The organism is Porphyromonas gulae DSM 15663 (assembly GCF_000378065.1).
Lineage (GTDB): Bacteria > Bacteroidota > Bacteroidia > Bacteroidales > Porphyromonadaceae > Porphyromonas > Porphyromonas gulae.
In genome coordinates, this window is sequence record NZ_KB899164.1 from 1 (window position 1) to 53,427 (window position 53,427).

Sequence of the window (53,427 nt, forward strand, 5' to 3'; positions counted from 1 at the left end):
TTTAGAAGGTGCACGAGCTATTCCTAAGTGGTTGAGATTGCCGTTGGCGGAATTAAGACCATTGGAAATGTCTCTCACAGAGTCGCAGTTTGAGAATTGGCTGAACATGATACTAACAAACTGACTCCAAGTATCGTAACCCTTGCAATGTTTTTCTGTACCTGACTCCCGAATAATCTTTCTAATCTTTTCTTTCGGTAGTTTACCGATGGCTTGCGCAAAGAGTGTTATTTTTGTCATAAAGGAAGTGGAGGAGTAGGGCTCTCTTTACTAAGGTAACATTTTGTTCCTTAGCTCTGCTTCCTTTTTCTTATATCCTCCAAAACGTTTAGGACAACATTGGCGGTTGCCCTGTCTTATTCCTGATGTTCCAAGTTGTCGCTGTCTTTTTTGCTACCTTTGCAAAGTAACTGAGAGCTCCTCAAAGCAATGTCAACAACTATAATATACAAATAGCCTGCTCAATTTATAGAACAACTTGACAAATGACCCATAGACATGCATACCGACTTAGCATATACCAGTCCTTTGTTAAGGGCAATTTTGCCCCATCTATTCGTGTACTGCGACAACATCGTATCCCATACAAGTGGCCTTTATCATATGAGAAATAGCGTTTAGGGAGATATTTACTCCCTTTCCAAGCATATCAGGCACCCGTCGAATTAGACTCAGTTCGACGGGTGCCTTTGTTTTATCGGCTCTCGAAAAGGCTTTCAGTCGCTTACGATTTATATACAAATCATTTACCATCTGTATATAAATTGAAAACGATTGATATATAAATCGAAAACGATCTGTATATATATCGTAAATGGTTTATATATAGATCGTTGTGCGATGTTCTTGAAAGTGGATTTTGAGCTGAAAAAGTTTGTTTTCTCTTCTTTTTGAGATCGAAGTCTGCTTCTTTTTAGAACCTTATTTAGAATCATTCTAAACTCTGCTTCGTTGTTGAAAACTTTTTTGGCGCATGTTTGGGGTGCCGTATCGGCTCCCCGAAATGAGGGAAATAAATCTTTTTCGGAGTAGATGGAGAGAGCATCGATAGGGTTCTATTCACTCTCTGGTCGAGCAGGCTGTCAATGGATCGTAGACTTTGGCCATTGAGTAACGAGCGTTCATCGCTCTATACTTTATGGGCTCTCTTTTCAAGACCGTGTGCCTGATAGGACTGAGGGAGATATTATCTCAATCTTCACGACTGTTTCAGTTGGGGGAGGCATGTGCCGTAGAATATGCAAGTGCTTCATATTTGCGGCTTTCAAAGAATTCGGCTAATTTTGGCGGAAATTTTTACGCGGTTTTTCAAAGCCAAAAAGACAATAACTCCAAGATAATAAAGAAGAAAATGAACGTATCGATCAAGAATACGGATGCCGTCAATGCCATTGCTACCGTAGCAATCGAGAAGGCTGACTATGCCAACGAAGTGGAAAAAGCACTGCGTACCTATCGCCAACGTGCCAATGTCCCTGGGTTCCGCAAGGGAATGGTGCCGATGGGTATGATCAAGAAAATGTACGGCAAGGGTGTCAAAGCAGAGGAGATCAACCGCGTAGTCGGTCGTGAACTCTATCGCTATATAGCTGACAACAAGCTCAATGTACTGGGCGAGCCTATGCCTAATGAGGAATTGCAGAAGGAGTACGACTTCGATACCACTGACGACTTCGAATTCGTATTCGATCTGGCTCTCAGCCCTGTAGTAGACGTAGTGGCAGACAAGAGCGTTCGCGTACCTTATTATACGATCCAACCCACAGAGGAGATGATCGACCAGCAGATCGAATCCATGCGCTCCAGCTACGGACACTCGGTGGAGGCTGATGAAGTGGGTGCCAATGATGTAGTGAAGGGTCGCCTCTGCGAGTTGGAGAACGGACAGCCCAAAGAGGGTGGTATCTGTGTGGAGGAAGCTATGTTGCTCCCGGCCTATATAAAGGACGAAGAAGAGAAGAACAAATTCGTCGGTGCTGCCAAGAACAGCGTTGTTGTATTCAATCCTGCTAAGGCATACAATAACAATGAGTACGAACTCTCTTCTCTCTTGAAGGTGGACAAATCAGCTATCGGAGAGCATACGGGCGACTTTTCTTTTGAGATCAGCAGCATCTCTCGTCATGAAAAGGCAGAGCTGAACGAAGAGTTCTTCAAGCAGGCTTTCGGTGAGGAGACGGATATCAAAAACGAATCGGACTTGCGTGCCAAGGTGACCGAAGGTGTTCGCGAGCAATTTACAGCCGAAAGCGACTACAAATTCCTCTTGGATTTGCGTCGCGTGTTGGAAGCTCAGGTAGGTGAGCTACAGTTCCCCGATGCGTTGCTGAAGCGCTGGCTGAAGCTGTCGCATACGGAGTGGAGTGATGAAGAATTGGAAAAACAATATCCTGCCATGATCAAGGATCTGACCTTCCACGTGATCAAGGAAGATCTGGTCAAGAAGAACAACATCGAGGTTACGCCGCAAGACGTCAGGAGCTTCGCCATCATGGTAGCCAAGAATCAGTTTGCCCAGTATGGCATGTCCGCCGTTCCTCAGGATGCTCTCGAACGCTATGCCAATACGATGATGGAGAAGGAAGATACTCGTCGCAATTTCTTCGACCGCGCTACGGAGAACAAGCTCGCTGCCGCACTGAAAGAAAAGCTCGATATCGATGCCAAGACGGTTTCTCCGGACGAATTCAACAAGCTGATGACCGAACAACCGGCTTCGGCTGAGTAATGACTCTCTCTATTCGACGTCTTGTCTGTGGTAGGGATTGCTCCTACTGATACACTTCCGAATGAAATAAGGCTGCCATGCAATTACTGCCGGCAGCCTTTCTTTTTTTTATCCCCCCTGTGTGGAATTGATTGCCGTTTGGCCTATTGGCAGACCTATCGTTTTAGTGGATTTTGCTCCAATAAAGCGGCTATTTCTTCCATTTCTCTATACCATTCCTCACCGAATGCCCGTATGAGTGGTTCTTTTAGGAATCGGTATAGGGGTGTTCCCGTCTGACGGCCTAAGGCTTCTGCACAACGACAAATCTCCCAACGGTGGTAATTGACCGCCGTAAAGCCGCTGTAACGGGTCAGACGAACGGGGTATAAATGACAACTGAGCGGCTTCGGAAAGTCGATCTTGCCCGAGCGGTATGCCCGCTCAAAGGCGCAGAGGCAATTGCCGTTTTCGTCGTATGTGGTGAAAACGCAGTCCTGTCCGTTCACAATGCTGGTGACTTCGTCTCCTTCCACATCCAGATAGCTGACGCCCTGCTTATCGATCACTTCGAGGGCTTCGGGCGCAAGCATATCGCGCACGGCATCGAGATGCCTGCGCAGCAAATCGGCCTCTCCTGCTTCAAGGGGGGCACCGCTTTCTCCTTCCACACAGCAAATCCCCTGACAAGTGGCATAATCGCAGACAAAATACTTGTCGAAGAGGTCAGGGCTGACGATCGTTTCTTGGATTTGGAACATCCTTATATGCAATATTTCTAGCGGAGCGCAAAACTACTAAAATCCGCTCCAATATCCGGATCTTATCCGATGAAAACATATGAGCACTTTTGTATTTTCAATCGGGCTAATCTCTTCATGTGTCCGATGAACCATTATCTTTGGCGCGACGGAGCCGCTCTTCCCTCCATCAAATGGGGCTTTGCGAGCTGTGAGGTTGCCGTTTCCCGTTTATGTTTAAGTCTTAAGTAAAAGAATCATTTGTTCGGTATGCAGACAGAAAAAGATAGCCTTATCGTCGTTTCCGGTGGGATGGATAGTGTGACGCTGATGTACGAGAAGAGAGCCTCCATCGCTTTGGCTCTCAGCTTTGACTATGGCTCCAAACATAATGCGCGCGAATTGTCGTTTGCTAGGCTACATGCAGAGCGTTTGGGTGTGGAGCATCTGATTGTCCCCCTCGATTTTATCGGGCAGTATTTTCAGAGTGATTTGTTGCTTAGCGGGGGAGATATTCCTGAGGGCAGATACGACGAGGAGAATATGAAGAGTACGGTAGTGCCCTTTCGCAACGGCATTATGCTGGCGGTGGCTGCCGGATTAGCAGAAAGTAGGGGATTGCGGCGAATCTATATCGCCAATCATTTCGGCGATCATGCCATATATCCCGATTGTCGTGCCTCATTTATTCGTCCGATGACCGAAGCTGTTCGGTGCGGTACCTCGGACGGTGTGCTTATAGAAGCTCCGTATACGGATATTACCAAGACCGATATTGCACGGATTGGGGCTTCCCTGGGTATAGACTATGCCGAGACTTGGAGCTGCTATAAGGGCGGTGTTTCTCATTGCGGTGTTTGCGCTACTTGTTTAGAGCGCAGGGAAGCACTGCGCGATGCCGGCATTCCGGATCCGACTGAGTACGAAGGTTGAGTCTGCTTCATTGGGCACGAGTTTATCATAAGCGATGAAAAAAATAGGACTCCTATCCGATACGCATGGCTGCATCGACGAAAAGTATCGATTACACTTCGCCGATTGCGATGAGATTTGGCATGCCGGTGACATCGGTTCTGTAGCGGCAGCAGAGCATCTATCGGAATTGGCACCGCTCCGTGCTGTCTATGGTAATATAGACGGACAGGATATTCGTTTGCAATACCCCGAGGTATTACGTTTTCGTGTAGAGGAAGTGGATGTGTTTATGACCCATATCGGAGGCTATCCCGGCCGATATGAACCTCGCGTCTATCGAATGCTTGTGCAGCAACCGCCCCGCCTTTTCGTTTGTGGGCATAGCCATATCCTCAAAGCCATGTACGATAAGAAGTTGGATATCCTGCATCTCAATCCCGGAGCTGCAGGCAAGTATGGTTTTCATGCTGTTCGCACCCTGATGCGCTTTGTAATCGACGGGCGGGATATAAGGGATTTGCAGGTAATAGAATTGGCTAATCGATAAAACAATCAATATGAAATACTTTATTCCCAAGGTTTGCATTTTCTTCTCCTTACTGTTAGGCAGCTGTATATCCTCGTCATGTCGTGGCGGAGCAACCCCGTCTTCAAGTGGTACGGGATTAGTTCCGGATCGGATCGATACGCTGGAGATTAAGTTGCTCTTTGCCGGAGATATCATGACACACGGCCCTCAGATAGAAAGCGCAAAGCGCGAAGGGGGAAGTGTGTACGATTTTTCTTCCTCTTTCGATAGCTTGTTTTCCATGATAAAGGGAGCCGATTTTGCTATTGGGAATTTGGAGACCACTTTTGCTGGTGCACCCTATAGCGGATACCCTACTTTCTCTTCGCCTGACGCTATGGGGGAGGCTCTTAGAAATGTCGGTTTCGATGTGCTGACTACTGCCAACAATCATACTGCCGATAAGGGGAAAAAGGGCATTGTACGTACTCTCGATATGCTGGATAGTCTGGGTATAGCCCATACCGGCAGCTATCGGGATATGGCTGCTCGCGATAGGATGAATCCCCTTATCGTCGAAGTTAAAGGAGTACGCATAGCTATTCTGGCCTATACCTACGGTACGAATGGAATGCCTGTGCCCGCTCCTACTTGGGTGGATCCTATCGATACGGTTATGATGAAGAAGGATTTGCAGCGGGCGGACTCCTTAGGGGCGGACTACCGTATCGTGCAGATTCATTGGGGAGTCGAATACAGAAAGGAGCCCGATAGCGAGCAACTGGAACTTGCACGCAAACTTCATCGCTACGGTGCCGATGCCATCATCGGAAGCCATCCGCATGTGGTGCAGCGATCCGAGTGGTTGAAAACCGACACCAAGACCTCTTTCGTGATCTATTCGATGGGCAATTTTATAAGCAATCAGAGAAAGCCTGCTGCCACCAGAGGCGGTATGTTGTTATCGCTTACCCTGCGTAAGGTGGGCGATCTGGTTACCACGCATCCCGACTACCAATACGTTTTTGTCAATAAGCGCACTCCGCAGGGTAAGAGAGTTTATCGCTTGTTGCCTGTGGATCCTTTTTCTACAGATACTCTGCCTGCTCTTCCTCCGGAGGAGCAACAGGACTATAAGGAATTCGCCAGATATTACCGAACGATACCTCTCGTTCAGTAAGAATCAGGATAGGGGAAAAAGAGGAAAAGATGATTATTGGAAGAGCACTTCTATGGCTTCGGTTTGAGCCGCAGCATGGAGAAATAGGGGAAGCGACGAGGTAATATGTCTTCTTCGATGCAGGATGAGATAAATTCCTTGTCGGTCCCTACGTACTCGAAATAGATGGCAGCTACATTTTCCTTGGACAAGAACTCTTTCACTACGCTCTCGCATCTCGATAGTTTCATGATCAGGACTGTGCGTCCCTGAGCCATAGCCTCGCACAGTTTTTCCGGCGTGGCATTTCCCGGTATTATCTGTAGCTCCTCGTCCTGTCGGGTGATGCTCTGTCCTGCAACGGCACCCGCAGCGATGAAGGCCGGTACTCCTGCGATGAATACAAAAGGACACCCCTCACGAAGAAGCACATCGGAGATATAGTGCGTAGAGGAATAAAAGCCTGCATCACCTTCGGCCGCTACCGCAACCGACAGACCTTCGTCGTAATGGGCTTTGCATCGTGAAGCCACTTCTTCATATACCGCTAATGCTTTTGTCCTGTCCATACTCATAGGAAGAGAGTAGGGTCGGAATTTGGTCGTATCTATACCATTTGCCAACATGATCTCTTCTGCTTTCGATACGGTCTTGCCCGATGGTGAGACGGTGGTAGGGTAGTAGATGAGGTCGCATTTTTGCAGAGCTTTGTATGCCGCGAGCGTTATCAGATCGGGATCGCCGGGACCGAGCGATACGAATTGGATATAGTAGCGTTCCATATTGCTGTGGGGAGGAGCTTTTTCGTTTACTGTCAATGGGTAAGGGGCTGCACTTGAGGATCATACCTCCGAGTGCAGCCCCTTCATTATCGGTATATCGGATGTCTGTCGTTATTTAATAACGCCTAATTCGCGACCAACTTTGATGAAGGCGTCGATAGCCTTGTCCAGATGTTGGCGTTCGTGGCCGGCAGACAGCTGTACTCGGATGCGAGCCTGTCCTTTGGGAACGACGGGGTAGTAGAATCCCGTAACGTAGATACCTTCTTCGAGCAAACGAGCCGCATAGTCCTGAGACAGTTTGGCATCGTACAGCATGACAGCACAGATGGCACTTTGGGTCGGCTTGATGTCGAAACCGGCTGCCAGCATTCTGTCGCGGAAGTAGTTCACGTTCTCCATCAGCTTGGTATGGAGGTCATTGCTCTCTTTCAGTATCTTGAAGACTTCGAGACCGGCACCTACCACACTGGGAGGAATAGAGTTGCTGAAGAGGTAGGGACGTGAACGCTGACGCAGCATGGCGATCACTTCTTTCGGGCCGGTTGTAAAGCCGCCGATGGCACCGCCGAAAGCCTTGCCCAGAGTCCCGGTATGGATGTCGATACGTCCGTAGCAATTGAACTGCTCAGCTACGCCACGTCCGGTAGCACCCACTACGCCGGCAGAGTGGCATTCGTCCACCATCACCATGGCATCGTATTTCTCTGCCAAATCGCATATCTTATCCATGGGAGCCACATTGCCATCCATGGAGAATACGCCATCCGTTACGATGATGCGATGGCGTTGGGCTTGTGCTTCTTTCAGGACGCGCTCGAGGTCTTCCATGTTGGCATTCTCGTAGCGGTAACGCTTGGCTTTGCAGAGTCGAACGCCGTCGATGATGGAGGCATGGTTGAGAGCATCGCTGATGATGGCATCTTCTTCTCCGAAGAGCGGTTCGAATACGCCGCCATTGGCATCGAAGCATGCTGCATAGAGAATGGTATCTTCGGTGTGGAAGTATTCGGCAATGGCTTTTTCCAATTCTTTGTGGATGTCCTGCGTCCCGCATATGAAGCGTACGGAACTCATCCCGAATCCACGCTCATCCATCGCATCCTTGGCGGCTTGTATCAGCCGAGGGTGATCGGACAGACCGAGATAGTTGTTGGCACAAAAGTTCAATACCTCTTGCCCTTCGTTTACGCGGATGTCAGCACGTTGGGGGGTGATGATGATCCGTTCTTTCTTGTACAGCCCGGCTTCTTCGATACTCTTGAGTTCGGCAGCCAAGTAGTCTTTCATTCCTTTGTACATAGCACTGGAGTTTTTTAGGTGTTTTTGGTTTGTTGTATCAGTATCGGTCTTTAACGATGCAGAGGCCGAAGTATGCTATTCTTTATTCCGTCGTCTCTTCTTCCGCCGGTTTCTCTTCCGATAGGAAAGTGGTAAAACCGTTGTCCACCAGGAGGTTGTACCAAGAGATAATCTTGCGTATATCGCTCGGATATACTCTGTCGACGTCGTATTCGGGCAGTACCTCCCCGAAGAAAGCACGTAGTGAGTCGTTGTCCTTCGTGAGAGCAGGAGCATCGAGCTGTTTGCCTTCGTACTTCCGGTATATCGCTTCCATAACCTCCGGTAGAGGGACATCGTCTTCGATGGTGTAAATGGAAATATCGCCAAGGGAGACTACTCGGTCCGATGGGTATGTGGGGGTTCTACGTTTCGTGTCGAGGGCTTCGACTATGAGCGTATTCTTTCCGCGCGATACGAGACGAAACAATCCGGATTTGCCGGATATGGAAAGGATGGGTTGCAACATATTTTTCTGTTATTGATATTGTATTTCTGTTATTGACTGTTTGCAAAAGTAAGTATTTCGTTCCTGTCCGAGGGGCAGGAGAGCAGGGAAGCACCTGCCTTATTGCCCTAAAACCGATCGGGCGGATTCGGTCTCTTTGTTCGGACTGTCTCTATAATTCTGACGACTTGAGGGATGAGCAGATAGGGTGGCGCATTGAACACCGTGTGGTCAGCTCCGGCCTTGGCCAATGACTGCTCTCTTCCTTGGCTGAGCATACGCTGCCTCACGGTCTCTGCCGGTGAGCCGTCGCGAGCCATCGCTCGCTCTTGCCTTATCTTTTCGGGAGCATCGACCCGAATCACCGTATCGCACAGAGAGTCGAATCCCGAGCTGAAAAGAATGGCACTCTCGACGGCGCAGAGATCCGACTCGCACTCCGAACGCCACTGGCAGAAGTCTTTTTTGACTTCCGGATGTATGATGCCGTTTACTCGTTCGAGGAGGTCGCCGGAGGAGAAGATGGCCGCAGCCAACCTGTCTCGCCTGAGCATGCCGTTCTCGTACAGATCGCTGCCTATGAGGTCGGTCAGTGCCTGTCGGATGACGGGGCTGTGATCATTGAGCCATTTGGCTCTGCTGTCAGAGTCGTATGCGGGGATACCGAGGGTATGCAGGATACGACTGACGACAGACTTCCCGCTTCCTATTCCGCCGGTGATCCCAATGGTAATCATTACTGCTTACTGAATGCGTTCGATGATGAATTGGACGTGCGAAGGCGTGATCTTATAGTGCTTGAGCCAGTCTGGTTTCATGATCAGCTCCACGGGCAGAGAAGAATCGCTCCGGAGCGAATCCGGAGAGGACGGATAGAAAACGGCTGTTTGCAGATCAGCTTCCGATACTTCTTTGTAGCGCGATGTGGGGAGTGTGAGCAGTATCGACACTTTGCCGGGCAGAGGACGAAGAAGGAAGCCATCGGGTACGTTCTTCGTGATGATGGGAAGCTCGAAGGTCTGTTCCGTCAGCTGCTCTACACGCACTTGCATCCTGATATTTGTCGGATCGATAACGATGTCGTCGATCGGGTCGATCGCTATATCCCCGGAGAAATCGTTCTCCAGTCCGTCGATAGAAAACTCCTCCGTATTCACGGATCCGATGCCCGCCAACGCTTCCGCACTTCCATATACGGTCACTTCGCTCGGAGAGAGGACGGGATCGAAGGCGTAGAATCCTTCTTTGGGGACGGTCTGTCCGTTTATGACTACGGGTACGGTTTTCTTTTTGCGAGTGTAGAATGTCGCTTTGATGTCTTCGGGCGAGATGGCTGCAATGGTCGTGGAGGTTTCCAGTTGTTTTTGGAGCAGTTCGACCAGATCCCGTTTGTTCAGTCGCATGCTCTTTTTCTTGTGTAGCTGCGCTTTGGATGGGGAGATATTGATCGGAGAGAAGCCCTCCAGCTTATAGGTCAGAAGCACGATACCCTGATCTTTCAGCATAATATTCAAGCGGTCGGGCAGCCTGCCTGAAACTCCTATGTCCGGCGGCAGCTCGGAATAGGAGATGGGAATAGAAAACGAAGCCGTGTAAACGTCCTGCAAGCTCTGCATGAACCAAAAAACGGCAGAGAGAACCACAAAAGCGAAAAAGACAAGGACATTCCTCCCACGGCGTGAACGGGGAGCGGATGCCTTGTCTATACTTTTCCCCTTTTTCCGATCGGCATTGAGGAGATTGAGCTTCATTCCCTTTAGCGGATTTGGTGGAGAACGATGAGGAACTGAAAGAAGGGGTAGGTGCCTTATGCCAAGTGTTACCGGACGTAGTACCCGTCTCCGTCTCTGTCAGTTCCTCCGATAGATTGCCCTTGTGCAGCTCTTAGTCTTTCTTGTTGGCCATGTCTGTTTCCGCTTCGCGAGCAGATACATATACAGACCCTTTATCGATGCGGATGTTCACTCCATTGGCTATTTCGACCAAGAAATCCTTTTCGCGAACCTCGCGTATGGTACCGTGTATACCGCCTGCGGTGATTATTTTGTCTCCTTTAGCGAGGGCTTCACGCTGACGCTGAAGCTCTTTCTGACGTTTTTGTTGAGGTCTGATCATGAAGAAGTAAAAGATTACTACCATGAGCACGAGCACCAGAATCATCTGGCTTGAGCCTCCGAACAGGCCTCCGGTTTGGGGTGCGGCCTGAAGAAAGATGAAATCCATATTCTACTTTGTTTTTATATAACTGGTTTTATGCTTGCAAATATACTCAAATATAAATAGCCCTCGAGAGGCTTTCGTGGCTTTAGACCAGCAGACTCATTTCATGACGAAGCAGGAATTCTTTTTTGTCCAATCCCCCACCGTAACCTGTCAGGGTATTGTCGCTCCCTATTACCCGATGGCACGGCACGAGGATGGATATGGGATTGGCTCCGTTGGCACGGGCTACAGCCCTCACGGCTTTGGGGTTTCCTATTCGTCGTGCAAGAGTGGCGTATGAGATCGTGGTGCCGTAGGGAATGTTCAGCAGCTCGCCCCATACCGTTTGCTGAAACTCCGTCCCTGCCATAAGCAGAGGGACGTCGAAGGTCTCTCTCGCGTGGGAGAAGTATTCGTCCAGTTGGGCGATCGTCTCTTTCAAGACGGGCGACAGTGCGATCTCGTATGAGGAACACAGTCTTTTTTGCAAACCCTTGTCGATAAGCTCCCTGCGCTCCTTATGTGCCCAGTCGCACATGCAAAGCTGTTGTCCGTAGGAGCCGAGGATGAGATCGCCGCATGGCGATTGGTAGTGCTGAATGCGGATTGTTTCCATATCGTATTTTGTCGTTGGAGGGGTGGTGTCGAAGATGAAAAATGGCTGTGAGGCTCATTTGCCCCTTTGCCCCCCGTTTCCTGCCAAAGGTACGAAAAGAATAAAGGGTGTGACGTGTGGCCGGAATGAATTCTCGATCCGAAAAATGCTCGATTGTGGTTCGTGTTTTGCTGAAAATACGCGCGTAAATTTTTTCGTTTTGGCGCGAGACGTAAAAAATTTACGAACCAAAACGAAAAAGTTTACGCGCCACGTTTTTTGACCCGAAGAACGACAATTTTTTGGGATGTAAAAGACTCCGGAGATAGCCCATGCCTTTCGGAGCCTTAACATTCCCGACAGGGCAAAAACAGCGTACTTGCATGGAAGAAGCGGTCTGCCGTGCGGTATCGTGTGGCACGTTTGGCGAAAGCTCTTTCTCGAGCATCGTTTTTTTCGCAGGCTTTTGACTATAGTAATTAAGGAACAACGGGCTCTATTGCTTACCTTTGCAGGACGAATGACAGAAGAATTTGACATTAGACAGGAGCGTTACCGCGGCAACGACGGCGAACGGGAAGTCGAAAACAAGCTACGCCCCCTGACGTTCGATAGCTTTAGCGGTCAGGACAAGGTGGTGGAAAATCTGAGCATCTTCGTCGCTGCAGCTCGTTTGCGCGGTGAGGCCTTGGATCATACGCTGCTGCATGGCCCTCCGGGTCTGGGTAAGACCACGCTGTCGAATATCATAGCCAATGAGCTTGGCGTGGGGCTTAAGATCACTTCCGGTCCCGTCCTCGACAAGCCGGGTGATCTGGCCGGACTCCTCACCTCGTTGGAATCCAACGATGTACTCTTCATAGACGAAATACACCGGCTGAGTCCTGTGGTGGAAGAATACCTCTACTCGGCCATGGAGGACTACCGTATAGATATAATGCTGGACAAGGGACCCAGCGCGCGCTCCATTCAGATCAATCTCTCCCCCTTCACCCTTGTGGGAGCCACTACGCGCAGCGGTTTGCTGACGGCACCCCTTCGTGCCCGTTTCGGGATCAATCTCCATCTGGAGTACTACGATATGCATACGATTACCGGTATCGTGGAGCGGAGTGCACGCATTCTGGAGGTGTCCTGTTCGCACGATGCAGCCATCGAGATAGCCGGACGAAGTCGTGGCACGCCTCGTATAGCCAATGCCTTGCTGCGGCGTGTGAGGGACTTCGCACAGGTCAAGGGATCCGGTGCCATAGACAAACCGATAGCCTGCTATGCTCTCGAAGCCCTGAATATCGACCGTTACGGGCTGGACAATGTGGATCACAAGCTCCTCGCCACCATCATAGACAAGTTTGCCGGCGGCCCTGTCGGATTGAGTACCATTGCCACGGCTTTGGGGGAAGACCCCGGTACGATAGAGGAGGTCTATGAGCCATTCCTGATCAAGGAGGGATTCCTCAAGCGGACACCTCGAGGAAGAGAAGTGACGGAGCTGGCTTATACGCACTTGGGGCGTAACCCCCATCCGCACCGGCCATCGCTATTCGACTGATTACATCCTAACCTGCTGATATATGGCATCTGGAATACGAGGTTTGATGAAAGATACGGCTGTTTACGGCCTGAGTACCATCCTGGTACGTCTGCTCAACTGGTTGATGACCATCGTCTATGTACGTGCTCTACCGGGTACGGCCGACTTCGGCAATATGACCAATCTCTACGCTTGGACGGCACTGGCCATGATCGTCCTGACTTATGGGATGGAGACGGGTTTCTTCCGCTTCATCAATAAGGCCGAACGCCCGAACGAAGTCTATTCCACCACGTTGTGGTCTTTGGGGGCTACATCCACCTTCTTCCTTTGTGCAGGTCTGCTTTTTCTCCGACCGCTCAGTGGGAGTATGGGCTATGCCGATCATCCGGAGTACGTGGGGCTGTTGCTCGCTATCGTGGCGATGGATGCTTTCATGGCCATTCCATTGGCCTATCTCCGCTATGCGAACCGGCCGTGGCGATTTATGTTCGTTCGGCTGACATTCATCCTGCTGACCATCGTCCTTACGATCTTCCTCCTCTTCCTGTGTCCGCGTATCTATGCCGTGCATCCGGAGTGGATCGATAGCTTCTACCGCCCTAACTACGAATTGGGGTACGTGTTCGTCATCAACTTCATTTGTAACCTCGTGCAGATGGCCATGCTATTCCCCCATTGGCGGCATGCAGGCCGTGCATTTCGTCCGGATATTCTGCGCAAGATGCTGGCCTATTCTTTTCCGATTCTGTTGTTGGGTTTGGCCGGCAGTTTCAACAATCAGGCCGATAAGATTCTCTTCCCCATGCTTTTCGACGATCCGGCAGAAGGGAAAGCACAGCTCGGTATCTATGGCGCCTGCTACAAGCTGGCCATCATCATGGTGATGTTCACCCAGGCCTTTCGCTATGCTTACGATCCTTTCGTCTTCGCCAAGACCAAAGGTGGCGAGGAAGAAGGAAAGGAGGCCTATGCTACGGCGATGAAGTACTTCGTTATCTTCGTTTGTTTCATCTATCTGGGGGTGATGGCCTATATGGACATCCTCAAGCACTTCGTCAGTCCGCCTTACTACGCAGGGCTCAAGGTCGTTCCGCTTGTGATGCTCGGGCAGTTGATGTTCGGCATTTACTTCAATCTCTCGCTTTGGTACAAGGTCACAGATCGGACGATATGGGGTGCGATCTTTTCTCTGATCGGCTGCGTCACTACAGTGCTGATCATCGTCTTCGGTGCGCGTACCTACGGCTTTATGGCTTGTGCATGGGCTTCGGTGATCAGCAATGGTCTGATCATGCTGCTTTCTTATTTTACGGGGAGGCACTATTTCCCCGTTCCCTATCGTCTCGGAAATGCTTCGTTCTATGCTGCTCTGACGGCTTTGCTCGTGGGTGGAACATATTGTGTGGCCTATCTGTTTCCGCAGTATACAACCCTTCGATTGGGTGTCAATACTTTGTTTGTCTTATTATTCGTCGTCATAGCTTTCAGGAAAGATCTGAGTGGGATAGCAGTCCCCATACTCAATAGAATACGAAAAAGATAACCCCCTAATCTATATTTACTTATGGACAATAATCCCGGTACTACTCCTACCCCGACTCCAACTCCTACTCCGACACCGTCGGATATCAAACGGAACTTTGTGGAGTATATCAAGTCGATCCTCGATCTCCGGCAAGAGAAAGAGAACGACTATCAGACGATCGATCTCATCAAGGCGGATGTCGATTTCCGTGGGACGAAGCTCTGGATTCTTATCTTCGCCATCTTCATCGCTTCTCTCGGGCTTAACGTCAATTCGACCGCCGTTATCATCGGTGCCATGTTGATCTCCCCGCTTATGGGCCCTATCATCGGATTCGGCTTGGGTCTGGGGATTTTGGATTTCGAACTTGTCAAGCGTTCACTCCGCAACCTGGGACTGGCCACGCTTTTCAGTATTCTCACGGCTACACTGTTTTTCTTTATCTCCCCTGTCGGACAGGAACAGAGCGAACTTTTGGCACGTACACAGCCTACTCTGTACGATGTGCTGATCGCGTTCTTCGGCGGTGCTGCGGGGATTGTCGCCGGCAGTACCAAAAGCAAGGGCAATGTAATACCCGGTGTGGCCATTGCGACAGCCCTTATGCCTCCTCTCTGTACTGCTGGTTTCGGCCTTGGTACGGGTCAGTTCGCATACTTCTTCGGGGCTTTCTATCTCTTCATCATCAATTCCGTATTTATCGCTCTGGCTACCTTTCTTGCGGTACGTTTGCTCAAGTTTCCGCGCAAAGTATTCCTCAATAAGCAGCGAGAGCAAAAGGTTCGCCGCATTATCACGATCATTGCCATTTGTACCATTGCTCCGAGTATCTACCTGAGTATACAGCTCTTCAGCAACAACTTGCTCAAAGAGAATGCACACAAATACGTGCGCGAGGTGATCGGCAGTATCCCCAATACGCAGGTCATACGCGACCAGCTACTGGAAGAGAACGACCAGAAACATATTGAAGTGGTATTGATAGGCGCTACGGTCTCTCCTGCTCAGATAGACAGTGCCAAGACGAAACTCACCGCATACGGGTTGTCCGGCGTGGGGCTGAATATCAAGCAAGGCTTCGGCTACGAACAGGAGGAGACGGACGTGAACGAACTCAAGAACGTCCTGCTGAAAGACCTCTACGACAATAGCGAGAAGATCATTCGAAACCAGCAGCGACAGATCGATTCGCTCCGAAATGTATTAAACTTCTACAACCGTTTCTCCTCAATGGAGAGTGAGATAGCTCAGGAGCTGCAAGTGATTTTCCCCTCTATCAACTCGGCCATGTTGGTTCCTTCGGCCGGAGTGGCACAGGGTAGGGACTCCGTATTGCTTGTCGTGGTGCGTCCGAAAGACCGAATAAGCCAGTCGGAAATAAACAAGCTGAGTACATGGATGGCTACGCGTACCAAGACCAAGAAGGTACGACTTATCATAGATAATAATAATCATAGGTAACAACCATAAACAGTAATGCAAATGAAATTAAAAAGTATTCTTCTCGGAGCAGCCCTGCTGTTGGGTGCTTCAGGGGTAGCCAAGGCTGACAAAGGCATGTGGCTCCTCAACGAACTCAATCAGGAGAATTTGGATCGGATGCGTGAGCTCGGCTTTACGCTTCCGTTGGATTCGCTCTACAGTTTCGACAAGCCATCCATTGCCAATGCCGTGGTTATCTTCGGTGGCGGATGTACCGGTATTACAGTGTCCGATCAGGGTCTGATCTTCACCAATCACCACTGCGGATATGGAGCTATCCAGAGCCAGAGTACGGTGGATCATGATTATCTGCGCGATGGTTTTGTTTCTCGCACGATGGGTGAGGAGCTTCCGATTCCGGGTCTTTCCGTGAAGTATCTGCGCAAGATCGTGAAGGTAACGGACAAGGTAGAAGGACAGCTCAAGGGTATCACCGACGAGATGGAGCGTCTGCGCAAGGCTCAGGAGGTATGCCAAGAGTTGGCCAAAAATGAAAATGCAGGTAAGAACCAACTCTGCATCGTAGAGCCTTTCTACTCCAACAACGAATACTTCCTCATCGTCTACGATGTATTCAAGGACGTCCGTATGGTATTTGCTCCTCCCAGCTCCGTAGGTAAGTTCGGAGGCGATACGGACAATTGGATGTGGCCGCGTCACACGGGCGACTTCAGCGTATTCCGCGTATATGCCGGTGCCGACAACGGTCCGGCCGAATACAGCAAGGACAACAAACCCTATAAACCCGTTTACTTCGCTGCCGTATCTATGCAGGGTTACAAAGCCAATGACTATGCCATGACCATCGGCTTCCCGGGCAGTACGGATCGTTACCTCACTTCTTGGGGGGTAGAGGATCGTATCGAGAATGAGAACAATCCCCGTATCGAAGTTCGCGGTATCAAGCAAGGTATCTGGAAGGAAGCCATGAGTGCAGATCAGGCTACTCGTATCAAATATGCCAGCAAGTATGCTCAGAGTGCTAACTACTGGAAGAACTCTATCGGTATGAACCGCGGTCTCGCTCGTCTCGACGTGATAGGTCGCAAGCGTGCCGAGGAGAGAGCATTTGCCGACTGGATTAGGAAGAGTGGCAAGAGTGCAGTCTATGGCGATGTGCTGCCTTCTCTCGAAAAGGCTTATAAAGAAGGGGCCAAAGCCAACTGCGAGATGACGTATCTGCGCGAGACGCTCTTCGGTGGTGCCGAAGTGGTTCGTCTGGCACAGTTTGTCAGTGCATTGGCTTCCAATCCCGATGCTCATGCCGGCATTCTCAAATCGCTCGACGGTATGTACAAGGACTATCTGCCCTCACTCGATCGCAAGGTGCTGCCAGCCATGCTCGACATCGTACGCCAGCGCATCCCTGCCGACAAGCTCCCCGACATATTCAAGAATGTGATCGACAAGAAATTCAAGGGCGATACAAAGAAGTATGCGGACTTCATCTTTGAAAAGAGTATAGTTCCTTATAGCGACAAGTTCCACGCCATGCTCAAATCCATGGACAAGGAAAAGTTTGCCAAGGCTATCGAGAAAGACCCTGCCGTAGAACTTTCCAAGAGTGTGGTCGCAGCTGCTCGTGCCATTCAGACCGATGCAATGGCCAATACCTATGCCATTGAGAAGGGCAAGCGTCTTTTCTTTGCCGGTTTGCGTGAGATGTACCCCGGACGTGCCTTGCCGAGCGATGCCAATTTCACCATGCGTATGAGCTACGGCTCCGTCAAAGGATATGAGCCGCAGGACGGTGCTTGGTACAACTACTATACGACCGGTAAGGGCGTATTGGAAAAGCAGGATCCTAAGAGCGACGAATTTGCCGTACAGGAGAATATCCTCGATCTCTTCCGCACCAAGAACTATGGCCGCTATGCCGAGAACGGTCAGCTCCATATCGCTTTCCTCTCGAACAACGACATCACGGGCGGTAACTCCGGTAGCCCCGTATTCGATAAGAACGGTCGTCTGATCGGTCTTGCTTTCGATGGCAACTGGGAAGCTATGAGTGGTGACATCGAGTTCGAACCCGATCTGCAGCGTACGATCAGCGTAGACATCCGTTACGTCCTCTTCATGATCGACAAATGGGGTCAGTGTCCCCGTCTCATCCAAGAGCTGAAGCTGATCTAATCCGATCCATCCTATACAACAAAAAGGGCTGTGCCATTCGGCACAGCCCTTTTTGTTTGTTTTTGATTCCTCGAATAGAGGGAAGATAGGAGTTTCGCTTATTTGAGGATTTCGGAGAGCTTGTTCGTCAGCTCTTCGCCGTGGAGGTTTCGAGCGATGATGGTACCGTCATTGTCGATCAGCAGGGTAAAGGGGATGGAATGGATGCCGTATTGCATGGCTGCCACGCTTGCCCAGCCTTTGAGGTCGGACATTTGCGGCCACGTGATGCCGAGTCTTGCGATGGCTTTCTTCCATGCTTCCGGATTTTCATCGAGCGAAACCCCTACGATCTCAAGTTTTCCCTTGTAGTCGGCATAGACCTTGATCAGATCGGGCATAGCTTGGCGGCAAGGGCCGCACCAGCTGGCCCAGAAATCGACGAGGACAATCTTACCCTTGCCCACGTAGTCGGATAGCTTGACAGTTTTGCCTTCGGGAGTCTGCATCGCGAAGTCGGTGAAAAGGGTGTTTATATCCGTTTTCTCTTGGGATTCCATTTGCTTTTGCATACCCATCAGAACCGGGTCGTTGAGGTATTTTGAGGGGATTTGTCGGAACAATGCCTGATTTTCGGCCAGGCTGTTCTCGAAGTATTGTTCTTTGAAGAGGAAGATGCCTACAGGATTGGCGATGTTTTTCTTCACGGCCTCTTTCAGTGTAATGGCGTATTCCCTTTCAGCCTGATCCATTCTCGTCTCGGCTTCTTCTTCGGTGAGAGTGGAGTCCCTATCTATTTCGTTCATTTTGTGCAGCAATTCGGCCACTTTGCTTCGTATCTCCTGATAGATGTCGTTGGTCGGGGTACCGGTGACGGATTCGCTTTCGTTCTCCATTTTTACCTCTATGCGTCCGTTTTCGAGGAAGAAGGGGATGCTGAATGCTTCGGAGGCGGTCACACAAGAAAGATAACGGGAGACGATAGAGTCCTGTCTGCCTTCGAAGGTAAACGTGCCATTGCGGATAATGGCAGAATCGAGGCGAATGACTTCCATGTTTTCGATAGATTCGAGGAATACGGTATCGCCCTCGGCGGCATACTCCACGGTGCCGACGATCTTGTATCCGGATTTTCCTTTGTCGGAGCATGAGGCGGATAGCAGAGTGATAGCCGTAGCCGCTATTGCTATATAAGTCAGCTTCATCGTAGTTGCGAGAAGATTTGTTCGTTTCATTGGGTTGGATTTGTTTTTGGATTTCACACTGATGGCAAAGTTATTGTTTTGGGCTAAAGCGCGGTATGTGACCGAAAGAGTCGCTGCCGATCCGAGGATCAGATTCTCTTCTTTCCTGCTTCATTCCGGAAAGTTATGCACAAGCCGGTCTCGGTATCAGCACCTTTGCAGACGATTCGTGGCGAAAAAATGCCTGCGGTACCATACCGTCTGCATCAGGCTGCGCGTGAGGAGATAGAGGACGAAGGCGAGCCAAAGGGCTGTCTCGCCCAAGGCTACACGAAGGAGGAAGAAAGTGGCGAAGAAAACAACGAAAGCAGCTGTCATGGCTCTGCGCATGGCTTTTGATGCGGTGGCTCCCACGAATACTCCATCCCAGAGGAAAGCCGCAAAAGAGACGATCGGTACCACTCCTGCCCAGATGGCAAAGCGGCGAGCATGCTCTATCACTTCCTGCTTATCGCTCAATACTGATAACAAAGCGGTCGGGAATAGGAGATAGAGCAAGGTGGCCACGAGGGAGATGACCGTCCCGATTCGAAAAAGGCGATGGATCATCAGACGCAATTCGTCCGCTCGGCGTGCACCTATGTATCGCCCCGTAAGTGCTTCGCCGGCATAGGCAAATCCGTCCATAAAGTAGGAGAAGAGTGTGAAGAGCTGCATCAGCAAGGCATTTGCCGCCACAGTGATCTCCCCCATAGCAGAGGAGGCAGAGGTGAAAAAGAGGGTCACCGTACCGAGCAAGGCAGTGCGAACAAAAAGGTCGCCTCCGGTGCGCAGATAAGCTCCGTATCCCGAAGTATCTGTCAGACTGCTTGCTCGGAAAAAGCGCAGTACGCGCCGGTAGCGAAAAAAGGCAATGCCGGAGAGCAACGCCAGACCGACATATTGGGCCGCGATCGTTCCGGCGGCAAGTCCTCCCACTCCCATGTCGAGTCCTCGTACGAAGAAAATACTCAGACCGATATTGACCATATTGGAAACGATGGCTACGACCATCGGAACGCGTGTGTCCTGCATCCCTACATACCAGCCGTTGAAGACGTAGACGAGCAGGGCCGCAGGTGCTCCCCACAGAGCGATGCGGATATACTCGCGTGCCTCTCGTCCGATGGTCTCCTGACCCGAAGCCAGCAGATGCCCGAAGCGTTCTATCAGAGGAGCTGCTATGAGAAGAAGCAGGGCTGCGACAACAGCCATCGCCGCGCCACGTGCCAGATAGCGTGTGATGGCTCGTACATCGCTACGCCCGAAAGCCTGTGCCGTGAATCCCGTAGTCCCCATACGGAGGAAGGCGAAGAGCCAAAAGACGAAATTGACCACCCCCGAAGCCACAGCCACCGCCCCGATAGAGCCGGCCGTGTCCATACGACCGGCCAGCCCTACATCCACGATGGAGAGGAGCGGTACGGTAATGTTGGAGATGATATTCGGAATAGCCAAGCGCAGGATGCGCCTGTCCATCTCACGCCCCGTGGTCAGTCGCATGCGGATTGGGAGGAGTTGTCACGAGGTTCGGTCAGATAGGAAAACAGTCCGGCCGTGCACTCCTCCAGAATGTCCAGCACCAGCTCGAAGCCGGATGCTCCTCCATAGTACGGATCGGGGACGTGGTCGTGAATACCGCTACTGCTGAAATCCGTCATCAGACGGATCTTGGCCGCAGCCTCTTCAGTCGGAGCCAGTTCTTGCAACCGTTCGCGATTGGCAAAATCCATGCCGATGATATAATCGAATCGTTCGAAGTCCTCATACTCCACCGGTCGGGAGAGCGAAGTCAGATCGTAGCCCCGACGGGCAGCGTGTGCACGCATTCGGACGTCGGCCTTCTCGCCCTGATGGTAGTTGCTCAGTCCGGCCGAATCGATATGGAAGCGGTCGGCGTGCCCTCGCTCCTCTACATACGAGCGAAAGACAGCCTCGGCAGACGGCGAGCGACAGATGTTGCCGAGGCATACGAATAGGATTTTATGTTGCTTCATAAGCGGATTATCGGAGCAAAGGTAGTCGCTTGGTACGCAGTCGCAAGCTGTTGGTCACCACCGAAATAGAGCTGAAAGCCATGGCAGCCCCGGCAATGGCAGGGTTCAGGAGGAACCCGTTCACGGGGAAGAGCAGACCTGCGGCTATCGGGATGGCAATCAGATTGTAGCACATAGCCCAAAAGAGATTCTCTTTGACTGTACGTCTCGTGGCGCGCGACAGTTCCAAAGCAGCAGGCAGCAGGCGCAGATCGGAGCGCATCAGCGTGATTCCTGCCACTTCCATGGCTATATGGCTGCCATCGCCCATGGCTACGCTGACGTCCGCCGTACTGAGAGCCTCGGAGTCGTTCACGCCGTCGCCCACCATAGCTACATGGTGCCCCTTGTCCTTGAGCATTCGTATATAGTCGGCCTTGTCGGAGGGCATCATACCGCCACGATAATGCTGCAAACCCAGTTTGCGAGCCAATGCTTCCGCCGCTTCGGGGCGGTCGCCCGTCAGCATAATGGTGCGAATGCCATGTCGATGAAGCTGTGCGAGCACTTCGGCTGCCTGAGGTTGCAGTTCGTCCGTCACACAGAAGCGTCCCAATAATCTTTCGGCACGTGAGAAATAGAGGACGGCTGCATCCTCCGGCAGAGCGGCTATATCCGTCGGTATCTGTGCGCCAAGCTTCTCGATGAAAGCCTGATTGCCTACTCTGTAGACCTCTCCTTCGAAAGTAAATTCGATCCCACGCCCGGGGAAATTCTGCACTTCCGACAGCTCCTCCGTCTTGCCATCCTCTGCAAAGGCTCGGCAAATGGCAGCCGCGAGTGGATGCGTGCTGAGGATTTCGGCAGAGTAGAGCAGCCGGCGTACTTTCGGCACATCGGTATCCGATACGAACCAATCGATGCCGGTCAGTTCCGGCTTGCCTATGGTGAGCGTACCTGTCTTATCCAAGACCACGGCATCGATGGTAGCGAAACGCTCCAGTGCTTCGGCGTTACGTACGAGGATCCCGTTCCGTGCCGAGCGTCCGATCCCTACGACCAGAGCCGTAGGCGTAGCCAGACCGAGTGCGCACGGGCAGGCGATCACCAGCACTGATATGGCACAGAGGAGTCCGTACACCGAAGCATCGGCAGCTCCCGTCAGTTGCCATATAATATAGGTAAGGATGGATAGCCCGATGACTATGGGAACGAATATGCCGGCGATACGGTCGGCCAGTCGCTGGATAGGTGCTTTGCTGGCCTGTGCCTCGCGGACCGTGCGGATGATGCGTCCGAGTACGGTGTCGCTGCCTACATGGGTAGCCTGTACGGTGAGGACACCGGAGCCGTTGATCGTGCCGGAGAAAACCATAGAGCCGGCTTCCTTCTCTCGCGGTAAGGGTTCGCCACTGATCATGCTCTCCTGCACGGAGCTACAGCCTTCGGTCACGATACCGTCCACGGGTATCTGCTCGCCCGGACGTACACGAACCAAGTCGCCTCCGATGAGCGCAGCAATGGGCATCACGGTCTCGCGCCCGTTACGCACGACCAATGCCTCCGCCGGCTGCAGTCGCATCAGTTCGCGAATGGCTTGCCCCGTGCTTCGGCCGGCACGCTTTTCCATGAGTTTGCCTAGTAGGACAAATGCGATGATCATGGCCGAGGCATCGAAGTAGAGGTGCAGCTTCATCCCGGCCGGCCCTTCGCGGAAAAACAGCAGGACTACCAGACTATAGAAAAAGGAGATAGTGGTACTCAACGACACCAGCGTATCCATCGAGAATACGCCATGGCGCAGCTGCTTGAGTGCCGATCGGTGGAAAGCCCTTCCTGCCCATGCGTATCCGGGCAAGGCTACGAGCATCATCAGGTAGGGCATCATCTGGAAATGCGGCATTAGCATCAGAACCATCAGCAGGATGGCGGACGACCAGGCTATGATCGTATCGCGCTTCATCCGTCTCAGTTCTGCTGCTTCCATGGCATCGCGCCGGCACAGTTGCTCCGCCTCCGAATCCACCACTATCAGGTCGAATCCTATGCTGCGGATAGCTCTGCGCAGATCCTCTGCCGAAGCCAACCTTTCGTCCACCGATACGGAGAGTATATTCTCGGCGAGTTGGACGTTCGCATCGCTAATGCCTTCTACCTTGGAGGCAGCCTGTTCTACGCTATGCGCACAGCCTGCACACCGCATTCCCACTACGGGAAAACGTTTTTGCTCCTTCATATCACGGACTATCGGTTATCGGGAACGGGCTTGTCAGAGCTTACACTCGAATCCGGCGAGGCGTACAGCCTCCATTATTGCCTCCGGTGAGGCTGTCTCCGGAGTATAATCCACTGTAAGACTATGGGAATCCAGAGATGCGAATGCCGTTTGTACGCCTTGTACACCGAGAGCCGCTTTCTCTACACTTGCAGCACAACCGCCACACATCATGCCTTCTACGGAAAAGGTCGTTGTTTTCATCTTGACGAGTAGTTTTTTCTTAAGATCCTTTGTTTTTGACTATGGCTTGTACGCAGTTGATCTGCGGCAAGCCCTTGTTCGGACTACTGTGGGGTATGCATACCGGACTCCTGCATCGTCCCCGACTGTAGTCTCTGTCTACTATATATAAGTGAAACAAAATCAGTAGTCGAATGGTTCGCCGGACTGCGGATAGTGGCCGAGATGAAAAATGCGAAGCGGTGCGGAAAAAAACTTGTTTCATGTCCCTAAAAATGCCGAGCGTAAAATTTTTCGTTTTGGCGCGAGAAAAGAAAAAAAGTCGAACCAAAACGAAAAAAATCTCGCGCGTAAATTTCGGTTTTGCGGCGCGATAATCGGAGGAATTGCGGTTCCGAAATTGCTGTGGCTGGTTTCAGCCGTGACGGGACTTCTCTCCTTTTTTATTTCCGTAGGAGACGAAGAGGATAAATGGCTTGTAATGGTGCCTTTCCTTTTTGCCTCCGAACCGCCAATATGGACGGATGGCGATCTGCCTTACAAGTATATGTGTTTGAGTGGTTTATGTGGGAGATAGAGGCATGTCGGGATCGGTGGTATCCCAAACAATAGGGATGAAGAGAGACGATATGGAGGGGCTTTTTCCCTATATGTCGTGATTGTGTATTTTTTTCCGTTATCTTTGTGCACGAAGGTCGGAACACCTCTTCACAAGGCGGAATACAGAGTCGGTTTCGCCTATTGGTTGAATGGATCTTAGAAGAAAAAGAAAGAATCAACTAAATAACTAAAACAGTAAAAAACTTATGTGGTTACTTAAATCCTCGATTGGCCGTAAAGTGGTGATGAGTGTCACCGGACTGGCGCTGATCCTGTTTTTGACGTTTCACATGTCCATGAACCTTGTGGCTCTCTTCTCAGCAGAGGCTTACAACATGATATGTGAGTTTCTCGGCGCCAACTGGTATGCTCTGGTCGCCTCTATCGGCTTGGCGGTACTGATGCTTCTGCACATCGTGTATGCCTTTATCCTCAATGCGCAGAACCTTCGTGCTCGAGGTCGCGATCGCTATGCTGTTACGGGCAGACCCAAAGGTGTGGAGTGGAGCTCGCAGAATATGCTGGTGCTCGGTATCATCGTCCTGTTGGGTATCGGACTGCACATGTTCAACTTTTGGGCTAAGATGCAGCTGGCAGAAATCTGCCATATGGATGTAGCCGGATTCGGTATTGAAGGTTTCGACCATCCTGCCAAGGGAACAGAGCTGATCCGCTACACATTCAGCCAACCGATCTACGTGGTGCTCTATGCCGTATGGCTGGTTGCCTTGTGGTTCCACCTGACACATGGATTCTGGAGTGCACTGCAGACCTTGGGATGGAACAATACCATCTGGATGAATCGTGTCAAGTGCATCTCTAATGTGGTTTCTACCGTATTGGTAGGCGGTTTCGCTTTGGTCCTGATAGTATTTGCTTGTCAGGCATTCATCGGTTGATAGTACACCCTAATTCAAAGTATTCTCACTATGGCTACAATAAATTCCAAAATACCCACCGGCCCACTGAAAGACAAGTGGACCAACTATAAGGATCATCAGAAGCTGGTGAACCCTGCCAACAAACGTCGTCTGGATATTATCGTGGTCGGTACCGGTCTGGCTGGTGCTTCGGCTGCTGCTTCTTTCGGCGAGATGGGCTTCAATGTGCTCAACTTCTGCATACAGGATTCTCCTCGCCGTGCACACTCTATCGCTGCACAGGGAGGTATCAATGCCGCCAAGAACTACCAGAACGATGGCGACTCCGTCTATCGACTCTTCTACGATACGATCAAAGGAGGTGACTATCGTGCTCGCGAGGCCAACGTATATCGTCTGGCCGAAGTGTCCAATGCCATCATAGACCAGTGCGTGGCTCAGGGTGTACCCTTTGCTCGCGAATACGGTGGTCTGCTGGACAACCGTTCTTTCGGTGGTGCGCAGGTATCTCGTACTTTCTATGCTCGCGGTCAGACGGGACAGCAGTTGCTCCTCGGAGCCTATTCGGCTCTCTCTCGTCAGGTCGGTTTGGGTAAGGTGAAGCTTTACACTCGCTACGAGATGCTCGACGTGGTGCTTATCGACGGTCGTGCTCGTGGTATTCTGGCTCGCAATTTGGTGACGGGTAAGATCGAACGCTTTGCTGCACATGCCGTGGTAATTGCCACGGGCGGTTATGGCAATGCCTTCTTCCTTTCTACCAATGCAATGGCATCTAACGGCTCTGCCGCATGGCAGTGCTACAAGAAGGGTGCTTTCTTCGCCAATCCATGTATGGCTCAGATCCATCCCACTTGTATTCCCGTGCACGGGGACTACCAGTCCAAGCTGACGCTCATGTCCGAGTCGCTCCGTAATGACGGTCGTATCTGGGTGCCTAAAGACATAGAGGATGCCAGACGTCTTCAGCGTGGCGAGATCAAAGGGAAAGACATTCCCGAAGAGAAGCGCGACTACTATCTGGAGCGTCGCTATCCGGCCTTTGGCAACCTCGTTCCCCGTGACGTGGCCAGCCGTGCTGCCAAAGAACGATGCGATGCCGGCTATGGTGTGAACAATACGGGCCTTGCCGTATTCCTTGACTTCGGCGATGCCATCAAACGTTTGGGACGCGACGTGGTGGAGCAGAAGTATGGCAACCTCTTCCAGATGTATGAGAAGATTGCAGATGAGAATCCGTACGAAACGCCGATGATGATCTATCCGGCTATTCACTATACAATGGGTGGTCTCTGGGTGGATTACGAGCTGATGACCACGATCCCGGGCCTGTTCGCCATCGGAGAAGCCAACTTCTCCGATCACGGTGCCAACCGACTCGGTGCTTCCGCTCTCATGCAGGGGCTGGCTGACGGTTACTTCGTTATCCCTTATACGATGCAGAACTATCTGGCCGATCAGATTCAGGTGCCGCGCTTCAGCACGGATCGTCCCGAATTCGAAGCTGCCGAGAAAGAGTTGCAAGATCGCATAACGCGTATCATGAACGTCAAGGGCAATAAGTCTGTGGACGACCTTCACAAGGAGCTGGGCCACATCATGTGGGACAATGTGGGAATGGGACGAGACAAAGCCGGATTGGAAAAGGCCATCGTGAAGCTGGCCGAGCTGAAGAAAGAGTTCTGGAGCAATGTCTATGTGCCGGGTGAAGCCAATGACCTCAACGTAGAACTGGAGAAAGCCCTCCGACTGGCGGACTTCATCGAGATAGGTACGCTGATGGCGCACGATGCCATGGATCGCGAAGAAAGTTGTGGCGGTCATTTCCGTATCGAGCACCAGACGGAAGAGGGTGAAGCCAAACGTGACGATGAGAACTTCGCTTACGTTTCCTGCTGGGAATATCAGGGAGAAGACAAGGATCCGATCATGTACAAGGAAGAACTGGTATATGAAGAGACTGTCCGTGCACAACGTAACTACAAGAGCTAATTAGTCCACCGCTAAATACAGATTCAAAATGGATAAGAATATCAATATATCGGTTAAGGTTTGGCGTCAGAAGGGACCGAAGGAAAAAGGACACTTCGAGACGTATCAATTGCAAAACATTTCGCAAAGTGCCTCTTTCCTCGAAATGATGGATATCCTGAACGAGCAGTTGATCAAGGAGCATAAAGCTCCGGTGGTGTTCGACCACGACTGTCGCGAAGGTATTTGCGGTATGTGCTCGCTCTACATCAACGGTCATCCCCACGGGCCGGACGATAGTATCACCACTTGTCAGCTGCACATGCGTCGTTTCGATGATGGCGATACGATCACGATAGAGCCTTGGCGTTCGGCCGGCTTCCCTGTGATCCGAGACCTGATGGTGGATCGCTCGGCTTATGACAAGATCATTCAGTCCGGCGGATTCGTTTCCGTCAATACGGGTGGTATCCCCGATGCCAACGCCATCCCCATTTCCAAGAAGAATGCGGATGAGGCTATGGATGCAGCGGCTTGTATCGGCTGTGGAGCTTGTGCGGCAGCATGCAAGAACGGCTCCGCTATGCTCTTCGTATCAGCCAAGGTGAGTCAGTTGGCTCTTCTTCCGCAGGGACGTATCGAGGCTGCTCGTCGCGCCAAAGCTATGGTGGCTAAGATGGATGAACTCGGATTCGGGAACTGTACGAACACACGTGCATGCGAAATGGAATGCCCGAAGAACGTATCGATTAGCCACATCGCTCGTCTGAACAGGGAGTACATCGTCGCTAAGAATCGCGATTGATCGCTCCTCCTGATTTTATAAAACGAGGTCGTGCAAGGGTATAAATCCCGAGCACGACCTTTCTTTTTTCGGAGCATGCCATAATATGCAATTATATCATGTGTATTTGCTTGTATTATATGGTCAATAGTTAATCAGTCAATCAAGAATAATTTCTACATTTGCGAAAATGCTTTTGCATTAGGACCTTCGAACAATGATAGAAGAGTCAACACAATAATAAAGTAGAGAGCAATGAATCTATCTCACATCGAACATCTCGGTATTGCGGTCAAAAGTATCGAAGAAGCCCTCCCATACTACGAAAATGTATTGGGACTCAAGTGTTACAGCATTGAGGAAGTACCCGACCAAAAGGTGCGTACTGCATTTATGATGGTAGGGCAGACCAAGCTGGAATTGTTGGAGCCGACCTCTGACGAAAGCCCTATTGCCAAATTCATAGAAAAGCGTGGAGAAGGTATCCATCACATTGCTTTTTGTGTGGAGGATGCCAACGAAGCATTGGCCGATGCCGCCTCTAAAGGCATTAAGCTGATCGACGAAAAAGCTCGCAAAGGAGCAGAGGGCTTGAATATCGGTTTCTTGCACCCGAAGAGCACCATGGGTGTGCTGACCGAAGTATGTGATCATAAATAACAGTAACGACCCTACGGGCGGACCGGACAGTGGCGACTGCTTTCCGGCAAGTGTGCCTGTATGTCATCAAATAGCAAACCTAACTATTTAGAAAAGAATATGAGTTTTCAACTGGAAAGAGTAAAAGAGCTGATCCAATTGCGTGAAAAAGCTCGCCTTGGTGGTGGAGAAAAAAGAATTGAAGCCCAGCACCAAAAAGGTAAATACACCGCTCGTGAACGTATAGCAATGCTGTTGGACGAGGGTAGCTTCGAAGAATTGGATATGTTCGTCAAGCACCGTTGTACCAACTTCGGAATAGACAAGACACAATTCCTGGGTGATGGTGTCGTAGTCGGTAGCGGTACGATCGACGGCCGTTTGGTATATGTTTTCGCACAGGACTTCACCGTATTCGGTGGTGCTCTCTCGGAAATGCTTGCTTCCAAAATCTGTAAGGTGATGGAGCTGGCTATGCGTATGGGTGCTCCTGTGATCGGTCTGAACGATTCGGGTGGTGCACGTATTCAGGAAGGAGTGAATGCTCTCAAAGGATACGGCGAGATCTTTGAAAACAATATCCTCGCTTCCGGTGTGATTCCTCAGATTTCCGCCATTTTCGGCCCATGCGCCGGCGGTGCCGTGTATTCTCCGGCTCTGACAGACTTTACCATCATGTCGCGTGGTACGAGCTATATGTTCCTCACAGGCCCGAAGGTTGTAAAGACTGTAACGGGCGAGGATGTAACGCAGGAACAGCTCGGAGGAGCAGACGTACATGCCTCCAAGAGTGGTGTGGCTCACTTTGCCGTTAATAGTGAAGAAGATGGTATTCGCCTGATTCGCCACCTCTTGAGTTTCTTGCCCCAAAACAATCTGGAGGAGGCTCCCTATGTGGAGTGTGATGATCCCATCGATCGTTTGGAAGACTCATTGAATCATATCATCCCCGACGAGGCTAACCGTCCTTACGATATGTACGAAGTGATCGGATCTATCGTAGACCACGGCGAATTCCTTGAAGTACATCGTGATTATGCCAAGAATATTATTGTTGGTTTTGCTCGCTTCAATGGCCAGAGCGTAGGTATCGTAGCCAACCAACCACAGGTGATGGCCGGCTGTCTGGACTCCAATGCATCACGCAAGGCTGCTCGTTTCGTCCGCTTCTGCGATGCTTTCAATATTCCTTTGGTTACTCTGGTGGATGTGCCGGGATTCTTGCCGGGTACAGGTCAGGAGTACAATGGTGTGATTACGCACGGAGCCAAGTTGCTCTATGCTTACGGTGAGGCTACTGTGCCCAAGGTAACGGTTACGTTGCGCAAGGCATACGGCGGTGCCTACATTGTGATGAGTTCTAAGCACCTGCGTAGTGACATCAACTATGCATGGCCTTCTGCCGAGATTGCAGTGATGGGTCCGAGCGGAGCTGTGGAAGTAATTTTTGCCAAAGAGGTAGCAGCAGCCGAGAATCCGCAGCAAGCAGCTTTGGAAAAGGAAGAAGAATATCGTCAGGCTTTCGCCAATCCGTACAACGCAGCCTCTTATGGCTATATGGACGATGTAATCGAGCCTCGCAATACTCGTTTCCGCATTATTCGTGCTCTTGAACAGCTTCGTACAAAAAAGCAAACTATTCCGGCTAAGAAACACGACAATGTGCCTCTTTAATATCCTTGGTACAAGAGGAGCTTAGTGCATCGATCATGAATATTAGCAGGTTTAGCCATATCCTTCTGACTTTGTTTGTCATAGCCTCCGGACAGCTCTTTGCCCAGCAGGCATCACAGCTTCGTTTGAATGAAGTGATGCCCCTCAATGTGCAAAACTATCAGGACAGCTATGGCAATCATAAGCCGTGGATTGAAATATACAATTCTTCGGCTGCTACGGTGGACATCAAAGGTTGTTATTTGACCGATGATCTATCCAAGCTGAAGAAGTATATGATCCCCAAAGGGGATGTTATGACTGCGATAAAACCGCATCAGCATCTACTCTTTTGGGCAGATAACGATCCTGACAAAGGAACTTTCCATCTGAACTTCACCCTTGATCCCGAAGTCTCCACCCTCATTGCGTTGGTGGATGCCGACGGACGAACGATCATCGACAGCATCCGTATTCCTGCCGGCATCCCTGTGGATAGAAGCTACGGGCGTTTGGTTGATGGGGTAGGAGCGATGGGGGATACTTCTGCTTGGGATATATTGCCAAAGGTTACACCAAGCACTAACAACGTAACTCTGGATTCGAACAGCAAAATAGATCGCCTGAAGGAATCTGATCCTCAGGGCGGTATTATGACGCTGACAGCTATGTTGGTTGTCTTCTCCGGTCTGTTGGTGCTTTCCTTTGTCTTTTGGTTCATCGGTTCTCTCTCGATTCGGATATCCAATCGTAGAGCTATCGAGGCCGGTGCAGGCCTGCGCATGCGTTCGGCTACTCGCACTGGTATTAGCGGTGAGGTTACTGCTGCTATCTGTATGGCTCTGAGCGAATCGCAGAATGACGTTCATGATGTTGAGAATACCGTATTGACTATCCGACGGGTGGAGCGTAAGTATTCACCATGGAGTTCTAAGATTTACGGACTAAGGTCTCCTATTGAAAGGCATATGTTCACAAGTAAACACGATAGACAATGAAAGAAAAAGATAAGAAAGCAGCTCCCGCTAAAAAAGCAAAAGCTGCTGCCCCCAAGACAGGGAAGGCAAAGCGGGGAGCTATCACGGACGGCATCTATGCTGCTATCTCGATGGCTCTCTATCAGGAGACCTATGAGGCTCATGATGCTGAACCTATGAGACTCACCATCAAGCGTCATCGTCATTCTGCTTGGAGCTTGAAGACGCTTATGCTTCGTCAACTTCCTAAATAATCTCATTCAATCACGACATTAAAAACATGACAAAACAATGAAAGAGTATAAATATAAAATCAACGGTAACGAATACAGCGTTGTTATCAATAGTATCGAAGATGGATTGGCAGACATCGAAGTTAACGGTACTCCCTATAAGGTGGAAATACTTACCGAGAAGAAAAAAGCATCGAAGCCTGCTATCAAACGTCCGACCGTAACGGCTGCATCTGTAGCTGCTGCGCCCGTTGTGCCTGCCGCTTCAACCGGAGGACAGGGCACAGGCGTTAAGTCTCCGCTGCCCGGTGTCATCCTCGATGTTTGTGTTCAGGTCGGAGACGAAGTCAAGATCGGTCAGAAAGTGGCCGTTCTCGAAGCCATGAAGATGGAAAACAATATCAATGCGGATCGCGATGGTAAGATCGTTGCTGTGAAAGTAAACAAAGGCGACTCCATCCTTGAGGGTTCTGATATCGTTATAATCGGTTAATGATATGACCGGATTCGGGAGCTTCTTAGCAAACAATATCGAGGTATTCCTTTCTTACACAGGCTTCGCCAATGCCACGCCCGGCCACTTGGTGATGATTCTGGTCGGATTGCTTTTCATCTTTTTGGCAATCCGGTATGAGTTTGAGCCTATGCTGCTCATTCCCATTGGCTTTGGGATCCTCATTGGCAACATCCCCTTCAAAGATGCCGGTCTGCAGATCGGCATTTACGAAGAAGGATCGGTGCTGAATATCCTCTATCAAGGGGTGACTAAGGGATGGTACCCACCGCTTATATTTTTGGGCATCGGAGCGATGACCGATTTCTCTGCTCTTATCGCTAATCCGAAGCTGATGCTGATCGGTGCGGCAGCGCAGTTCGGTATCTTCGGTGCCTACATATTGGCTTTGTATCTTGGGTTCGAACCCAATCAGGCCGGTGCTATCGGTATTATCGGAGGGGCAGATGGACCTACGGCTATCTTCCTTTCTTCCAAGTTGGCACCGAATCTGCTGGGTGCCATCGCAGTCTCTGCATACTCGTATATGGCCTTGGTGCCGATCATCCAGCCTCCTATCATGCGTCTTCTGACCACGAAGAAGGAGCGTATGATTCGGATGAAACCACCGCGTGCCGTATCTACTACGGAGAAGCAGATATTTCCGATCGTGGGGCTGCTGCTTACTACCTTCCTTGTACCTTCAGGTTTGCCATTGCTGGGAATGCTGTTCTTCGGTAATCTGTTGAAAGAAAGCGGTGTTACTCGGCGTTTGGCTGAGACGGCACGTGGGCCGTTGATCGATGTTATTACCATTCTTTTGGGCGTTACGGTCGGAGCCTCTACGCAGGCGACCCAATTCCTGACCTGGAACTCAATCAAGATTTTCATCTTGGGTGCTTTCTCTTTCATCATTGCCACGATGGCCGGTGTTTTGTTCGTGAAGATTCTCAACCTCTTCTTGCGAGACAAGCTCAATCCGTTGATCGGCAATGCGGGAGTTTCGGCTGTTCCTGACTCGGCACGTATTTCGCAGGTCGAAGGGCTAAAAGCCGATCCGACGAACTACCTGCTGATGCACGCTATGGGACCCAATGTGGCCGGTGTGATCGGCTCAGCAGTTGCTGCCGGTATCCTTCTCGGATTCCTCGCCTAAGCAAGTTTCTATAATCTCAATAGGCCGCCCATTGAACAGCCTTTTCTGTTCGGTGGGCGGTTTTTCTTTTGCTTCCGGCAAGGAAAAAAGTTGCGCTAATGATACGACAGCTATTTCTATGAGGACAATGACAGAAGGAAATAACTCTTCAAAAACTTCACTCTTATTGCTGCTATTGGGCTTATTCTAGCTTGAAGTCTGTATTTTTGGAGTAAGAAAATACCGTAATTTCCTCTTGCCGCATTTTATGGTAGTCGTATTTTCTGTAAAACTAATTCACCTGCCGAACAAAATGTATTCTAAGCGAATAATGCCGACGAGAGCAATCCTATTCTCTCTTTTGCTGACATTGCTCCCTCTATCTCTGTATTCGCAGGTAAGAGGCGTGATTTTGGATGCCAAGACCCGTATTTCGATCCAAAGCGCAGGCGTAAGAGCTTATAATAAAGACTCTGCGATGATCGATGGGGTTATAAGCGATGAGGACGGGCGATTCGTCATTAAAGCTAAGCATGTGATCAGGCTGCATATCAGCTACGTGGGCTACGAAGATCGTGTGCTGGAGAATCCTGATGGCCTTACGGGAGATATGGGCGAAGTCCTGATGAACGAGGCTGTCATGAACTTGGAGACCGTTTCCGTCACTGTCGCTTTGAGGCGTACGGGAGCCACGAAAGAGACCATCATGATAACCGACTCACTGAGAAAAGGTGCGATAAGCAGTGCCCGACTCTTGGATAAAATCCCCGGCATACGTACCGATTGGATTACCGAAGCGGTCAAAATCGGTCATGAAGGCAACGTACCGGTCATCGTTAACGGTCAGGAAGTGGAGCCTCAATATGCCATGAGCATCAATCCCAAACGGATCAAGAAGGTAGAGATTATCCGTTATCCGACAGGGAAATATGCCGATTATCCCGTTATTGTCAATCTGGAGTTGTTCGAGGACTATGCCGGCTGGGACATAGCACCACGCCTTACGGCTATGTCCTCGCTTAGGCATAAGTATACCAATCGGGAGAACGTTGCCGTCAATGTCACTTGGTCTATGAATCGGTGGAACGTGTACGGCTCAGCGGAATATGGTCACAGACATCTATACGATGTATCCGCATTTGAAAAGCGATACGGAGATCTCTACGCAGAGCAGACAGCGGATATCGACCTCTATGATCCCAATATGCGCAGTCGGCGGCACAGCGGAATGATCAATATGGGTGTTGATTATCGGCTTACTCCTCTTCATATCGTATCGCTCCAAACAAGAGTGGATTTGGATAAGTACAAAGAGCAAGACGATCATCTCCTATTCACGGGCATCCCTGGAACTCCATCACAGAAGTTTCGACTGTCGGGAAATAGCTACGAAGCACAGAGCAGTGCCGTCAGGGCTTCCTACGAGGGGACAATATCCGCAAAAATGAATCTGACGGCCGATTTGCTGTACAACCATTATCATGTCGATGAAGAGCGGATTTACCGATTGGGAGAGGATTATTTGTCCGAAAAAGCCTACCGAGGTCGTAAGGATTATTTCGCACAGAGTATAAATATGGCATACGGGGTCTCTTCCAAATGGAAACTCCTCTTGGACAATACATTTACTTGGCGTCGCTATGTCAATCGGGAAAAGACTGCACACGATTTCTCTTTCCAATCCGAAGACTTGCGCAACAGGTTCAATGCCGGTTTCGAGTACAGCTCCGGCAGGAGATTCGAACTATCGGCAGGCAGCAGCTTGCTGACTATCAGAAACAGTGAAAGGGGAGAAAACCGTACCGTCTCATCCTTCATTCCTTATCTGAAGCTCTATTGGCAACCGATCGATTTCATTGGTCTGAGACTGGACTATTTCAACTCGGTGGATTACCCTACTTTGGACCAACTCTCCACTACTCAATGGCAGGTGGATCCATACATGATCCACAAAGGCAATCCCGATCTGAAAGCTAGGATTATGCACTATGCCGAAGCCCGGCTACAGCTCGGCAGACTGTTCAAACTGACTTATATGCACAAAATATCGGACGACGATATAACCCTCTTCTATGAGCGTATGCCCGATGGTCTCTTTGTAGAGACGCTGACCAACAGCAAATACCGGCATGCTTATTTCAGCATCGAGGGCGATTATACTTTGGCCGAGGGCCTGAACCTGACGGCTCTTGCCAATTACCAATGGTACACCCGTTACAAGACACCCGACGACAAGCGATACGGCTATACCTATACTTTCGATACCCAGCTCGTCTACGCCCTGCCGAAAGCCAAGATAAATCTCGTGTCGAACTACTACCTCCGTTATGATTGGCTCCCACTGTTGCAGGGGAGAGAATACTTCCAGGAAGAGCTGCTTGGTTGTGGGGTGAACAGGATGTTTTTCGACAATAAGTGCTCCGCCACACTCATGTTCGGATTGCCGACGAATCTGATATCGAAGAGGACATTCAGGGAAATAGACATAGAGGGCTACCGATCGGTTACCTACGGCGATGGGCGGATGAATTCCTTCATCGTCTCGCTGAATATCCGCTATAGCCTCGGCAATGGAAAAGCACGAAGATATTCGAGCGAAACCCAAATAGAACAGGAAAAACAGAAGTGAAAAATGCCTCCACCTCTGCTCCGATGTAGGCAGAAGAGTGTAGAATTTCAGGGATAAAAGCAACTAAGATAATCGGTATTGTGACCGAAAAATAGGTGTCAAAAAAGATTTCAACAGCGAAGACGAGTTTAGAATCATTCCAAATAAGCCGGCTCTAAGAAGTCTGATTATGATGCAAAAGAGATGGAAATACCCCTTTTTCAGATCGAAATACCTTTCTCGTCATATCGAATAACAATCTATATATAAACCATTTTCTATTTATATATAAATCGTTTCCCATTTATATATAAAACGATTTCAATATATATAGAAATCGAAAATGATTTGTATATAAATCGCAGCCCCCCAAAACGCCATATCGTAAGCTGATAAAACAGAGGCACCCACCCGATTCTCTCATAAATCGGATGGGTGCCTTATATGTTATAGAAGCTATCGAATGCCTATTCTTGCTTATTCCTCATGGAATAAAATCTCCTCTGTCCTCATGTCGGGGTAGTATATACTTGTATAAGCCGGACGTAATCCGCCTAATGACGGTATAGAAAGAGAGAAGTCAGCGTGCATCATATCTGTTGCTATTAAGTAGTTAGTAAACGTTCGTAAAGCTGTTCTGTTCGATAGACAAGCTCTCCCTGATATACTGCCATCTAAACTGCCGAGAGCACCTTATCGCTCTACAAAAGTAGCAAAAAATCCCAGCAGGGTGAGATTTTGCGCTGGGGTTTATATGGCGTCTCCACAAGGCTTGCATCGGCAAGTACCCCTTCCCTTACCGAAATGTGATGGAGGGAAAGTTGCTTATTAAACTGCACCAATAGTTTGTCCATCAGGCCCGGTTCGGTCAGTGCCGAACGAAATCGACTGATGGTGCTGTGGTCGGGAGAAACCTCTTCCATTTTCAACCCCAAGAATCGGGAAAAAGTGATTGAATCATTGATACGCTCCTCCAAAGCACAACCACTGAGGTTGTACCATATCTCCGGAAGCAACATCTTGAATAAGAGAATCACGTCATAAGCAGGAGCACCGATGGCATTTTGTCGCTTCGTGTATTTCTTGTTGATCAGTGTCCGAATCGGACGCCAATCAATAAGCCTGTCAATCTGATTGAGGAAGTCGTTTTGTGCTTTGCGATAACGCTTTGAAAGGAGTGCGTCTGCAAATGTTACATGCTCATGGGTGTTCTTGGATTGGTATGCCATGGGAAGGATATTATACTGTTTTTAATACTCAAATATAATAAATAACTTCCTATTACACAATGAATTAATAAACAAAATACAGACTAATTGCCGTGCAAAGGTCTCGATCCGGAACAGTTGAAAGGAATTGAAAGATATTTTCCATAAATCATTGCAGCCAAAATGTTAGTTAAGTCGCTTGAAATCAGATATAAATATACAAAATGCAAGCTACATGAACAAAGAAAAACATCATTGATTTTCAGGTGTTTGAATATTCTTTCAAGGATATTCGATAAATCCAAATGCGATAACCCTGGGCCTGGGAACGATCGGATTCTGCATGTGGGCAATAAACACTATCTTTGTATAGTATCGTGTTGCAACGTCGATAGTGGTCGGCATGCGTGCTCGGCAATCTTTTGTCTCATGAAGGATATCCTTTTGCATTGCAAATGAAACGATAGCAAAGATTCTTTAAGTACAATAAATGATGTGTCGTTCCATAATTCTCTCTCTCTTTGCTTTGATTTCCATTATCGGAGGCAAGCAGCTCTCCGCCCAAAGCGTTTCGGAACTTCGTCTCCTGATCGATAGCGGACGTTATGACAAGGCTTTGCCCATAGCCCAACAGTTGGTGGCCAAAAATCCCAAGCATGCCGATAATAACTATATGCTGGGACTCCTCCTGTACAAGGCAGAACGCTACGAGGAAGCTGTTGCTCCCCTTCGTGTGGCCGTAAGCCGGCGGAGCGATGCCTATGAGATGTTGGCGGATGCTTATGCCAAGGAGTATTTCTTCTCCGAAGCTCTTGCTGCACTGGAAAAACAGAAGGCTGCTCTTGTGAAGAAAAAACAGGAAACAGTCTCCGTAGATGCCCGAATAGACCGTATGCGACGAGCTGTGCGCTTGCTGGACAGAGCCGAATGGGTGGAGGTGATAGACAGCGTACGGACGAATAAAGCCGATCTTCTGTCGGCCTACAATCTCATAGCCGATAACGGTCGGCTCGAATGGATGAAAGGAAACCGAGGGGAGGCGACTTCCTTTGTCAATGGACGTGGCGACCATGCCATCATGACGGAGAAAGGAGAGGATGGAGTTTACAGTCTGCATGAAGCCCACCGGATCGGTGGCAAATGGGGCAATGCGATACCCCTCGAAAAACTCAATTCCCGATTCAATGAAAACTTCCCTTCGTTACGGGCGGATGGTTTTACCCTTCTTTTTGCCAGTGATCGACCCGATGGAATAGGCGGATATGATCTGTATATGACCCGTCGCGATTTGGAAGATGGCGTTTTTCTGGAGCCTACTTTGCTCGGTATGCCTTTCAATTCCCCTTACAACGATTATCTGCTGGTGTACGATGAATTGCGTGGGATCGGCTTCTTTGCCAGTGACCGTTTTTGTCCCGCGGATGTTGTCACTGTCTATACCTTCGTTGTCAATGAAGAGGGACGTCCTGTGGCTACCGACGATATGGCCGTCAAAAGGGCGTACGCCTCCCTCAAGAGCATAAAAGCAACGCAAGACCCTGAGCGAGACTACAGTCGTCTGATCGCATCGGCTCGGGACAGCCGCACCGATGCAGAGAAGAAGGCTTCCGAACGACAGATTTATCTCCCTATGCAGGGGATGCGTATCTATACACGTTGGAGCGACTTCCGAAGCAGCGAAGCCAAGTCGCTCTATCAGGATGCGATGGCTCGGAAAAGAAAATTGGAACAGGCGGCCACCCGTCTGGAAGAGTTGCGACTCCTGTATGGAAGAGCATCGGCTTCGGAGCGAAACGGCATGAAGCAGGAGATTCTTCGTCTCGAAAATGCCATTCCTCCGCTGGAAGAGGAAGTCGGCCGAATGGAAAAGGAAGTCAGAAACATAGAGTTGCAAGCCGGACATAGCTTTTAGGCCAACCACGCCGGTCTTTTCGAGAGTGATCTTACGTGTCTCACCTCTTAAAACATTAACGAACTTATGGAAACTAAAAGAACGATTCCCCCCTCCGAGCTGATCATCAATGCGGACGGTTCGGTCTTTCATCTGCATATTCGCCCCGAACAATTGGCCGATAAGGTCATATTGGTAGGTGATCCTGCTCGTGTGGATACGGTCGCCTCTCGTTTCGATCGTATCGAATGCAATGTATCCAGTAGGGAGTTCCACACCGTCACGGGGTGGTATGGCGACAAGCGTATCACGGTGCAGAGCCACGGCATCGGCTCTGATAATATAGATATAGTCTTGAATGAGCTGGATGCTCTGGCCAATATAGACTTCGATACCCGTCAGGTGAAGGATCGGCTGCGCAAACTCACACTCGTAAGGGTGGGGACTTCGGGCGGATTGCAGGACAATACGCCCATAGGATCTTATGTGGCTGCGGAGCGAAGCATCGGCTTCGATGGAGTCATGTATTTCTATAGCGATACGGAGAAGATACGGGATGCAGCTTTCGAAGCAGCACTTCAGGACCAACTGGAGTGGAAAATCGAAGGGCTGAAACCCTACGTGATACCGGCTGACAAGATGCTGACGGATCGAATATGTGGAGAGGACATCCTGCGAGGCGTGACTATTGCAGCCAATGGCTTCTACGGACCGCAGGGGCGTCGCCTGCGCTTACCTCTCAAAGACGAGGATCTGAATAGGAAGATACAGGCTTTCGACTTCAATGGTAGCCGTATTACGAACTATGAAATGGAAAGCTCCTCTTTGGCCGGTCTGGCTGCCCTGATGGGGCACGAGGCCGTCACCGTCTGTTGTATCATCGCAGGTAGGAAATCCGAAAAGATGAATACCTCCTATCAGGGAAGTATAGAGGGCCTTATCGATTTGGTTCTGGAACGTATCTGATAGAAATAAGTTACCTTTGTGAACCAAGGTTTTTCCCCCTCGGACGAATGGCTCCGATCGTTTCGGTATGCAGAGCAGGCGAGTTGCTGCAGGGGGAATATAAATTAGAAGTTTTGCATGAACATACTCGAACTTTCGGAACAAGAAGTCGTACGCCGTAACAGCTTAGAGCAACTGCGTGATTTTGGGATCGATCCATATCCTGCAGCGGAATATACCGTCAATGCCTATTCTGCCGAGATCAAAAGGAATTTCAATGACGATGAGAATGCCGCCAAACGTCAGGTAAGCATTGCCGGACGTATTATGAGCCGCCGTATCATGGGGAAAGCTACATTCATGGAGCTGCAAGATGCGGAGGGACGTATCCAGATCTATATTACTCGGGACGATATTTGTCCGGGTGAGGACAAGGAGTTCTACAATACGGTGGTCAAGAAGTGTACGGATATAGGTGATTTCATCGGAGTGAAAGGGTATGTATTCCGCACTCAGATGGGAGAAATATCGGTGCATGTGCAGGAGATGACTTTCTTGTCGAAAGCTATCCGCCCTCTTCCTGTGGTAAAAGAAAAAGATGGGGAGGTCTTCGATGGCTTCACGGATCCGGAGCAACGCTATCGTCAGCGATACGTAGATTTGGTCGTCAATAGTCATGTCAAAGACATTTTCCTCAAGCGTACGATGGTATTCAATTCGATGCGCAGCTTCTTCAACGAGCGCGGATACATCGAAGTGGATACACCCGTACTCCAGTCGATCCCGGGAGGTGCAGCTGCACGTCCTTTTATCACGCATCATAATGCTCTGGACATTCCGCTCTATCTGAGAATCGCCAACGAGTTGTATCTGAAGCGTCTGATCGTGGGCGGTTTCGATGGTGTGTATGAATTCAGTCGCAATTTCCGAAATGAGGGGATGGACCGCACGCATAATCCTGAATTCACGGCCATGGAGATCTATGTGGCCTATAAGGATTACAACTGGATGATGAACTTTACGGAGCAGATGCTCGAACGCATCTGTATGGATGTGCTGGGTACTACTCAGGTGAAGGTGGGCGAGAAATTGATTGACTTTAAGGCTCCCTACAAGCGAGTGACCATGATCGAAGCCATCCATGAGCATACGGGTATCGACATCAGTGGAATGAACGAGGCCGAGTTGCGTCAGGTATGCGACAAGCTGGGCGTAGAGCACAACGAGACGATGGGCAAAGGCAAGCTCATCGATGAGATCTTCGGCGATAAGTGCGAGAAGAACTATATCCAGCCTACTTTCATCACAGACTATCCGAAGGAAATGTCGCCTCTGACAAAGGAACACCGCACCAATCCGGAGCTAACAGAGCGATTCGAGCTGATGGTCAATGGCAAGGAGTTGGCCAACGCCTACTCGGAGCTGAACGACCCGATTGACCAGCGAGAACGTTTCGAAGAACAACTCAAACTATCCGAGAAAGGCGATGACGAGGCCATGTATATCGACAACGATTTCATCCGTGCCCTTGAATACGGTATGCCGCCGACCAGCGGTATGGGTATCGGTATGGACCGTTTGGTCATGCTATTGACAGGGCAGGAGAGTATTCAGGAGGTACTCCTTTTCCCACAGATGAAGCCTGAGAAGGTGGCTCCACGGGATACGAAAGAGAAGTTCGCCGTTTGTGGCGTTCCCGAAGAGTGGGTACCTGTATTGCATAAAGCCGGCTATCTTACCGTACAGTCGATGCGAGAGGATAAACCGGGCAAGGTGATGCAGCAGCTGATGGACATCAATAAGAAATATAAGTTGGGGCTTGCCGGTTTGAATCTGGAAACCGTTTCGGCTTGGCAGGAAGCCCCGTATGAGTAACGATTGTACAAGGATAGCGGTGCGAATAGGAAGGCTCTTGCTCTTCCGTGCGGCTATTCTTTTTTATCCGGATAATTAAAGTATCATGGGGGGAATCGGGAGAATAGGAATATTGGGTAGTGGCAGTTGGGCTACGGCTCTGGCCAAAATCATATTGACCTCTCAACCATCCATCAATTGGTTTATGCGCCGCGAGGAGCAGGCGCAGGGCATTAAGCGTACGGGGCGCAATCCGAACTATTTGCGCGATGCCGTATTCGATCCTCGGAAAATCTCATTTTTTACCGATTCGGATCTTAACAGTTTTTTTAGAGCCAGCGATGTGGTGGTTCTTGTCACTCCCTCGCCTTTCATCAAATCCTATCTGAAGCGCGTTCGCTCGTCCAGCATGCGCGACAAGCTGATTATCAATGCTATCAAGGGGATCGTACCGGATGAGAATGTCTTGGTATCGGAATATCTGCACGATTTCTGCGATGTCCCCAACGAACTGATAGGTGTAGTCTCCGGCCCTTGCCATGCAGAGGAGGTGGCCAGAGAGCGCAGATCATATCTGACGGTAGGCTGCTTCGACATAAATAAGGCAAAAGCCATGGCAAACGTACTACGCAACGATTATGTGAGCTGTACGACCAGTCAGGATGTAGTAGGCATCGAATATGCCTCGGTACTGAAGAATGTCTATGCCATTGCCGCCGGAATATGCAACGGTCTGCAGTATGGCGACAACTTTCAGTCTGTCCTGATGTCGAATGCCATTGCTGAAATGAATAGTTTCGTCAATACCGTCCACCTCTTGGAAAGAGAGATCACGGATTCGGTATATTTGGGCGACCTCCTTGTGACAGCTTATTCGAACTACAGTCGCAATCGTACTTTCGGCAACATGATAGGAAAGGGATACAGTGTCAAATCCGCTCAGATGGAGATGGAGATGATAGCAGAGGGCTACTATGGGGCCAAGTGTGTAAGGGAGGTAAACAAACGCTATCAGGTCAATATGCCGATCATGGATACGGTGTACGAGGTATTGTACGAGAAGCGAGATGCTGCCGAGGCCATTACTGCTCTGACGGCACATTTCAAATAATTTCGTTGCACATTAAATACCGAATACGCTAATGGAAAGAATCCGATTGGATCTGTCTAAAACAGGTTTTTCTGTTACGCCTTATGCAGAAGAAGCTGAGATGTTCAATGCCATGTTGGATAAGGGTACCGGCCGCGGAAATGATTTCCTCGGTTGGGTTCATTTACCATCTTCCATCACGGAAGAGGAGTTGAATGCGGTAGAGACTGCAGCTGCTATCCTCAGAGAACGTTGCGACTATGTAGTAAACGTGGGTATCGGGGGCAGTTACCTCGGAGCAAGGGCTGTGATCGAAGCATTGCAAAACAGTTTTGAAGCATATCGCTCGGACAGGGAGAACCCTGTGGTGCTCTATGCTGGTAATAATATCGGTGAAGATTATCTTTCTGGGTTGCTGCATTTCCTACGTGATAAGAGATTCGGTATCATTTATATTTCCAAAAGTGGAACGACTACCGAACCGGCTATTGCTTTTCGTCTGTTGAAAGGTTTGCTGGAATTCCAGGTTGGATCCCAAGATGCTCGGGAGAGGATCGTGGCCGTTACCGATTCGACCAAAGGAGCACTGAGGCGTATGGCTGATGAAGAGGGCTATCGCTCTTTCGCTATACCCGACAATGTGGGAGGGCGTTTCTCCGTTCTTACTCCTGTGGGATTGCTCCCCGTGGCTGTAGCCGGCTTCGATATCCGTCGATTGGTACAAGGTGCAGCCGATATGGAAGCCATGACGGCTTCAGACATTCCTTTTTCGGATAATCCGGCTTTACAATACGCAGCAGCTCGCAATGCTTTGTATGCCGAAGGAAAGAAGATAGAGATATTGGCCAATTTCCATCCCAAAATGCACTATATCGGAGAGTGGTGGAAGCAGCTTTTCGGTGAGAGCGAGGGCAAAGAGGGTAGGGGGATCTTCACGGCAACTGTGGATCTGACTACCGACCTCCATTCCATGGGACAATGGATGCAGGAGGGCGAACGTACGATATTCGAGACAGTGATTTCCGTGGAAAATCAAGATACATGCTTGATGATCCCTTCCGACTCGGCGGATTTGGACGGACTTAACTTTTTGGCCGGAAAGCGTATAGACGAAGTAAATAAGATGGCTGAATTGGGTACCCGACTGGCTCATGTGGACGGGGGAGTCCCTAATATACGCATCGTTTTGCCGCGATTAGATGCTTATTACATAGGGCAGTTGTTCTATTTCTTCGAAAAAGCTGTAGGCGTCAGTGGTTATATGCTGGGGGTGAATCCTTTCGATCAGCCGGGGGTCGAAGGTTATAAGAACAATATGTTTGCTCTACTGAACAAGCCTGGCTATGAAATAGAATCGGCGGCTATGGCAAAGCGGCTGAAAGAGTGTTAGGAATTACAAACATCAGAGGATGAATTATAATAGTAAAATGGAACCATTGGCTATTCCGGAATATGGACGGAATATCCAAAACATGGTAAACTATTGCATGACGATCGACGATCGTGACGAACGGAATCGCTGTGCACAGACGATCATTACAATTATGGGAAACATGTTTCCTGAACGGCGGGAAAACGGTGAGACCAAACATATTCTTTGGGATCATCTAGCCATCATGTCCGGATTCAAGTTGGATATCGATTATCCGATGGAAATCATCAGTCCGGAAATGCTCGAACGGAGGCCCAAAGCCGTAAGCTACTCAGCCAACGACATCGTATATCGGCACTACGGCCATCTCATACAGGAAATGATCCTCAAGGCTTGTGCCATGGAGCAGGGAGAAGAGCGTCATGCACTGGAGTTGCTCATCGCCAACCAGATGAAGCGTTCGTATCTGACGTGGAACAAAGATACGGTGGATGACTACAAGATATTCAAGGATTTGTACGAACTTTCCGAAGGACGCATAGAGCTGACGGAGGAGAATTGTCGTCTGACAATACCGAATGCTTCGGATCGGAAGGACAATAACAACGCCAAACGGAACAAGGTATTCCGGCGGAAATAAATTATACGGACAACTTAAAAACGCATTATCGCTATGGCTTCTTACGTAATAGAAGGGGGCAACAGTCTCAAGGGTGAGATTCTTGTCCAGGGTGCAAAAAACGAAGCTTTGCAGATCATCTCAGCTACGCTATTGACCGATCAGGAGATTGTGGTGCGTAACATCCCCGATATATTGGATGTGAACAACCTGATCGACCTGCTTCGAAACATGGGGGTCAAGGTAAAAAGACCCACCCGTGATACCTGTATTTTCCAAGCCGATAATGTGAATCTCGACTATATCAAAAGCGAGCAGTTTCTTGAGAAAAGCCGTGCTCTCCGCGGTTCGGTGCTGCTCGTGGGGCCACTGATTGGTCGCTTCGGTTACGCTATTTTTCCAAAACCGGGAGGAGATAAGATCGGCCGCCGCAGGTTAGATACTCATCTTGTAGGTATTCAGGCGTTAGGTGCCACATGTGACTACCATTCCGATATGCAGGCCTATGAATTGACTGCAAGCCGGCTTGCCGGTACATATATGCTGCTGGACGAAGCTTCTGTGACGGGTACTGCCAATATCCTAATGGCTGCTGTCCTTGCTGATGGTATTACCACTATTTATAATGCTGCCTGTGAGCCATATCTGCAGCAACTTTGCAAGATGCTGCTTAGTATGGGGGCGCATATCAAGGGTGTCGGCTCCAATCTGCTTCGTATCGAAGGAGTACAGAGCTTGCATGGCTGTGAGCATAAGATGCTGCCCGATATGATCGAAGTGGGTAGCTTCATCGGAATGGCTGCCATGACGGCTTCCGAGCTTTTGATCAAGGATGTCAGCGTGCCTGATCTGGGTATCATTCCTGCATCATTCCGCCGCTTGGGAATTGCAGTGGAGCAACGAGGCGATGATCTGTTTATTCCTCGGCAGGAACATTATGAGATAGAGACGTTTATGGACGGATCCATCATGACCATTGCAGATGCTCCTTGGCCGGGTCTTACTCCGGACTTGCTCAGTGTCTTTCTCGTGGTGGCAACTCAGGCGAAAGGCAGTGTGCTGATTCACCAGAAGATGTTTGAAAGCCGTCTCTTCTTTGTTGATAAGCTAATCGATATGGGAGCACAGATTATCCTTTGCGACCCTCATCGTGCTACGATCATCGGTTTGGACAAACGTGTTCCCTTGCGAGCTGCAACTATGGTCTCGCCCGATATTCGTGCCGGTATAGCCCTCCTTATTGCAGCCATGAGTGCAGAAGGAACAAGTATCATCCACAACGTAGAACAGATCGATAGGGGTTACCAATCCATAGATACTCGCCTCAATGCTATCGGCGCACGTATCTCTCGCCTTTGATGCTGTATGATCGATTTGGATTCATTGGAGCATATTGGTGTGTTGGGTAAGTCGCATGGTGTTCAGGGAGAGTGCAATGCTCGTCTGACAGCCGATTTGAGTACGCTCTTTGAGGAAGAAGAGCGGTTGTTTCTCTTTTTCGAGCTGGATGCACTGCCGGTTCCGTTCCGTCTTATCGGCTACCGTGAGAAAACCGATGATATTACTTTGCTCCGCTTTGCCGGTATTGAAAGCAAGGAGGAGATAGAGCGATATACCGGTGTGTCTCTCTTTATGGAACGGCGATATTTTGACACCGATTCTATCGAATTTACCTGGGAGCATTTTATCGGCTTTACGGTATTCGACCGAGAAGGTCGTTCGGTGGGGATGATCGATGATGTGGACGAGAGTACATTCAATGTCCTTTTGTCTATAACGACACCCGAAGGCAAAGAAATCCTTTTACCCGTAGCTGAGGATTTGGTAGAAGAGATGGATGTGCCAAATCGGAAACTAACGATGATTATTCCCGACGGGCTACTGGATTTATGAAAAAAAATATAGCCATTCTTGGTTCGACCGGATCCATCGGTACGCAGACACTCGATATTATCCGTCTGAATCCGGATCTCTTCGATGTCTATCTCCTCACGGCAAACAATAATGTAGACCTTCTGATCCGACAGGCACGCGAATTCCGGCCGGAAATAGTCGTAATAGCCAACGACCAAAAATATCATCTTGTACAAGAGGCTTTAGCCGACTTGCCTATCAAAGTATGGTGTGGAGCGGAAGCTATTGCCGATGCTGTGACAGCTCCGGACATCGATATGGTTGTGACGGGTATGGTGGGCTATTCGGGGCTGTTGCCTACGATCAAGGCCATCGAAGCCCGGAAGATGATAGCACTTGCAAACAAAGAAACTCTCGTTGTGGCAGGCGAACTCATCATGCGACTGGCCCAGGAGAATCAGGTGCCTATCCTTCCCGTGGATTCGGAGCATTCGGCTATTTTCCAAACACTTTTAGGCGAGAGACAGCGGCCGGAGAAGATCCTTCTGACAGCTTCGGGAGGTCCTTTTTTGCACCTGACGGCGGAGGAATTGCAGCATGTCACCCGTGAACAGGCTCTCCGCCATCCTAATTGGAACATGGGGGCAAAGGTGACCATCGACTCTGCTTCGCTCATGAACAAGGGATTTGAGATGATCGAAGCCAAATGGCTCTTCGAGATGCAGCCCGATGAGATCGAAATACTCGTACATCCACAAAGCATAATACACTCCATGGTACAGTTTCGCGATGGCTCGGTCAAGGCTCAACTCGGTATTCCCGATATGCGCTTGCCTATCAGTTATGCCCTTGGCATTACGCACCGCATCCCGAACGATTATCCACGGGTGGATTTCACAGCTGCACCCCTGACCTTCGAACGCCCTGATCTCGAACGATTCCCCAACCTCTCTTACGCTTTCGACGCGATTCGTTTGGGTGGGAATGCTCCTTGTGCGCTCAATGCTGCCAATGAGATTGCCGTGGCTGCTTTCCTGCGCGATGAGATTTCTTTTACGGATATGAGTCGTCTGTTGTATGAAGTGATGGAAAAGCACGAATTGTATCGAGAAGTATCTTTGCCCACTTTCATCGAGACGGACAGTAGCACACGCCGAGTCGCCCAGTCCCTTCTGCCCAAATTCCGCCGGTAGGCGTTTCCTCTACCGGAAATTCAAATTCTTTTGCTGTTGAAAGAGTGTGTTGAGAAGAAAGACACACTCCGATTACCGGCGTACCTTATCCGGATTCTGATTGACGAAGTCTTTCCAATTCTTGACTGCCGATCCGCCCGAACGAGCCATAGGCCCCGACGTCTGAAAGAAGTGGCAGACGGCAGCTGCCAGTCCGTCCGTGGCATCCATTTCCGGTAACATCTGTTCGTCAGGTATTCGTAAATAGCGTTGGAGCATGCCGGCTACCTGCTCTTTGCTCGCATTGCCATTACCCGTAATTGCTTGCTTGATGCGCATAGGAGCATATTCCGTAATGGGAATGTCGCGAGCCAAGGCTGCTGCCATAGCCACACCCTGAGCCCGGCCTAATTTGAGCATACTCTGTACATTCTTCCCGAAGAAAGGTGCTTCGATAGCCATTTCATCCGGCAGGAACTCATCGATCAGACCTGTAATCCTGTCGAATATGCGTTTCAGACGGATATAGTGATTGTCGAATTTTTCCAGACGTATTACCCCCATAGCCATGAGTCGGGGAGTATTCCCCACGACGTGAAGCATCCCGTAGCCCATCAGTATCGTGCCGGGGTCTACTCCCATGATAATGCGTTCCTTCGGACTCATCTTTTACCTACAATTCTATTCTCCTCATCGTGGTGGCAAAGCCCATGACCCTGTTGCCGAACTTTTGGATGAGGGTAGCTATATGTTTCGCTCCCGTACCACACCAATATACGTCTATATCAGTCGGTTGGTCGGCGAGGAAATGGAGTGCTAGTGATACGCCTTCTTCTTCCTGTGCTTCCTTTTCAATGCGGTGTAAGGCAGGGGAGTGCATAGATCCGTCGGCGATGACCGATGGGATGAAAGTCGAGCGAAGATAGTCGATCAATGACTCCTCTACGGCAGCCTCCGTTACCCATGTTATATTGTACAAAATCATTCTGTGTATTCCTTTCAGAGATAACGCAAAGTTATGAAAAACCGCAATGAGCACTTTTCCTCCAAATATATCGGAGCTTGTACACTTTTTGAGGACAGTATCCCTGTTTCTCTGTCAGCGGAGAAGCTCACCGCACAGTCTCTCTCAAAACATACAATTTGCCCGACTCTCCGAAAAGGGAAAGTCGGGCAATTTTATGAAAGGACGAAAGGTAATAGCCCTATAAAAGCCTTTATCCTTCGGCGTTTAGCATTTGGAGTCGCTTCTCCAGATCCGGGAATTGGCTCTCCGGCAGGAGCGACGTACAGATACGCATAGCTTCGTTGCGCTTGCTGCCTGTCGTTTTTAGCGTGATGGCACACATACCATAGCGCACAAACTTCTCGATCAACTTGCTGCTATCCATCCCCTTATAACCGACTGTGAAGTAAAATCCGTCAGCCAGCGGTTCATCGCCGTCCTTATCATAGACGATATTGAAGCCGTTGTCAAGGAACATTTTCTTCATGATCCGAGCCTTCCGGCCATATTCGATTACAGAGTCGCGGAAGTTATATTCTCCATCATTGCAGGCTTTGAGCATAGCGGCCATACCCCATTGTGCAGAGTGAGTGGCTCCCGAAGACAGAGCATACAAAGCCGATGATGACAATGCCTCGCCGAACCGCAGACGCCCGAATGACTCTTCCAAGTCCGGATACTCACGCTCGTAGAGCTTGCCCGATATCATGAGTACTCCGATGCGCTGACCGGCATAGCTGAATGCCTTGGAGCTGGAGAGAGCCAGTATATAATTGTCCGTGTAGTTGGCTACGGAAGGTTGATAGAGCGGCTCACCCGGATGGGAATAGTCCTTACGGAAATCCATGCCGAAGTATGCCAAGTCTTCTATGACGATAACATCATGTTTGGTCGCCAGCTCACCGATGATGCGCAGTTCTTCGTCCGTCATGCACTGCCAAGTGGGATTGTTCGGGTTGGAGTAGATGATAGAGCAGAACTGTCCTGTCTGCAGATAGCTTTCGAGCTTCTCGCGCAACTTTTCTCCGCGGTATTCGAAGAGGTCGAAGCTTTCGAACTTCTGACCGAGGATGCGACACTGTAGCTTGTTCAGATTGAACCCGGGGTCGATAAAGAGCGTACCGTATTCACGGTTTTTGTGTGTGCGATTGGCCACGAGGAAAGATACGAAGCATCCCTGCATCGAGCCTACCGTAGGCACGCAAGCACGTGCCGGTATGTCGATATTGACAAAGAGTTTGGCAAAGCGCGATGCCTCCTGCTTGAGTTCGGGCAGACCATCCAAATTGGGATAAATCGAAGCTACTCCTTCGCGTAGCTTTTGTATCTCCGTCTCTATACCGATCTGAGGTGCAGGAAGTCCGGGCACACCCATTTCCATACGGCAGAATTTAGTGCCGGTAGCCTTTTCCAGATTGGTCACCAAAGCTACCAGATCTCGGATCGAAGCCATGCCGAGGTCTTTGATGTGCAGTTCGTTTTGCTTTTCACGAATCAGTTTTTCATCGATTGGAAAATTCATCTCTTGATATTTTTTACTGTGTTCTTGAATTTCTTATATCTCTTACTTCGCATCGCTCAGACGAACTACCACGTCTACGGCCGATAGTCTTTCTCCACGTCCCATCAGCGGATTGATGTCCATCTCCTCGATCTCGGGCACTGCAGCCAGCAAACGGGAGATCTTACAGAGCGTATCGGCGATTACCTCGTCGTTGATGCCCTGTTTGCCGCGAATACCGCGAATGATCGGATAGGACTTGAGCGAACGGATCATTTCCAGTGCTTCGTTTTTGCCGAGAGGAGCCAGAGCACAGCGAATATCTTTCATCACTTCCACGAATATACCGCCCAAACCGCAGGTAATCAGATGACCGAATTCGCCCTCTTTCTTTACCCCGATGAAGACTTCCACACCACTCTCCATCTGTGACACCTGTACCCCTTCAGCACCCTTGATTTGCATCAGCTTGCCAAAGCTCTCTTTTACGCCTTCTTCGGTCGAAACGTTCAGTATTACACCTCCGGCATCGGATTTGTGCGCCAGTCCCATTACCTTCATAGCCAATGGGAAACCGATACTACGTGCTGCATCCAGAGCTTCTGTCTCTGTTGTCACCAGACGTTCTTGCGGGCGAGTGATACCGGTCAAATCCAACAGCTGGAGCATATCGCCGGTTCCGAGCATACCGCTCTTGCCGGCGAGCAGACGGCGGATTTCTGCTGCTTTAGGCAATTCGCTCTCTTCAGTCATTTCGGGCTTGGGCGTTTGGTAGACCTTGCAGATGGCACGTGCCAAAGCCACTTCCTCTTCAAAGAGGATGCCTCCCTGAGCAATGAAACGCTCCATTCCTTCCTTCGCGTTGATCACAGAAGGTAGTACGGCATAGATCGGCTTCTTGCATTTTTTCTGTTGTTCGCGTATCACATCGTAAGCATCGCTCACATCGAAGAGTCCGGGGCTACCGAAAATCACGACCATACCGTCTATCGTGTCCAGATCTTTCTCGCAAGTATCGATCACTTTCGATAATTGCTCTGCTGTTCCCGTAGCGAGAATGTCGATCGGGTTAGCCACGGAAGAACCGTCAAACAACTCCGACAGCAATGTGCGAGTCTTTTCTTCGGGAATCGGAGGTACGGACATACCTCCATTGGAGAGAGCATCCGTCAGCATAACGGCCGGACCGCCTGCATGTGTGATCACAGCCATATTCTTACCGGTGAGTACCGGATGTTGAAGTACGGCACCCACGGTAGCCAGTTCTTCACGGCTGTAGCAGCGCACTACACCGGCTTTGCGGAAGAGTGCATCTACAGCCACATCGGAGTTGAGCATGGCACCTGTGTGCGAAGCTGCAGCACGTCCCCCGTCTGAAGACGTCCCTGATTTGATGGCCGCAATGCGACAGCCTTTCTGTACCAATGATCTGGCATGTTTCAGGAAGCGTTTCGGTTTGGAGATAGTCTCTATATATAGGAGCAGTGTATGAGAAGAAGTGACAGCATCGAATGTCTCGTCCAAATGTTCGAGCACATCTTCCACACCCGTTTGAGCAGCGTTGCCGACCGAATATACCGATGAGAAAGAAAGCCCCTTGCTCAGAGCCGACTCCATGATAAATACAGCAGTTGCCCCCGAACCGGAGATAAAGTCGCATCCCTTAGGCGTAAGTACCGGCACCGGAGTGGTAAATACCGATTGGTGCAGCGGATTCATTACCCCGACGCAGTTGGGGCCGATCAGGGTAGCTCCGGCTTCATTGGCCAGTTCGGCCATTTGCCGCTCGAGAGCCTTGCCTTCTGCACCCATTTCGGAGAACCCTGCAGAGAATACGATGATTCCTTTGGTCCCTTTTTCTTTCACCAGCACCTCGATCGTAGGTGGGCAGAAACGTGCAGGAATAGCCAAAATGGCCAAATCTACTTGGGGTAGATCTTTCACATCGGGCACACATTCCACTCCCTGTACGTTAGACACTTTCGGATTTACACCCAATACACGACCCTGAAACGAGCCGTTCAGAATGTTTTGTAATACTTTTCCACCGGGTTTTGTCACATCTTGCGACGCACCGATCACCGCAATAGTACGCGGTTCGATTAGTTGAGGAGTTATCATTATGTAATGCTTTAAGAAATCAGGCTTGAACCCTTTTCTACATAGAAGAAGAGGCGGATGTTACGGTCTTACGAATCCCCCTCCTTTTGTGGGCTCACAATATTACATCCTTTTTCCTACACAGCGAAATAATTCTGCTGTTAAAAACAAGTGTTAATGCACAAAAAATCCGCTTCACACCGCTCTTATGCCCCTAATCTCATGCCACACCATTCAGGCACTGCCGTCTTTGCTATTTCGATCGAATCACTCATTTGTAAAAGACGAACCACAATCCGGTTTGTTGCGGTTCGTCAATTTTGAATTTCCGGAGTGGGAAAGTTTTCGTTTTGGTTCCACTTTTTTTCTTTTCCCGCGCCAAAACGAAAAAGTTCTCAGGCCATGTTTTTTCGAGTCGTATGTCACGAATTTTGCAGACGAGAAAATTTCTGCCGCACATCACTCCGTACCTCAGCATCATCTCTATCGGTCCTATTTTTTTATTTGTAGAAAAATTTTTTTCTCTTCTCTTTCTGTTTCTTTTGCGCTCTTTTTTGTTTCTCCTACGCGCGCGAACATATTATATATGCCTGTATTTCCGGTTTTTCTCATGGGTGATGTCTTTCCTTTTCCGCATGTTTTGTGGGTATTTTTGAGGAAAAAACTCTTTGAAAGATTTGGTTGTAAAGAAAAAAGGAGTACTTTTGTGACCGCAAAAGCGATCGATGACCGATTGACCGAGGATGAAGGGGTTTTTCCGACAAGCGGGTCGGGGGGCTCTTTAACGGGAAGGACGGCAAAACGCCTCCTTTATTCAAAGTCAGGCGAAAAACGCCGATTGATTTTGCTGATTCGGAAAAAGGTTTTACTTTTGCACCCACTGTCCGCTGCTTGATCGGCTCCGTGCCGTGATGGGGGATATGGGATAAAAAGACAGCGATCATTGACATTGTTCATACGAAGAACAAAAGTGTAGTACAAGAAGAGAAGCGAGAGAGAAGTGCTTCGTTTTCCTTGGCTCTGCCCTGAAACCGGGGGATAGAGGCAAAGGGCGATGCATACTGCTCTCGACTCAAAAAATACTCTGTCAAAGAGAAAGAAAAGACCGAGAGGGAAAAAGAAACCGAGGTG

Annotated in this window: 48 protein-coding genes and 2 pseudogenes; 30 read left to right on the plus strand and 20 right to left on the minus strand. The window is 49.7% G+C overall.

What is annotated here, in order from left to right:
• Positions 1 to 240, minus strand: a 240-nt coding sequence (locus tag F452_RS0106435) for a DUF4372 domain-containing protein (RefSeq protein ID WP_018965402.1), incomplete at its 3' end; no start/stop codon positions are given.
• Positions 241 to 1,351: 1,111 nt separating this feature from the next.
• Here F452_RS0106435 and tig point away from each other — a divergent pair.
• A complete protein-coding gene (gene tig / locus F452_RS0106445; protein ID WP_026292261.1) occupies positions 1,352 to 2,728 on the plus strand; it encodes a trigger factor in 1,377 nt (458 codons plus the stop codon).
• A 155-nt stretch (positions 2,729 to 2,883) separates the two neighbouring features.
• Here tig and F452_RS0106450 read toward each other — a convergent pair whose 3' ends face one another.
• Positions 2,884 to 3,468, minus strand: a complete 585-nt coding sequence (locus tag F452_RS0106450) for a DUF3109 family protein (RefSeq protein ID WP_018965405.1) — start codon at positions 3,466 to 3,468, stop codon at positions 2,884 to 2,886.
• A gap of 249 nt (positions 3,469 to 3,717) precedes the next feature.
• Here F452_RS0106450 and queC point away from each other — a divergent pair, with 249 nt between their 5' ends.
• Genes queC through F452_RS0106465 form a run of 3 tightly spaced genes read left to right on the plus strand, consistent with a single transcriptional unit; the run spans position 3,718 to position 6,050 of the window.
• Complete coding sequence (gene queC, locus F452_RS0106455) at positions 3,718 to 4,380, plus strand: 7-cyano-7-deazaguanine synthase QueC (protein WP_018965406.1); 663 nt, start codon at positions 3,718 to 3,720, stop codon at positions 4,378 to 4,380.
• A gap of 34 nt (positions 4,381 to 4,414) precedes the next feature.
• Entirely contained in the window at positions 4,415 to 4,909 is a 495-nt protein-coding gene (locus F452_RS0106460; RefSeq protein ID WP_018965407.1) for a metallophosphoesterase family protein, read from the plus strand.
• A gap of 10 nt (positions 4,910 to 4,919) precedes the next feature.
• Positions 4,920 to 6,050 (plus strand): CapA family protein, encoded by a 1,131-nt coding sequence (locus F452_RS0106465; protein WP_026292262.1) that lies wholly within the window; start codon positions 4,920 to 4,922, stop codon positions 6,048 to 6,050.
• Between the two features lie 50 nt (positions 6,051 to 6,100).
• On the opposite strand, the gene F452_RS0106470 is transcribed toward F452_RS0106465, so the two are convergent.
• The 7 genes from F452_RS0106470 to F452_RS0106500 form a co-directional block, all read right to left on the minus strand.
• The gene (locus F452_RS0106470; RefSeq protein ID WP_230587190.1) at positions 6,101 to 6,847 is read right to left on the minus strand and encodes a precorrin-2 C(20)-methyltransferase; all 747 of its coding nucleotides are present in this window, start codon (positions 6,845 to 6,847) and stop codon (positions 6,101 to 6,103) included.
• Positions 6,848 to 6,922: 75 nt separating this feature from the next.
• The gene (gene kbl, locus F452_RS0106475; protein WP_018965410.1) at positions 6,923 to 8,113 is read right to left on the minus strand and encodes a glycine C-acetyltransferase; all 1,191 of its coding nucleotides are present in this window, start codon (positions 8,111 to 8,113) and stop codon (positions 6,923 to 6,925) included.
• Between the two features lie 82 nt (positions 8,114 to 8,195).
• Positions 8,196 to 8,621, minus strand: a complete 426-nt coding sequence (locus F452_RS0106480; RefSeq protein ID WP_018965411.1) for a DUF5606 family protein — start codon at positions 8,619 to 8,621, stop codon at positions 8,196 to 8,198.
• Between the two features lie 107 nt (positions 8,622 to 8,728).
• A complete protein-coding gene (coaE, locus tag F452_RS0106485; RefSeq protein WP_018965412.1) occupies positions 8,729 to 9,337 on the minus strand; it encodes a dephospho-CoA kinase in 609 nt (202 codons plus the stop codon).
• 6 nt (positions 9,338 to 9,343) lie between these two features.
• Positions 9,344 to 10,351: a CdaR family protein gene (locus F452_RS0106490; RefSeq protein ID WP_018965413.1), complete on the minus strand. Its 1,008-nt coding sequence runs from the start codon at positions 10,349 to 10,351 to the stop codon at positions 9,344 to 9,346.
• 133 nt (positions 10,352 to 10,484) lie between these two features.
• The gene (gene yajC, locus F452_RS0106495; protein ID WP_018965414.1) at positions 10,485 to 10,823 is read right to left on the minus strand and encodes a preprotein translocase subunit YajC; all 339 of its coding nucleotides are present in this window, start codon (positions 10,821 to 10,823) and stop codon (positions 10,485 to 10,487) included.
• Positions 10,824 to 10,905: 82 nt separating this feature from the next.
• Positions 10,906 to 11,418, minus strand: a complete 513-nt coding sequence (locus F452_RS0106500) for a methylated-DNA--[protein]-cysteine S-methyltransferase (RefSeq protein WP_018965415.1) — start codon at positions 11,416 to 11,418, stop codon at positions 10,906 to 10,908.
• Between the two features lie 34 nt (positions 11,419 to 11,452).
• Here F452_RS0106500 and F452_RS13340 point away from each other — a divergent pair, with 34 nt between their 5' ends.
• On the plus strand, positions 11,453 to 11,680 hold the full coding sequence (locus tag F452_RS13340; protein ID WP_394358159.1) for a DUF1661 domain-containing protein: 228 nt from the start codon (positions 11,453 to 11,455) through the stop codon (positions 11,678 to 11,680).
• Here the strand turns inward: F452_RS13340 and F452_RS13345 are convergent.
• A pseudogene (locus F452_RS13345) lies at positions 11,599 to 11,937 on the minus strand (hypothetical protein); the annotation flags it as partial. The gene F452_RS13340 and the pseudogene F452_RS13345 overlap by 82 nt on opposite strands.
• Here F452_RS13345 and ruvB point away from each other — a divergent pair.
• From ruvB to F452_RS0106520, 4 genes are read left to right on the plus strand one after another with little or no spacing between them, the layout of a single operon-like run.
• Positions 11,918 to 12,949, plus strand: coding sequence for a Holliday junction branch migration DNA helicase RuvB (gene ruvB, locus F452_RS0106505; RefSeq protein ID WP_018965416.1), 1,032 nt, complete (start codon positions 11,918 to 11,920; stop codon positions 12,947 to 12,949). The pseudogene F452_RS13345 and the gene ruvB overlap by 20 nt on opposite strands.
• Before the next feature lie 22 nt (positions 12,950 to 12,971).
• On the plus strand, positions 12,972 to 14,477 hold the full coding sequence (locus tag F452_RS0106510; RefSeq protein WP_018965417.1) for a lipopolysaccharide biosynthesis protein: 1,506 nt from the start codon (positions 12,972 to 12,974) through the stop codon (positions 14,475 to 14,477).
• 21 nt (positions 14,478 to 14,498) lie between these two features.
• The gene (locus tag F452_RS0106515; RefSeq protein ID WP_018965418.1) at positions 14,499 to 15,920 is read left to right on the plus strand and encodes a DUF389 domain-containing protein; all 1,422 of its coding nucleotides are present in this window, start codon (positions 14,499 to 14,501) and stop codon (positions 15,918 to 15,920) included.
• A gap of 21 nt (positions 15,921 to 15,941) precedes the next feature.
• Positions 15,942 to 18,074, plus strand: a complete 2,133-nt coding sequence (locus F452_RS0106520; protein ID WP_018965419.1) for a S46 family peptidase — start codon at positions 15,942 to 15,944, stop codon at positions 18,072 to 18,074.
• Between the two features lie 98 nt (positions 18,075 to 18,172).
• Here the strand turns inward: F452_RS0106520 and F452_RS0106525 are convergent, their stop codons facing one another.
• From F452_RS0106525 to F452_RS0106550, 5 genes are all read right to left on the minus strand, one after another.
• On the minus strand, positions 18,173 to 19,288 hold the full coding sequence (locus F452_RS0106525) for a TlpA disulfide reductase family protein (RefSeq protein ID WP_026292271.1): 1,116 nt from the start codon (positions 19,286 to 19,288) through the stop codon (positions 18,173 to 18,175).
• A gap of 156 nt (positions 19,289 to 19,444) precedes the next feature.
• Positions 19,445 to 20,779 carry an MATE family efflux transporter gene (locus F452_RS0106535; protein ID WP_018965421.1) on the minus strand — a complete coding sequence of 445 codons (1,335 nt, stop codon included), beginning with the start codon at positions 20,777 to 20,779 and terminating at the stop codon, positions 19,445 to 19,447.
• On the minus strand, positions 20,770 to 21,273 hold the full coding sequence (locus tag F452_RS0106540) for a low molecular weight protein-tyrosine-phosphatase (protein WP_018965422.1): 504 nt from the start codon (positions 21,271 to 21,273) through the stop codon (positions 20,770 to 20,772). Before F452_RS0106540 ends, F452_RS0106535 begins: the two co-directional genes overlap by 10 nt.
• Positions 21,274 to 21,280: 7 nt before the next feature.
• The gene (locus tag F452_RS0106545) at positions 21,281 to 23,488 is read right to left on the minus strand and encodes a heavy metal translocating P-type ATPase (protein WP_018965423.1); all 2,208 of its coding nucleotides are present in this window, start codon (positions 23,486 to 23,488) and stop codon (positions 21,281 to 21,283) included.
• Between the two features lie 33 nt (positions 23,489 to 23,521).
• Positions 23,522 to 23,731: a heavy-metal-associated domain-containing protein gene (locus tag F452_RS0106550; RefSeq protein WP_026292265.1), complete on the minus strand. Its 210-nt coding sequence runs from the start codon at positions 23,729 to 23,731 to the stop codon at positions 23,522 to 23,524.
• Between the two features lie 254 nt (positions 23,732 to 23,985).
• On the opposite strand from F452_RS0106550, the gene F452_RS13350 reads away from it, so the two are divergent.
• The 11 genes from F452_RS13350 to F452_RS0106605 all read left to right on the plus strand — a co-directional run bounded on the left by F452_RS13350 (position 23,986) and on the right by F452_RS0106605 (position 35,705).
• Positions 23,986 to 24,087: a DUF1661 domain-containing protein gene (locus F452_RS13350; protein ID WP_394358160.1), complete on the plus strand. Its 102-nt coding sequence runs from the start codon at positions 23,986 to 23,988 to the stop codon at positions 24,085 to 24,087.
• 429 nt (positions 24,088 to 24,516) lie between these two features.
• On the plus strand, positions 24,517 to 25,209 hold the full coding sequence (locus F452_RS0106560; protein WP_026292266.1) for a fumarate reductase: 693 nt from the start codon (positions 24,517 to 24,519) through the stop codon (positions 25,207 to 25,209).
• 30 nt (positions 25,210 to 25,239) lie between these two features.
• On the plus strand, positions 25,240 to 27,183 hold the full coding sequence (locus tag F452_RS0106565) for a fumarate reductase/succinate dehydrogenase flavoprotein subunit (protein WP_018965428.1): 1,944 nt from the start codon (positions 25,240 to 25,242) through the stop codon (positions 27,181 to 27,183).
• Positions 27,184 to 27,211: 28 nt separating this feature from the next.
• The gene (locus F452_RS0106570; protein ID WP_004584033.1) at positions 27,212 to 27,967 is read left to right on the plus strand and encodes a succinate dehydrogenase/fumarate reductase iron-sulfur subunit; all 756 of its coding nucleotides are present in this window, start codon (positions 27,212 to 27,214) and stop codon (positions 27,965 to 27,967) included.
• A gap of 234 nt (positions 27,968 to 28,201) precedes the next feature.
• Positions 28,202 to 28,606 carry a methylmalonyl-CoA epimerase gene (gene mce / locus F452_RS0106575; RefSeq protein ID WP_004584034.1) on the plus strand — a complete coding sequence of 135 codons (405 nt, stop codon included), beginning with the start codon at positions 28,202 to 28,204 and terminating at the stop codon, positions 28,604 to 28,606.
• Between the two features lie 99 nt (positions 28,607 to 28,705).
• Positions 28,706 to 30,259 carry an acyl-CoA carboxylase subunit beta gene (locus F452_RS0106580; protein WP_018965429.1) on the plus strand — a complete coding sequence of 518 codons (1,554 nt, stop codon included), beginning with the start codon at positions 28,706 to 28,708 and terminating at the stop codon, positions 30,257 to 30,259.
• 35 nt (positions 30,260 to 30,294) lie between these two features.
• On the plus strand, positions 30,295 to 31,236 hold the full coding sequence (locus F452_RS0106585) for an OadG family transporter subunit (RefSeq protein ID WP_026292267.1): 942 nt from the start codon (positions 30,295 to 30,297) through the stop codon (positions 31,234 to 31,236).
• Positions 31,233 to 31,469 carry a hypothetical protein gene (locus F452_RS0106590; RefSeq protein WP_018965431.1) on the plus strand — a complete coding sequence of 79 codons (237 nt, stop codon included), beginning with the start codon at positions 31,233 to 31,235 and terminating at the stop codon, positions 31,467 to 31,469. The genes F452_RS0106585 and F452_RS0106590 overlap by 4 nt, the downstream gene beginning before the upstream one ends.
• A 37-nt stretch (positions 31,470 to 31,506) precedes the next feature.
• On the plus strand, positions 31,507 to 31,941 hold the full coding sequence (locus F452_RS0106595; RefSeq protein ID WP_018965432.1) for a biotin/lipoyl-containing protein: 435 nt from the start codon (positions 31,507 to 31,509) through the stop codon (positions 31,939 to 31,941).
• A 4-nt stretch (positions 31,942 to 31,945) separates the two neighbouring features.
• Positions 31,946 to 33,097: a sodium ion-translocating decarboxylase subunit beta gene (locus tag F452_RS0106600; RefSeq protein WP_018965433.1), complete on the plus strand. Its 1,152-nt coding sequence runs from the start codon at positions 31,946 to 31,948 to the stop codon at positions 33,095 to 33,097.
• Positions 33,098 to 33,407: 310 nt separating this feature from the next.
• Positions 33,408 to 35,705: an outer membrane beta-barrel protein gene (locus F452_RS0106605; RefSeq protein ID WP_018965434.1), complete on the plus strand. Its 2,298-nt coding sequence runs from the start codon at positions 33,408 to 33,410 to the stop codon at positions 35,703 to 35,705.
• Between the two features lie 710 nt (positions 35,706 to 36,415).
• Here the strand turns inward: F452_RS0106605 and F452_RS0106610 are convergent.
• Positions 36,416 to 36,913 (minus strand): annotated as a pseudogene (locus F452_RS0106610) (IS5/IS1182 family transposase); the annotation flags it as partial.
• Positions 36,914 to 37,385: 472 nt separating this feature from the next.
• Between F452_RS0106610 and F452_RS0106620 the strand changes: the two are divergent.
• The 9 genes from F452_RS0106620 (at position 37,386) to F452_RS0106660 (ending at position 47,710) form a co-directional block, all read left to right on the plus strand.
• Positions 37,386 to 38,804, plus strand: a complete 1,419-nt coding sequence (locus F452_RS0106620; protein ID WP_018965437.1) for a tetratricopeptide repeat protein — start codon at positions 37,386 to 37,388, stop codon at positions 38,802 to 38,804.
• A gap of 66 nt (positions 38,805 to 38,870) precedes the next feature.
• Positions 38,871 to 39,749, plus strand: a complete 879-nt coding sequence (locus F452_RS0106625) for a nucleoside phosphorylase (protein ID WP_018965438.1) — start codon at positions 38,871 to 38,873, stop codon at positions 39,747 to 39,749.
• A gap of 117 nt (positions 39,750 to 39,866) precedes the next feature.
• Positions 39,867 to 41,603 carry a lysine--tRNA ligase gene (gene lysS, locus F452_RS0106630; protein WP_018965439.1) on the plus strand — a complete coding sequence of 579 codons (1,737 nt, stop codon included), beginning with the start codon at positions 39,867 to 39,869 and terminating at the stop codon, positions 41,601 to 41,603.
• An 85-nt stretch (positions 41,604 to 41,688) separates the two neighbouring features.
• Positions 41,689 to 42,693: an NAD(P)H-dependent glycerol-3-phosphate dehydrogenase gene (locus F452_RS0106635; protein WP_018965440.1), complete on the plus strand. Its 1,005-nt coding sequence runs from the start codon at positions 41,689 to 41,691 to the stop codon at positions 42,691 to 42,693.
• Between the two features lie 31 nt (positions 42,694 to 42,724).
• Positions 42,725 to 44,062, plus strand: a complete 1,338-nt coding sequence (locus F452_RS0106640) for a glucose-6-phosphate isomerase (protein WP_018965441.1) — start codon at positions 42,725 to 42,727, stop codon at positions 44,060 to 44,062.
• A gap of 19 nt (positions 44,063 to 44,081) precedes the next feature.
• Positions 44,082 to 44,684, plus strand: coding sequence for a DUF4290 domain-containing protein (locus tag F452_RS0106645; protein ID WP_026292270.1), 603 nt, complete (start codon positions 44,082 to 44,084; stop codon positions 44,682 to 44,684).
• 33 nt (positions 44,685 to 44,717) lie between these two features.
• Entirely contained in the window at positions 44,718 to 46,022 is a 1,305-nt protein-coding gene (murA, locus tag F452_RS0106650) for a UDP-N-acetylglucosamine 1-carboxyvinyltransferase (RefSeq protein WP_018965443.1), read from the plus strand.
• 6 nt (positions 46,023 to 46,028) lie between these two features.
• The gene (gene rimM / locus F452_RS0106655; RefSeq protein ID WP_018965444.1) at positions 46,029 to 46,556 is read left to right on the plus strand and encodes a ribosome maturation factor RimM; all 528 of its coding nucleotides are present in this window, start codon (positions 46,029 to 46,031) and stop codon (positions 46,554 to 46,556) included.
• Complete coding sequence (locus F452_RS0106660) at positions 46,553 to 47,710, plus strand: 1-deoxy-D-xylulose-5-phosphate reductoisomerase (protein ID WP_018965445.1); 1,158 nt, start codon at positions 46,553 to 46,555, stop codon at positions 47,708 to 47,710. The genes rimM and F452_RS0106660 overlap by 4 nt, the downstream gene beginning before the upstream one ends.
• 72 nt (positions 47,711 to 47,782) lie before the next feature.
• Here the strand turns inward: F452_RS0106660 and ruvC are convergent, their stop codons facing one another.
• The 4 genes from ruvC to F452_RS0106680 all read right to left on the minus strand — a co-directional run bounded on the left by ruvC (position 47,783) and on the right by F452_RS0106680 (position 52,317).
• Positions 47,783 to 48,355, minus strand: coding sequence for a crossover junction endodeoxyribonuclease RuvC (gene ruvC, locus F452_RS0106665; protein WP_018965446.1), 573 nt, complete (start codon positions 48,353 to 48,355; stop codon positions 47,783 to 47,785).
• A 7-nt stretch (positions 48,356 to 48,362) separates the two neighbouring features.
• On the minus strand, positions 48,363 to 48,674 hold the full coding sequence (locus F452_RS0106670; RefSeq protein WP_018965447.1) for a DUF4286 family protein: 312 nt from the start codon (positions 48,672 to 48,674) through the stop codon (positions 48,363 to 48,365).
• Positions 48,675 to 48,906: 232 nt separating this feature from the next.
• A complete protein-coding gene (locus F452_RS0106675) occupies positions 48,907 to 50,217 on the minus strand; it encodes an aminotransferase class I/II-fold pyridoxal phosphate-dependent enzyme (RefSeq protein WP_018965448.1) in 1,311 nt (436 codons plus the stop codon).
• A gap of 42 nt (positions 50,218 to 50,259) precedes the next feature.
• Positions 50,260 to 52,317, minus strand: coding sequence for an acetate--CoA ligase family protein (locus tag F452_RS0106680; RefSeq protein WP_013816662.1), 2,058 nt, complete (start codon positions 52,315 to 52,317; stop codon positions 50,260 to 50,262).
• 187 nt (positions 52,318 to 52,504) lie between these two features.
• Here F452_RS0106680 and F452_RS13560 point away from each other — a divergent pair, with 187 nt between their 5' ends.
• Complete coding sequence (locus F452_RS13560; RefSeq protein ID WP_244263770.1) at positions 52,505 to 53,191, plus strand: hypothetical protein; 687 nt, start codon at positions 52,505 to 52,507, stop codon at positions 53,189 to 53,191.
• Positions 53,192 to 53,427 lie beyond the last annotated feature (236 nt).

Bases quoted from the DNA above. Each gene is read 5' to 3' on its own strand.
- tig (WP_026292261.1), top strand. From the start codon at position 1,352: ATGAACGTATCGATCAAGAATACGGATGCCGTCAATGCCATTGCTACC.
- F452_RS0106450 (WP_018965405.1), bottom strand. From the start codon at position 3,468: ATGTTCCAAATCCAAGAAACGATCGTCAGCCCTGACCTCTTCGACAAG.
- queC (WP_018965406.1), top strand. From the start codon at position 3,718: ATGCAGACAGAAAAAGATAGCCTTATCGTCGTTTCCGGTGGGATGGAT.
- F452_RS0106460 (WP_018965407.1), top strand. From the start codon at position 4,415: ATGAAAAAAATAGGACTCCTATCCGATACGCATGGCTGCATCGACGAA.
- F452_RS0106465 (WP_026292262.1), top strand. From the start codon at position 4,920: ATGAAATACTTTATTCCCAAGGTTTGCATTTTCTTCTCCTTACTGTTA.
- kbl (WP_018965410.1), bottom strand. From the start codon at position 8,113: ATGTACAAAGGAATGAAAGACTACTTGGCTGCCGAACTCAAGAGTATC.
- F452_RS0106480 (WP_018965411.1), bottom strand. From the start codon at position 8,621: ATGTTGCAACCCATCCTTTCCATATCCGGCAAATCCGGATTGTTTCGT.
- coaE (WP_018965412.1), bottom strand. From the start codon at position 9,337: ATGATTACCATTGGGATCACCGGCGGAATAGGAAGCGGGAAGTCTGTC.
- F452_RS0106490 (WP_018965413.1), bottom strand. From the start codon at position 10,351: ATGAAGCTCAATCTCCTCAATGCCGATCGGAAAAAGGGGAAAAGTATA.
- yajC (WP_018965414.1), bottom strand. From the start codon at position 10,823: ATGGATTTCATCTTTCTTCAGGCCGCACCCCAAACCGGAGGCCTGTTC.
- F452_RS0106500 (WP_018965415.1), bottom strand. From the start codon at position 11,418: ATGGAAACAATCCGCATTCAGCACTACCAATCGCCATGCGGCGATCTC.
- F452_RS13340 (WP_394358159.1), top strand. From the start codon at position 11,453: ATGAAAAATGGCTGTGAGGCTCATTTGCCCCTTTGCCCCCCGTTTCCT.
- ruvB (WP_018965416.1), top strand. From the start codon at position 11,918: ATGACAGAAGAATTTGACATTAGACAGGAGCGTTACCGCGGCAACGAC.
- F452_RS0106510 (WP_018965417.1), top strand. From the start codon at position 12,972: ATGGCATCTGGAATACGAGGTTTGATGAAAGATACGGCTGTTTACGGC.
- F452_RS0106515 (WP_018965418.1), top strand. From the start codon at position 14,499: ATGGACAATAATCCCGGTACTACTCCTACCCCGACTCCAACTCCTACT.
- F452_RS0106520 (WP_018965419.1), top strand. From the start codon at position 15,942: ATGAAATTAAAAAGTATTCTTCTCGGAGCAGCCCTGCTGTTGGGTGCT.
- F452_RS0106525 (WP_026292271.1), bottom strand. From the start codon at position 19,288: ATGAAACGAACAAATCTTCTCGCAACTACGATGAAGCTGACTTATATA.
- F452_RS0106535 (WP_018965421.1), bottom strand. From the start codon at position 20,779: ATGCGACTGACCACGGGGCGTGAGATGGACAGGCGCATCCTGCGCTTG.
- F452_RS0106540 (WP_018965422.1), bottom strand. From the start codon at position 21,273: ATGAAGCAACATAAAATCCTATTCGTATGCCTCGGCAACATCTGTCGC.
- F452_RS0106545 (WP_018965423.1), bottom strand. From the start codon at position 23,488: ATGAAGGAGCAAAAACGTTTTCCCGTAGTGGGAATGCGGTGTGCAGGC.
- F452_RS0106550 (WP_026292265.1), bottom strand. From the start codon at position 23,731: ATGAAAACAACGACCTTTTCCGTAGAAGGCATGATGTGTGGCGGTTGT.
- F452_RS13350 (WP_394358160.1), top strand. From the start codon at position 23,986: ATGCCGAGCGTAAAATTTTTCGTTTTGGCGCGAGAAAAGAAAAAAAGT.
- F452_RS0106560 (WP_026292266.1), top strand. From the start codon at position 24,517: ATGTGGTTACTTAAATCCTCGATTGGCCGTAAAGTGGTGATGAGTGTC.
- F452_RS0106565 (WP_018965428.1), top strand. From the start codon at position 25,240: ATGGCTACAATAAATTCCAAAATACCCACCGGCCCACTGAAAGACAAG.
- F452_RS0106570 (WP_004584033.1), top strand. From the start codon at position 27,212: ATGGATAAGAATATCAATATATCGGTTAAGGTTTGGCGTCAGAAGGGA.
- mce (WP_004584034.1), top strand. From the start codon at position 28,202: ATGAATCTATCTCACATCGAACATCTCGGTATTGCGGTCAAAAGTATC.
- F452_RS0106580 (WP_018965429.1), top strand. From the start codon at position 28,706: ATGAGTTTTCAACTGGAAAGAGTAAAAGAGCTGATCCAATTGCGTGAA.
- F452_RS0106585 (WP_026292267.1), top strand. From the start codon at position 30,295: ATGAATATTAGCAGGTTTAGCCATATCCTTCTGACTTTGTTTGTCATA.
- F452_RS0106590 (WP_018965431.1), top strand. From the start codon at position 31,233: ATGAAAGAAAAAGATAAGAAAGCAGCTCCCGCTAAAAAAGCAAAAGCT.
- F452_RS0106595 (WP_018965432.1), top strand. From the start codon at position 31,507: ATGAAAGAGTATAAATATAAAATCAACGGTAACGAATACAGCGTTGTT.
- F452_RS0106600 (WP_018965433.1), top strand. From the start codon at position 31,946: ATGACCGGATTCGGGAGCTTCTTAGCAAACAATATCGAGGTATTCCTT.
- F452_RS0106605 (WP_018965434.1), top strand. From the start codon at position 33,408: ATGCCGACGAGAGCAATCCTATTCTCTCTTTTGCTGACATTGCTCCCT.
- F452_RS0106620 (WP_018965437.1), top strand. From the start codon at position 37,386: ATGTGTCGTTCCATAATTCTCTCTCTCTTTGCTTTGATTTCCATTATC.
- F452_RS0106625 (WP_018965438.1), top strand. From the start codon at position 38,871: ATGGAAACTAAAAGAACGATTCCCCCCTCCGAGCTGATCATCAATGCG.
- lysS (WP_018965439.1), top strand. From the start codon at position 39,867: ATGAACATACTCGAACTTTCGGAACAAGAAGTCGTACGCCGTAACAGC.
- F452_RS0106635 (WP_018965440.1), top strand. From the start codon at position 41,689: ATGGGGGGAATCGGGAGAATAGGAATATTGGGTAGTGGCAGTTGGGCT.
- F452_RS0106640 (WP_018965441.1), top strand. From the start codon at position 42,725: ATGGAAAGAATCCGATTGGATCTGTCTAAAACAGGTTTTTCTGTTACG.
- F452_RS0106645 (WP_026292270.1), top strand. From the start codon at position 44,082: ATGAATTATAATAGTAAAATGGAACCATTGGCTATTCCGGAATATGGA.
- murA (WP_018965443.1), top strand. From the start codon at position 44,718: ATGGCTTCTTACGTAATAGAAGGGGGCAACAGTCTCAAGGGTGAGATT.
- rimM (WP_018965444.1), top strand. From the start codon at position 46,029: ATGATCGATTTGGATTCATTGGAGCATATTGGTGTGTTGGGTAAGTCG.
- F452_RS0106660 (WP_018965445.1), top strand. From the start codon at position 46,553: ATGAAAAAAAATATAGCCATTCTTGGTTCGACCGGATCCATCGGTACG.
- ruvC (WP_018965446.1), bottom strand. From the start codon at position 48,355: ATGAGTCCGAAGGAACGCATTATCATGGGAGTAGACCCCGGCACGATA.
- F452_RS0106670 (WP_018965447.1), bottom strand. From the start codon at position 48,674: ATGATTTTGTACAATATAACATGGGTAACGGAGGCTGCCGTAGAGGAG.
- F452_RS0106675 (WP_018965448.1), bottom strand. From the start codon at position 50,217: ATGAATTTTCCAATCGATGAAAAACTGATTCGTGAAAAGCAAAACGAA.
- F452_RS0106680 (WP_013816662.1), bottom strand. From the start codon at position 52,317: ATGATAACTCCTCAACTAATCGAACCGCGTACTATTGCGGTGATCGGT.
- F452_RS13560 (WP_244263770.1), top strand. From the start codon at position 52,505: ATGCCCCTAATCTCATGCCACACCATTCAGGCACTGCCGTCTTTGCTA.